The following is a 53,415-nucleotide window of genomic DNA, read 5'->3' on the forward strand; positions in this document are numbered from 1 at the left end:
GAGATTATCCACCACGGCCAAGGGCTATGGCCACGGTCTCTAGCCATATCTCCAACTATTGAAAATATTACCCACACGAGCGCTATTGCGGCAAGGATTCCGAGCAGCGCAACTACGCCTTCCACGCTCATCACTATTGCTCCAGTCTTGCCAAAAGCGCCCGCTCGATTTTTAGATTTTGTTCTAGGACCGCTCGGCGTTCGTCATCCTCGCATCCGGCCAGTTCTTCTTCAATCTTGGCCATGTAGCGCTGATAGGATTCGCGGATCGCTGACTTCATCTCTCACCTCCAGCGTCTAGCGCGCAAATCACACCCATGCTCGCAAATCAACCAGTAGGCTCGTCGCATCTTGCGCGGCCTGTGCGGAACACACAAACCAGTCAACACGAGCGAAAAACGCCACGGTCAAGAAGGCAAGAGGTACTATGACTTCGACAAAAATCGGGAACCCAAAATCGACATACGTTTTTGCTGCTGCATAAATCCTTGACCGATAGATTTGTCTATTATGGGTTCGAGAAAGACGCGCAGTCTTTTTGTCATATTTTGCCTTTGCAGATGCAAGCTTCTTTCTATCGTTTGAGTCAGTTGTTGACAGACCGTCCAAGTAACTGCGCAAATCTCGTTCGACTGTTCTCTTTTTTAACGTCCAATAGCTTTCCAGTTGCGAAAGCTGATTGTCCAAGCCGTCTTGGATTTCGCTGTCTATTGCGACGAAACGAAAGAAAACCCCTGATTGAAACAGCCTCACGACAAATAGAGCAGTGTACGCAAACAGCAGCCACCGAACTAGCGACAGCATCTCGCTTGACGAAATACGCACGTCCAGACCGAGAAGTCTGATCTGCGAGAACTCAACCACACATTGGTTGAGGAAAATATACATCACGGAGACGATAATGACAGCTCGACCAGCCTTCACGTGGTCGTTGTGGTCCAGAATAGACAACCTCGAAAAATCCTTAGTTTCTTGAAATGCATTGCCGTTGATTTGACAGTCTTAGCAATCGCTTGCAGCGCACAAAACAAAAAAGAACACCCCAGCCGAGTCCAGGGCAAGTCGAGGGGAAGTGGTATCTAGTTTAGTTCACCGCCGCACGCTGCATAGCGACCCAGATCTCACTTGCAATAACCGGCCCGCTTGAGCCGTGATTGAGCTTCTGGGGTTTCTAGGTGTCGATACTTGCCACCCGAGTATCGTTCGCAGTCCAAGGCATGCCCTGCAGCGATAACGGCGGCACTTAGGTTTTCGCCATTTACGAAGCATGTCCCGATGTGGCGGTCCCCGTTCATTTCGCCTGTCAATTCACAACGGACGGTCTTGCCCTGAAGGTGGTCTATCATCCACTGCTTGCCTTCCTGGCCGTCCTGCGTTTCAAGTTCGGGCGCATCAACGCCCTGAAAGCGTACAGGTATCCCCTTCCTCCCGTTCATAACAATCGTATCCGCGTCGCGAACATAGATGTCCGAAGATACAATCCCGCCTGAATCGCAGGCTGCTAGTAGGGCTATCAGGCAAAAAAAACGTTTCATCGGTCGGCTTGTCCCCAAAAGTCAGCCAATCACGTATTCGGCTACAGTCTCGTTAGCAACCCGTTCGAGCTGAATGAGTACTCTTCTTTTTTTCCAATGATGACATGGTCATGGACCAAGATCCCCACGGTATCGCACGCGTTCTGAATCCGCTCAGTCATCAAAATATCTGGCCGGCTGGGGGTCGGGTCACCCGAGGGGTGGTTGTGTACTAGGATGAGCGCACTCGCATTGAGTTCAAGGCCACGTTTCACAACTTCCCGCGGATACACCGGCACATGGTTAACGGTGCCCCTTGCCTGCTCTTCGTCAGCAATCAACACGTTCTTACGGTCCAAATACAGCACCCGGAATTGCTCTACCTCTCGGTGAGCCATGGCTGTACGGCAATATGTAACCAGAGCTTCCCATGATGACATCACATCCCGCTTCAAGACCTGCGCCTGGGCCATCCTGTGCCCGAACGCTTCGACCACGCGCAGATGGTAGTAGACCCAATCGTTTGCTCCTTCGACTTGGAGAATACGATGCTTGGACGCAGCAACCACACCGTTCAGATCACCAAACTCAGCCAGAAGGCGCTTTGCCAGTGGTTTCACGTCGATCCGTTGGATCGCATTGAATAACAGTAGCTCCAGGAGCTCGTACTCAGGCATTGGCTCGTGACCGCCCTTGAGGAAGCGAGTTCTCAGTCTCTCTCGGTGCCCCCAATAGTGTGGACGTTTGGCCCCGTCATCCCCTTTGACCAAACCGCCGCCCGCGGCATTTTTTGGCGATAGTCGGTCACGGTTGACATAGGCGGGTGCGTAGGCCGGTTCCAAAACTGCGTCAGGCGGTGGAGTACGGGCTTCCAGATCCTTAAGGCCTTGCAGCGCATCTTCAGATAAACCGCCCTGTCCTTCGTATTTGACCAGCTTGCCGAACCTGTTCTTATCTCCGGCAATGACTTGTTTGAGATGATCGAGCATTTGGCTTTTCATTAATGGTTCCGCTTCAGGTGCCTACGACGAAACCATGCTCTAGTGTTGGTTAACGAACGGTAAATTGCCATTCAGCCAATTGTTGTCAGCGTCGGGGGACATGCTTCAGCCCATCGCTTTGGTCTTCCAGCAGAGCCTACGGAGCTCATGATCGGTCAAGTCTGCTTTCTACTGTAGGCTTAATGATCCAAGCTTCTCGGCCCATCTTTCGGCGTGCTCACGAAACACTTCAGACCGGTCAACATACATGGCCATCAGCGCGCATCCAGCCCACATGGCAGCGCTATACTCTGCATCCGTTTCTTGCATCGCATGCGCATTTGCGACGGCAGAACCAGGTGTTGCTCGCTCGTGTTTCAAATAGGGCTCCCAATAGTCGACCACAGGTCCGAAGACAGGCTAAATCCGATCAGCCGGAACCCCGTTTTAATAATCATTATGGGCATTTTGAAGGCCGGGATACCTTTTTAAACGACAGACCGTCGATGGTTTCGCCAAGATGTTTGAACTGACCGGCTTGAAAAGTCGCCTTCGACATGTCTCCAAGTCAATTAACGCTACTTGTTGCTAACCTTCTGCGGGCGGCAGCGTGCCAAAATTACTGGCACTAAAGTGCGCGCGAGCATCTGCTATCAGAAGGAAGGCCAAAAAGTGACAAAACCAACGGCGTTTTTGCCAAGGGTTCGTGGCGCATAATTTTTTAACGATCTTGGTCACGGCTCGACGAGTGACAAAAACGACCGTTTTGACAAACTACTTTTAGCAAGGGGTTTGTTTCTGTTGTACAGGCGAAGCTTGTCGGATGGCGAACAAGAGCGTTAAACTATTGGCATTTCATACAGTCTTTTTTTGGAGGCTACGTTGAGCTTTCTTTCGAGTATTAGGTCCGTTGACGCCGCTTACATCGCCCTGTCAGATCAGGATCAGCGATCCCGGCAACGTAAGCTTGCCTTTTGGATCGGGATTATGGCTATTGGGCTAGCGCCCGCCGTGCTATGGATAGACAGCCTATTTCCGCCCGGTTGTTATCGCAAAAGTATCAGTGCCTATTTTTACGAACCACGCTCTGGCCCCGTATTTGTATTCATTCTTGCATTTGTTTCCGCGTTTATGTTTCGCTATCGCGGAGAAAATAGATGGGACGGCATACTTGCAACAGCTGCTGCTGCTTTCGCGATCATTGTCGCGATTGTGCCGACTGATCTAGACGTTTTCTGTACCGATAGCGGGCACCAAGTCGACTTGCGCGGCAGTATCACATATGCGCTCGAGACGCCGAGGGCGCTGGCAATGGATGCGACGCTATTTGCGTCCGTTACCGATGGTGCAGAGCGATTGAGCATCGAAGACCCACAAAAGCTGTTTGCAAGCGCGGTTCTATTGCACGTCGTCGCGGCTATATTGTTGTTGTTGGTTCTTCTTTACTTCACTGCAATCGCATTTCGTCGAAAACGAGCGGAGGACTTTGTGGGCGACAAACTCCGATGGCAGAAAAAAACTCGCAATCGCATCTATGATTTTTGCAGTGTGCTGATGATCGCAAGCCTGGCTCTAGCAGGCGCCGGGATTATTGGCTTGGGCGCAGATTGGTCATTACACCCAGTCTTCCTTGGTGAAGCAGGAGCGCTAGCGGGGTTCGGCATTGCGTGGCTGGTGAAAGGTCGATTCTGGTTCGGCTGGCTCGACAGTGTATGAGTTAAGGGAGAATCGGGCGCAGCAATGCTATTCGACAGGGGTGGTGCTGTCCGTAAGCACAGCTTGGGACACGGCCTTGTCAAATGGGGTCGCCCTCCCCCTGTCGGCTAGGGGAGTTTGGTGTGTCAAAATCCCGCTGGCCCAAGAAAAAGGAGCGGCGGGACTAGCGGCCCCGCCTCAATTCATTCCGCTACGCAGGAAATGTCCGCTTTGAACTCATACCGGCATTGGTTGCCGTTCGGATTTTTGCACTTTCAGTAGGTGGCAAACGTCGCATTCCAGACATTCACAGCACGGCGTCTGGTGGCTTATTGGCGGACGAGGCCGTCGTTTTGGACAAAACGGCGGATGACCGAAATTCATCTGGATAAAAACGAGCGCTCCATGTTTTGACGCAAGTATTGCCTTATTTCTGGTACAGTTACGTGCTATCGAACGATTGTGATAGAACCGAATGTCATCCAATCAACGAAGCTACGCGTCGCCAGCATACACATTGTGTGGGTCTGCGTCGGGCTGATTTGGCCTGTACTCTATGTATTCGCAATTCACCCAGCCAATCATATCGGGGGGTTTTTCAAAGTGCTTTTTGCGCTTTGCGCTTTGGCAAGTGGTTTTCTTGCATTGAGCGAGGGTCGACGAACGTGGCTTATTTTCAACACACCGGGAGGCTGGAAAGCCACAATAAGTGCTGGCAGGCTGAAATGGGATGCTGCCATACCTTGTGAGAGTTTACCGATAGACGTCGCTCTGGGGGAAATTGCAAAAGCACTACGGTTGGAAACTCTCCGTACAAGCAAAGACAGTGACGGCGAGTACACCGAAATCAGGGAACGCTTCGAGCTTCATTTGACCGACGACCGGATCCTGACCTTTGATCGCGAGGCCACAGGCATCAACCCCCATCGGGTTTTTTTTGAACTTGCAAAGCAGGGCATTCGCTACGAATTGTGGTCGCAAGATCTCACCAAGGGCAGCGTCAATACGTCGAAGATATTTCAAAGCGTGTATTGAGCTACACCGATGGCACGCTGTCATTTGCAGTAGTCGTGGCACTTGGTGCTTTGCGCTTGAAGTAGCCATTCTCCACAGCAGGTTCAGGCAAAATCATTGAGTTCTTAGCCGCCGTTGCGGTCCGTCTAGGACGCTGTTAGCGAATTTGGCAACTAGCAACCCCGAAGTGGGCTCTCGACTCGCCTCGACTATCCAGCCTAACGGCTCACTACTGAAACTATTTGGCCGCGCTACTTAGTCCCTCGATTGCCAAGGACCGGCACTGGTGCTTCAACGTAAAGCTTACGGAACTCTGTCAGCACCATTTCAACCGCCGCATCAAAAGTCCCCTTGCTGAATGATAGGCTTTTTTCAACCTCATAGATGTAACGCCAATCTATGAAAGCGTTTTGGTGCTGAATTAGGACGCTACGAAGATCGTAGTCCGCGAAAGAAAAGTCCGGATACAAAGGCGCTACAGACAGTTTGAATTCTTGGTTTAGCCTACGTTGCGTCTCTGGCTTTAGCTTATTGAAAAGTTTGACCAAGTTATGCTCTCGAGGGACTTTCGGATTGTTGTGGTCGAAGACGAACCACGCCTTTAAAGCTAATTCCATCGCCAAAGCTAAAAGCATGGGTTCGACACCGATATGATCGAGGCTGTCACTATCCCAATGCTCAGTTTCATGAGGATTCGGGATTTTTCGGGATTTGACAAGGATGCCGTTCGCAGCTTTGGCAATTCGGATCGAGGTGGTTAGACGGTGGTTCATATATCAGCTTTTAGTTACCCATGTTTTGTAAGCGGCATAGCTAAGATCGTAAACCTGAGCCAAGTTGACTGCATTGCGAATAGCTGCCGTTGTTTGTTCTTTTTTTATCAACACAGCGAACGGCGGCTTGGTGGCCCTTGTTGCAGCGGAGCCGGTGGCGCGACCATCTGTCTGGAGGCCCGTTCTCAACGGGCTTGGGCAGTCTTTCTTTGCCTCTACCCTACGCATCATCCTTCACTACATCGAAAAACAGCCACAGAACGATCATCGATCTGAACGGTGACCAGCAAAGCGAGATTATCCACCACGGCCAGGGGCTATAGCCTCGGGATTCGGCCGTATCTCAGACTATTGTGTAGATCACCCGGAGAAGCGCCAATGCCGCCAAAAAAACGATCAGTCCGATCAATCCTTCCATGCTAGATTCTAGCGCTCCTTATCGTGAACTATTGCCCTTTGGAATCCAGGTTCGAGATTCACGCTCCATCACCAGGGCTTTCTCGGTTACTGGGTGTTTTCGTTCAATACTCTCTCGATAGATATAGCCTATGTCTTTCCAAAACTCCGCAATCGCCCAAACAAAACCTTTCAGGTAATCAAGGCTTAGATCCATCCGATCGACGTTGTGGCAGTCTTCTGGCAAATAAACGAGGCCAAATTCTGGCATATCTTCTGGAGGCGGAAGCCAAATTTCTGGCCTACTTTGAAACAGTTTTTTTGCCGCTGGTCCATTTCCATGCCGACATACGTTTCCTAGTTTCTGCAAGTCATCCAACGCGTAGTAGCTAGGAAACTCCTCCATGCTGATACCCCTATAATCTTTGAAGAGATCGCAGAGTTTTTCCCATTTTGCCGTTTGGACGCTCTTTTGGGATATTTCCGATGAAGCTAACTCTTCAGTAAATTTAGCAACGTATGCTCGAAACTGCCGCTCCCAAATCGATTGGATCGATAGCGCGAATGCCTTCAAAGCTTCATCTCTTACATCGCGCATATCCTCAACCCAAAATGGCGCGAAGTCATCTTCACTCTTCTCTAAGTCTGCTAGCCGTTTATCAAGACTCGTAATGGAAACGGAAACCACGTCGTCAAAATAGTTCAGGATCGCAACGTCGTGCCTGGCAGCGTGTACGTCCGCCATACAATTTTTCCATCTAAACACCTAAACCTCACTATCCTCACTACGGTATCCTGCAAAAAAACCACCAATTGCCTGCAAGGCCCCAACAGTTCGCACCTTTCTCAGTGGTTGAACCGTTAACAACACTCACAACGGCATCAATGCCCGCGAAGAAGAACACAAGTGCGCTTATAGCGGTGCAGAAAGCTGTCAACTGAGTTAACACTCGCATCCACCAAAGCGCATTGGCACCCTTTTCTTTCAGTATGAATGGGTATTCCCAAACATATATTGAGCGCGCCTCATATTCGGCCTCTAAATACATGACCAAGTATGAAAGAAGAGAAACAACGACAGATGCTGCGACCCCCCACGCGAACCAAACCAGTGCATCAGCGGCGGCACGGATATCAATCCGCAAAGCACCATCTCCACCCGCAATCGTTGCAACGAATCCAAGCACAGCAATAACAGCACCACCGTTAGTCAAAAGGAGTGCTTTTGCAGCAATAGACGAGAACTCAATCGCTGACTGGTTGCTTGAGCGGAGATCCCCTCGGTGAATCTCGTGCTCTAGCCTTGCCTGTTCCATGCGCAGATCGTACTGCGCTTTAGTCTCCTGTTCCAAGTCTATACCACTCGCCCCTATTCCGGCTTTTGCCCGCCGTAAGCGTCCAGCACCATTTTGAAATAGGTAGCGGTGTCGTTGGTGTGTTCTCCTAAACTCGGCCAAGCGAACGGGAACTCTCCCATCGTGCCTTCCCACTGGATTTCCACCCAAAGCAGCTTTGCAAGCTCCTCAACTTTGTTTGCCTTTTCTATGTCGGGCCAAAGGTCATCGCTTATTGAAATCCAAACCTCGTCGTCGTCATGAATGTCTATGTCAGCAATGATTGCTGCAAATCGCTCGTTCACTGTTGTGGCATCTTCTAAGAGCGCCGAGCGAAACAGTAACTCTACTTTCTTAGTATCCAAACCCATCGTTAAAGCCATGTGAAGCAATCCTTTTTTGAAAATCCCAATCCAAACTGAGGCCGAACGGAGTCGTTTACAACACCCTAAAAACAAAAAAGCCCGCCAGCGCGGAGCTGACGGGCGGAGTTGTTTGCAGAACAGGGACGTCTGCTAGGTTGATAGGACATCCTTTCATGTTTGGAGGTAGCGAGCCTGATACCCGACGCCGGTAGATGGTGTTTGCCATGCCTGTTCTTGTGGGTTGGATTGTGATGATTTGCGACGCACCCCGGCACGTGGGTCAGCCGATTTTCTTGGATGCTCGAACTCGGCCGAGAATAGCCAGCAAACCACCAGCGGCGCCGACAATGGACAGCACGTATCCCTTTGCCTCTTGCGTGTCGGCGGGCGTGATATCGTAGCCCATCATTGGACCCACAACAGGTGCGGCGACCTCAAGGATCTGTCCAGCAGAGGCAACGATAGCGATCAGACCGCCCCAGATGCCTTTTGATGCGAAAAAACCTTTTGTGCCGTTCATTTCGCTGCCTCCATTGCAACCGCACAAGTACGTGCGACGTCATCAGAGGCCTCAGGGAAAGCCACTTGGATCAGCGCGCAGCTACTAGCCAACCAGGCTAACTGGGTTTCATCCAGTTTGACCGGATCAACGCCCTGAGCGTTCAGCATCTGGACTCGAACTAGAGCAGCATCCGCTACCGCTTGTTTGCGCTCAGCGTCCCAGCCACAGGCCGCAAGCGAGAGAGCCGCCAGAATGGCGGGGATAGTGAACTTCATGATTCACCTCTTAGGCTTCGTTTTCTGTGATTTTTACGCCGCTTGGCGTGATCTTTACCGGCGTTCCGGTTACCTCTTGGCCATTAGGCCAGCGAGCGGTCAGCAGCCGAGTCTTGACGATGCGAGAGACTGTGACGGCATTGGATTGGTTGCCGCCGAGCACATGAAAATGCGTTTCGTCCTCGCCGTAGTAAAAACCGACATGGCCTTTCCACCCCTGCGGGGACCCTCGCCAGAACAATAGGCAAGCCCCCAGAACAGGGTGAGTGGGAATCCCAAACTCACGCCAATTACGGGCGCCGAGTGGGTTGTTTGGAATTTGGATGTCCTTGTCCCATTGCCGGTAGCAGGTGGCGACGAACGCACCGCACCAAGGAACCTCCCGAGGGTCGATCCAAGACACTGAGGAGTCGAACCACCGGCGTAGTGCGTTCACGTTTCGCTGCTCGTGAAGTCCCTTCACCCGCATGGCCTCGGACATCCAAGGAATACTTGTCTTATCGGGTGCAGGATCCAGCGCTTCCAAAGTAAGGGGGCCTACGAATGGGCGCGCGCGAAAGCCGACTGACTTTTTGAACGCGACAACGGCAGCGTCGGTTCTTGGACCACGCACACCATCAATCGGCCCCGGATTGAATCCAAGGTCGTGCAGCCGGGATTGAACCCAGCGCCAATCAACTGTCATCGGTTTACCTCAATTTTGACCCGTCAAGCGCTCTAGGCGTCGGTCCATGCGCTCTACGATATCGAGGATGTTTTCGAGCTTCTGGCTTTGCGCCACGTCCTGGCGCTCGGCTCGGTGAATTGCTTCGGTCTGCGTCTGGTCTACCAACCGTTGTCGCTCAACGTCTCGTTCAAGAGTTTCGATCCGGGTTGACAGGTTTGCGGCAAACCACCCCGCTAGCAGCGTTTGCCCCAGAATGGTAACGATCAGCGCGAGGGGGACACGCTTGTCTAGGTGCCAAGGTTCCTTCGAGCCGGTCATTCCACCCCCACCGCACTCCAAAGAGTGTCATCAGTGATGTCTGAGGGGATTGGGTCGATTTCCTCTATCTCATTTGAGCGCGCGCGGATCGCCTCAACCTGTTCCCAGATGGCATCACCTGCCTCAACCTGCGCGACCTCTTCGGGCGTCCATTCCGCCATTGGCTTTCGATTTAGCCGGGCGGCTTGTGCAAGCAGGTTTCGCTGCTTCCATTCCGGGATAATTTCAAGAATGCGCCGGTTCGCCTCTGCCTTTACATCCTCTACCGTGGAAGGTGGGTTCATCGCCGCCCACTCTTCATCGGTATAGGTGGTGAAGACCTTTTCCCCATTTTCGTCATAAGTCAGAGCAGTCGTCATTCCGGGGCCTCCCACTTGCGACGAAGAAGATATATTTTGCCAAGATCAAAGCTGCCCGACGATGGCCGGATACGGAGTCGATCAATCCTCCATGGGGTGGTTGTATATACCCAAGAAGCACACCTTGAATCCCCATTTGAGGTTCCCGCCCCTGAAGCTATGCTGGCAGACACCCCATGAGTGAGCGATAAATTGGTCGCATCGTTGAATTCAATAAAGCCAACCGCAACACTACTGCTAAGTGCTTGACTGGCCATAGTACTAACCGCAGGCATGTAAACACCGTCTATTGAACGGCGCGCTTCAACGTTGATAGTAAAAGAGGCCGATGAACTTACACGATCCACTAGGAACGCGTACTGATAGCCAACCTCAAGATCCGGCGTCTCAACAGATCCGATACTGCCGTCAACTGCCTGTTCCCAAAGTATCCCGTCACCGCTTCCGGCGTTAATCGTGCGGTTGTAGGGGTGCCACATGGCTTGGTTGGTAGGGGCGGTCGGTTGCCCCTCTACCAAAGCAATTGGGTCGTCGCGGAGGGCTGTGAACAAAGGCTGAGTTCCAGGGCTGTCCTGGTCGATGTCGCCGTTTGCAATTCCAGTGTATGCGGGCATCTATGAAATCCTCGCGCAAGGCGAGCCATCGGACAGAAGCCCGGTTGCATCGCCTATGTAAAAATTTCGGAAAGGCGCATCGTCCGCGCCAGGATAATCGGCAGCATCAGCGGCCATGATGTAGTGAATGCGACCGTTCAGGGTGGTGTCTTCAGCCACGTACTCTATGACCTCGCCGCTCACCTTTTCTTCTGCGGATATGATCGTCCAATTCGTGCTTCGGCGCGCGCCAAACTCGTCCACATCAAGGCTGTGCTGCAAGGTGAACGTGTCGCTAACCCAATACTGCCGGTCCTTGGCGTCAACGCGGAAAGTAGCCTGCCGTGGAATGTCAACGTATCGGGTGATGATTTTGGACGCAGTACTCTGCGCAAGAGCGTCAGTGCGCAGCCAGCGCGCATATATCTTCCGAATAGACGGCTCCCCGTATTTCTCGGGCGTTTCGCTATCTAAATCCGCAAGCACAAACTGCGGCTGATAAGCCGCTTGATCGTCCCATTTCTTAGTGAAATCGGTCTGATTGTAGTAGACCCAGACTTGCGAAGTGCGCTGCTTAGGCTTCTCTACAAACCTCAGACCTTTCAGGATGTTGCTGGCATCGGTCAAAACCGGTGGCTCTTCGTCAATACCACGGATGGCCTTAAGCTTGATGAGGCTCGCGCGCTCATCCCACCAGATGTAGCAAGCGCATTGCTCATGGATCTGCGAGACCAATGACACAGCAGGCTCTGGCTCGGTGATCAGCGTGTTTAAGCGGTAGAAGCTGCGATGCTCTGAAGCCTCTGCGGCCCAATTGACAGTATCCAGCCACGCGGCGTCTATACCCGACTCTAAGCAAATGCTTTCAAGAGCCTCATCCATTGATAGTTCGGTGTATCGGCGGCACTCTTGAACCGCGTCATCAACACTATGGTCTTCAGCCTCGCTGTTATCAGTGCCACGTGTGACACCAGAGAAGGTGACCCCATTGGTGCTATCTGCCCTACTGGTGTAGGTCATGATCTCGTCATTGATCCGCAGGGTTCCGGTTGCCGGGTAGTCCGCCTCGACAGCACGCGCGACTTCGAAGCTTGTTACAGATGCATCAATGTCTTCATAAAGCAGGCCAGGGCTGACTGGTGGTATCTGGGCCTTGCGCTCTTCCAGCCGCGCCAGAGGGTCTTTTCCCTTAATGGTGATACGGCCATTGGCAACCTGCGAGACCTCGGTAAGAAAATACCGGCGTGTCCGCATCTCTGCGAGTGTCTGGCCTGCATACCCCTCGTAGATCACGATTTGCGCGCCGGTGCGGTATTTGTTGCGCGCGAGCCAACGTGTCCAGAAGGTGCCGCGTGTCCCGTCCATCGGATCCCAAGACCGCCCGTCAATATAGGGGTCAACGATCTGATCCGTATGCGGCACGTCCTTGAACGTAACCGTGCAGACTGCGCGCTGCCCAATGCCTTGCGAATTCCTGTCCGACGTTGCCAGATTGATTTTGGTTGGTGCAGTCGACACGCCTTGAAGAAATGGCAGAACGTTGCTGAGGCCCTGCACAGTCTTATCCGCCTTGTTGCCCCTTGAAAAATAGAGGCTAAGCGGTGTCCCCAACGCGAAGTTCGGCGCGTCTTTGCAGGAGCTGCGTGTGTTGTAGCAGCGCTGATCGTTCGTGCCTGTCGCCGTGCATGGCGCTACACCGAATGTATTTGCGCAGAACGGCTGTTGCAGCGCAACAATCAGAACCGGCTCACGTCCGACTGTTGTTTCAGTCATGCGAATACCCTTGAAGGCTGAAGCCAACGGTCATCAAATCACGAATGCCCATGTTCGAAGCTGAGGGCGTGCCAGTCACGCGGCCAAACCCGACATCCTCAAAGGTCTCGGGCCTCCAAGCAATGAAAACGGCGTCGTCCTCTGCAGCTCGCTGCATATCCGACCAATTCGACCGAACCCAAGTCGCTGTTACGTTTTGCCACTCAAAGGCTGTTGCCAGCGCTGTGCGCTGCTTCGTCATCCCAAGGAATTCCCCGGTGTTTGAAACGTTGGTCCGGTACTCAGTGCGACGACCAAAGACCAACGGAGCATGCCCGCCATAGATTGGACGCTCCATCTGAAGGGCCTTGCCTACCCGGATCACCGCGATCTGTCCCGGCGTGGCCTCAGATGTCTGGATGCCAACCCGCCAACGCTGCGCTGTGACAGGTTCAAAAATAGCCATGATGTGGCTGTCATCGGTTGGGGTAAACGCGGCAACAAGATCGACCCATGAAAACCCGTTCCAATATTGGATCGAGACCGTTGCGGCCTGCGTTCCCAGGTCGTGGGCCGCGATGGCGACACAATCACATTCCACAGCGCTGCCGTGGTCATACTCCCATGTTTCAAGGCCGGTCGTTGATGGGCGCCATGCTTCATAGGTCAGGCTGTTGTTTGGCGCAGAGGCAAAGAAGTTATCCGCCGTGCTGGACGCCGTGATTGCCCCACCGGTCAACCAATTCCGCCGATGCAATATGCGCGCATGCGTCAATGGCATGTCGTTGGCGGGTAGCGTGTACCCAATCGGAGAAACGATTGTCATCCAGGGATTCCCAATGCAAATGACCCCACCGAAGCAGGGTTTTAGGTTGGTCTTTAAAGTGTTGGGTGAGCCTGCGGTTTCTAAAACCGGCTAAGCTGTGTAAGTCCTACCTTTCGAGCGAGGTCACTTCAGTGATGCTAACTCGAACTTGAGACCCAGTTGTTTCCACTGCGCCCCTCGCTTCTATTTTGCAGGCGTTTGGCATCATGAGTGGCGGGGATCGACCGCATTCTTCTTGAATCTTGACGCGGTCTTCTCGCCCAGAGTCCACAAATGCGATGAACTTAGTGTGCCCATAATTCCGGTCGCGTTCATAGTAAGCAAATTGATTTTCGTCCTCGAGAAAAACTATCCGGCCGCTCAGCTTAACTTCGTATCCATCTATGCCCCTCATAAATTCTAAAGGGGTGGGCGCTTCCTGAGCACTCAAAGAAAAAGGAATGGCAATAAGTAGCGCCGCAAGAGACTTCAATTTCGGACCTCTCAAATTCTTAGTTCAATTCCAGACGCTACGCGCACCTCTCTGAGAATGTCAAACGAAGGCAATGCTTCTAAAGCCTCGGTCCTCAGCTTCTTCCATCAGTTCTTCAAACAGAGTTCTAACGTCGCGACCTCGGTAGAGATCATCCGAGTTGATACCTTGAATGCGCAAGTCAAGGCCATTGCTGGTCTGTGACGATTCAGAAGGAGCCGCAGAAGGTGTAGTAGCACCGCCAACGCCACCGCTATAGCCTGCCGACGTCCCGCGCGAGTTGGCGGACTGAATGCTTTGGATCAACGCACCCGTCTTGAGAACAGATGCAGCCGTGAACGCTGCAGCAACTGGGGGGCCACCAATAGCCATGCCTTTGTTCCAAGCCTCTGACGCAGCTTCATGCCCATTGACAATCGCGTTTGCGAGTGACGCCGCCTTTCCAATCTCAAACAGCTTTTCGTTTTCCGTCTGCATGAGCGACGATAGATCCCGGAAGGCTCCTTTGAACTTCCCGAGCTTGGTTCGCATAGACGCCTGTTCAATATCTGCAAGCCGCTCGGCGTGTTCACGGGTGATCGCAGCTTCAAGCTCGTTGTACTCCTCCTCGGTCGCGATTTTTGCATCACGATATTCCTGGAGTTTTTCCATCTGCTCTTCGCGCCAGATTTCAAGTTGCTCGGCCTCTGTAGCCAAGCGCGCTTGAAATGCCTCGAAGTTGTCCAGGCCTAGACCACCACCGCCACCGCTGCGACGACGCCCGCCGCCAGAACTAGGCGGGATTGAAGTAATACTGACGGCTGGCGCAGTCGATCCCGGAATCGCGGGTGTGTTGTCGGAGTATTCAACTACTTCTCCTCTTTCAGGGTCCCAATAGAACGTCCCTGAGTTGGACGGATCGCCTTTGTCGTTCGGATCTGCGCCAAGACTTTGATTGCGCCGGTTCTGTTCTGCAGCGCTGTATTCTGCAACAGCCCCTCCATCAACGCCAGCCGCCGCACCGACGAGAGACATGAACTTGCGAAGCCCATCAATGGCAGGCTGCAAATCCTCAACAAAGGCAACGAAACCCTTTCCGAAATCAACCAATGCCGGAATACCAACATCTGCAACCCAAGTTGCCAGCGCCTCAATCTCATCGGCGTATTCTAGGATTGCAACCTTAGCCTTGTCCTCGATTGTGCGGGACAGGTCGCGAAGCTTTTCATCTAGCCGCGCGCCTTGGTCAATAAGGTCATTGCTGATGATCCGGCCCGCGTTTTGGGCCCCATCGCCAAGGCGCTTGAGTTCTTGCCCGTTGTTGCGAAGAAGTGGAGCCAGAGCCGTCGCATCGCTCGCCAGCGCCTCAAGGTAGAAGGTCATCTGCTGTTGGCTGACGTTTGCCTTTTCCAGCGAGGAAACATAAAGCTGCAGAGCTTCAGGCCCCGATAGGTTTGCGAACTGGTCCGCTGTTACGCCAACAGCCGGGGCGATGTTCTCAAAGAAGTCTTTCAGAGGCCCTGCACCATTGGCAAGGAAGTCGCCGAATTTGTCGTTCACGTCCTTGAAGATGTCGGCCATCTTCTCCTGGGAAAACCCGACTTCTTCACCCGCTATGGCGAGCTTTTGAAACTCCTCTGCGCCAACGCCAGCAACGCGCGAAAGGTTCTGAATTTCCTTGGCAGAGGCAGCCGCATTTCGGGCTGAGACCAAGAAGCCAACGCCCATTGCAGCGGCAGAAGCAGCAACCGCGACACCGATCTTTGCCATCTTGCGCGACATGCTTTCCGCATTGCGCTCAAAGCCTTTGACCGAATTTCCGGCTTTTTTGAGTTCCCGAACGAGGCCAGAAGCATCGCCGCCAACGGCAATGGCGACATCGCCAACGACTTTTGCCATTACGCAGCGTCCTTTCGCTTAGCAGCCTTTACCATCTCGACAACCTCAACCATTTCGTTGCCGCGCTGTTGGAAATCATCCGGCAACTTGGCCTGTATCAACCACCACACTTGCCCCGGCGACATGCGCCAGAACTCTGCGGCTGAAACCCATTCGCTGCCGACTGTGAGATCATGCAACGTCTTTACGATTCCGCTGCCTTCGAACTTTCCTGAGACTTTTTTTTACTGTTGGGAGCCAACGACAGCGCCACAGGGGGCGCAACAATTGCCAACAGGCCCATAATTGAAGCTTGAACCTTCACAGCAACGGACGAGTCCTGTTTTGCGAAGTCATCCATGATTGAAAGATAGACTTCATCATCAGATACCTCGGCCCCAGCATGGCGCAACGCGGCACCGAAGGCCCGAGACAGTCGCACATATGACGGCCCGTTAGGCTGCATCAGAACGCTGATAGCTTGCCCGCCATTACCGCCCGTTAGAGCGTCTTCAATCGACGCAATCAGCATCAATTGGTCTTCTGCTGGAACAGTGTAGTCCTCACCCTTCCAGCTAAGTTTTACCGGCTCAAAACCTTTCATTAGACGGACGGCGTGAAGGTCCACGCTCCATCGCTGCTGAAGGTCGATGTGAACGTCTGCCCGTCCTCAAACGCGCCGGTCTCCGAATAGGCGGTCATCACGAAATCGCCCGACACCTCATCCCCATTGGGGAATTCAAATGTCAGGTTGCTAAGGAACTTGCCCGAGGCAGCACCCAACGAGATGTCACGCAGAACGTTATCCTCTTCGTATCCATCAATCGTGAGTTCCAGCGACTGGCCCGTTAGAACCCCATCCAAATAGGTCGCAACGCCGTTGTCGGTCTGAGTTTCCACATTGATCGGGGATCCATTGACCGTGATGCCAACTGTGCGGCCTCCGCCAACTGTAGTGCCTCCGATTTTGATGACGCATAGGCGCCCAGCTTCTTTCGCCATGATTTAGTCTCCATCTATGGGCTTTGCGCTTATGCGCTCTCAATAAGGGCGCGATATTCACACACCCCATGAACCCTGCCGTCTTCTTCGGCAAAGCAATCTGTGTCCTCGCGTAACAGCGAGAAATTGTTGAAACCTGTTATCGTCATTTCAGAACGATGAAGGGCCGCATACATCGCGCCCTGGATGCCTTTGCACTCAAGCATTTCGCCTGTGCGGCTCCATGTGTGGATGCGGATCTGCGCGGAAAATCCGTTCGTGGTCTGCGTGTCCAGTTCGGTGATTATCGCGCGCCCGATTGTGACATACGGGAAAACACCGCTATTGCCGCCATCTGATGCCTGGGGCGTAGTCTCAAAGACTGATGCGCCGATAGATGCCGCAACTAGCTGCGAATACAGCGCCCGCTGCAGCTCAACCTCAACCCCCATTGCGCTTTGCGGCACGTTTAAGCGCCGCCTCCCATTTCTTGCCAAACTGCTGAACAAAGATGTCATTCAGCTTTGGGCGGAATTTCTCGACTGTACGCATGAAAAAAGCATGCTCCACGTTGTCTGGGCCCTGACCGTATTCCAGAAATCGCCAATAGAATGCTTTTGGCGCGACACGAACGGTAGAGAGGTACTTTCCGTGCGGTGTTCGTTCCCGCTTCGCCTTGATCGACTTCTTTAGATCGCCTTCATCTTTTGGGGCCAGCTTGCGGCTTTCCTTGCGCATTTCGCCCGCGATGCCGTGGATCGTGGAGCGCATGAGGTTATGTGCCTGTCGAGGCCCCACATCCTCAAAGATACGATTCACGTCATCAATGCCGGTGATCTCCACAGTCGGTTTCAATTCGAAACGCCCCGCTCAGCCTCGATCTGCAAATACATAGAGCGCGGACTTTCACGCATGATCGAACGAATGTTGTAGGTCTCGCCCCGCCACTGAATTCGCATGGCTTCATCAAGGTCCGACCGCTGCCGGATCTTAAAGACATACGTCGCGGATGCATTCATGCGGCCCTCAAGCAGACCTTCGATCCCACGCTTTGGCGCGACATGCGCCCATACCTTCGGCACGCTCGACAAATCAGCCCAGGTCTTTGTGAACCCGCCCGCGCCGTTTGACGTCTCGCTATAAGCCTGAAACGTGATCCGCTCGGATAGCTGGCCGACTTGTGGACGCCGAGCCATCACACCACCTTGTGCCGGTGCGGCTCGATCAGCGCCCGGAATGCCATAGGCGCTTCACTCAAGCGCATCTCTGTGACCGAAGCCCGGTTTTCGTACCAGTGCGTCACCAGTAGCAATATTGCCTGCTTAAGCGCAGCCGGAACAACACCAGAGCCGCCATATCCCGCCGTTAGAGTAACGGTAATGGGTTCTAGGGTGTCGTCGTGTACTGAAGGCTCTGAAAACGCATCCTTGAAGCGCACAACAGAACCAAGAGTGTCCTGAATAATCTCGTATTCCGCCGGGGCAACAGTCTGCTCTGTGTCATCGGTGTCCTGATAGGTGATTGTGACCGAAGCCACATTCGGAAACGGAAGCCGGATGCAGTCAGACCAGTCACGAACACCAAAGCGCCATGTCTGAGACACCACGCAGCGACCCAGAACACCCGACCAGCCATCCAGATAGGACACGGCAGCGTTGATTAGGTCTATAATCAACAAATCCTCTTCCGAGTGATCCACGCGAAGATGCGTTTTCACCCGAGAAAGAGAAACTGGCGCTTCGGTTGGCGCTGAAACAAGGACCGGGGTCATTTGCCCTGCGCGGCCTTCTTATTGGGCGTAGCGCCAAGCTTTTCGGCCACTTTTTCCATGTTTTCAGGGATTTCGTCACCCTTTTCCAGTTTGACGGGGTAAACCTCACCGTCTGGAACAGCGTAAATCGCTTTAGTTGCTTTCATGGGGTCACCTCTCAAACCATCGAAAGGGGCGAACTCGCCGCCCCTTCTGGAAAGCTTGAGCGCTTAGGCTTCAACTTTGTGCAGGCGCAGCGACTCGGGGTCGTTTACGCCGCCACCAACGCGCTTGGTCGTGTAGAACTGCACGTTAGGTTTGTCCGTGTAGGGATCGCGCGTGATGCGGATACCGACACGGTCAACAATCAGATAACCGCGCTGGAAATCGCCGAAGGCAATCGGATATGCGTTGGCCGCTACATCCGGCATTGCCGCCATTTCCGTGACCGGCTGGCCAAGAATTGTCGATGGTTCACCTGGCGCAAGGCCGCGCTGCCAAATCAGATTGCCGTCGCCATCTTTCAACTTACGAACAGCGGCGTGAGTTTTGCGGTTCATGATAAACCGCGCATTCGCGCTACGCTCGGTCGGCAGGTCGTAAACGAGATCAATCAGGCCATCGACGGTGAGTGCCGCCGCTGCACCGGAAGCAACCTCCGGGATCACACCCCAAGGGCGTGTGGCTGCATTTGCGCCGCCGGTGGCGTAGGTCAACAGACCGTTCGGCTTGTTGGTGCCATCGCCCGAGATGAAGGCCACATTCTCCTGATAGGAAAACTCGGTCTCTACCTCCATCGCCAGCCAGGACTCGATGTCGACCAGAGCATCATCCAGAACGCGCTGCGTTGCCTTCGGGTTGGCGTAGACTTCGCCGGTGTTGAAGGTCAACTGGCCAAACTGCGCCTGACCTGTGGTCGGACGCGCTGCGGTTTCACCAACCCAGCCCGACGCAGTCGCACGGTCGTTGTACAACCGGGTAAAGCCGTTGCCGCCAATCGAAATCTGCCCAGCGATCTGACGCATGGGCGAAACGATTTTTAGCTTGTCGACAATAGTGCGGTCCCATTCGGTTGGAGCCAGATAGCCGCCGTCAGCATCAGTGCCGACAGACATGGCCGCACGAATGCCGGTTGCCTGCATAGCCTCAACTTCGGTCTCGCCGCGCCCCTTACGGAACCAGTTGCCGAACGCCTTAACGTATTCGGGGTCGGTTTCTGCATCGACCGAACCACCAGACAACGACAGAGACGCAATTTTTGCGTTTGCCTCATCGATAGCGGTCTGCAGTTCACCAACGGATGCGTTGATGCGGTCAACCTGTTCAGACTGGACAACATCGCCCAGGCCTTTTTTCAGGTCAGTGACCTCTTTTTCATGCGCCGCCTTGAAGGCTTCAAACGCTTTGCCCTGCTCATCAAGCAGTGCCTTGATATCGGTGCCAGCATCAGCGCGCACACCGACAAGCCCGCGAACGGGTTGTGCGAAGGTTTTCATAAGAAAACTCCTATTTCGTCAGTTTTTCGATGTTGCTGCGGAGAGCAGCGGCTAAGTCAGCGCCCGGCATGACGTTAGGGGCCGCTACGGCAGGCCCCTCTTGTAGTTCCGCAAGAAGGCTACGACGCTCCTTGCGAGACATTCCCTGTGCGCCCAAAGACGCTTCAATCCTTGCGATGGCAGAGGCTTGTTTACCGCCATCTTCGTCCATTCCAATTGCGTCAGCGTCGAGAAACGCATCAGCAAGCCCATTTTCAACGGCATCCTTGCCGGTGAAATAGGTTTCAGCGTCCATCCACGATTCTACATCATCCGAAGATTGGCCCGAGCGCTCCGCGTAGAGGTCACGCATAGCCCGGTCGAACGGCTCAAGTGTTGCCGCAGACGCAGCCATATCATGTCGGTTGCCGACCGTGATGCCCCATGCGTTGTGGATCATCAGGAATCCGGTCTTTGCGACCCTGATTTCATCGCCGGCCATTGCAATGACGGATGCGGCGGACGCAGCTAAACCAAGTACATTGACGGTCACTTTGGCCTGATGTTCACGCAGCAGGTTGTAGATCGCCACGCCCTCAAAGAAGTCACCGCCCGGTGAGTTGATATTCACCTGAACCTCACGCGGGCCAATGGAGCGCAGCGCAGAAGCAACACGCTTTGCCGTTACACCGCCACCGGTCCATGGATCTTCGCCAATCTCATCTAAAACAGAAATCGACGTGTCATTCTCGGACGCGGCTCGCACACCGGCATTCCAGCGTTCAACAACATCGATTCTGGGTTGCCATTCGACGCCTGAAAGCGCCTTAACTGCCTCAATCTTCGGTAGTTTGCGCAGGCTCATTATGCCCTCCCGCTGTGTTGGGCGGTTCATAGTATTGACCGCCTTCCCCGTCCTCGCGGGGGTTCATATCCTCTAGTGAACGGACCTCATCAGGGCTAAACACGCCCCATTGAAGCGCCTTCACGTACGCCTCCCAACGCGCTTTGATATCGCCGCGAACCAGTCCATTGACGTTGAATTTGGCCGAGACTGACGGATCTTGAATCAAATCCCGGTTGATTGCCTCTTCCCACTCGGTCAACCAGTCTTGGAGCGTGTAGGTGACAAACCCGATTGACTGCTGTTCGATCCCAGTTCCCCAGGACGTACTTTTCTCCGTGTCACCCAGCATGTGCGGAGGAACGCCAAAGAACATCGCAATTTCAGAGCGCGTGAATTTCCGGTTTTCTACGAATTGCGCATCTGCGCTCGTCATGGTCATGGGCTTCCACTGCATCCCCTCTTCCAGGATCAGCGTCTTGTTCGCGTTTTCAGCGCCTCGAAAAGCCTCCAGGGAGGCCCGTAATGCGTCTTGGCCCTCTTTTCCGATAGCGTTGGGGTGTTCCAACACAGCGCCTGGGTTCGCGCCGTTCTTAAATAGCGTTGCGCCGTGCTTTTCTGTTTGGATGGCCATGCCGATACTTTCGCGGGCATATTGCAGCGCCGAAAGACCGGTCACGCCATCAAGCGAAAGGCCGCGTAGGTGGAAAACCTCGCTTTGCGGCAAAACAACAGACGCGCCACCCGCCTTTTGATAGTGATAGACCAATTCCCCGGTCGGCAATTGTTTTGGCTGCACCCTGTCAGGCATCATCGGAACCAATTCCGTAGTCATACCGCGGCTCTTGACCTTCATCGCGTAGCCATTGCCGCGCAAGAGAACGTGGGCCTGCAGCATGCGCCGAAACTGCGAAGGCGACTGCCAACGGTTCGGCTTTCGCCGTATCAATTGAGAAAGAGTGTCGTTCGCGGGCAGTTCCCGCCGATATTCTCCGTCGCGTCGAACGATATGCAAGGGCAGCGTAGCGACCGCGCCAGATATCAGGGTCACGCAGCGATTTGCTGCTGCCACGTTAAGTGCTGCGTCAGGCGTAACGGTCGCACCGGAGGCCGTTTCCGAGCCTGCGCGCAGAAATCCGTCCAAATCCTGAGACGTGTCAATTGTCGGGCCAACCGCAATTGTTTGTCCCATAGCCTTCGGCTGTTCAGGCGCAACCTCCGACTTGCGCCGGAACAATCCGAAAAAATCCATATACGTCTCACATCATCAAAAGGCCGCGCTGCTCATAAACTGAGGCGGCATCTTCATCCTGTCTCGCCGTTGCCGCACCAACTGCCATTGCGAGCGCAACAGCCATGTCGATCCGCCGAGCGGCCTTGTGTTTCGTGAACCGCCGCAAATCTGCAGGCGAGGTATCGAAAGTCGCGCCCGATACCGCCGAGCGCAGCGCCGGATTCACATGAACCCGTATTCTCTGTTCCAGAATGAGCGTTTCCAGCTCATCCACGGACCCAGGCATCCAAAGGGTGACTTCCTGCCCGTCAGGGGCTTCCCGCTTGCGTTTGGTCCAGCCCTGTGGGTGGTCCAACATCGGAAGCACCGCGCCCATATCTCCGACAATCGCCTCAAAGTCAGCGATCAGGAAGTTGTCATAGGCGATGAAATCCAAATCAAAACTGCTGCTATCTTCGATAAGATCAGCCGCCACATAGTCCAGCCGGGTCTTTTTCCCCGGCGTAGCCGTTAAGAACCCCGCTTCAACCCAAAGATCATACGGGGCGCCATCCCTGTCTGCCCGCGCTCGCAGTGTGTCCTCTGGCGTGTAGCCGTGGACGAAGGCGGTGAATTTTGGGTCGCCGTCATCCGTGAAACCATCCTCGAAAACCAGCGCCTTTGCCGTAAGGTCGGCTTTCGCCGAAAGGTCCAGTCCGGCATATGCCCTCTTTTTTTTGAAGTCCTCAATGTTGAGCGTGTGGTCCTCAATGGCCTCCCACGCTGCCCGACTGATCCAAGCGCTTTCGGCATCCGTCCACTCGCAGAAGTGTAAGCGCCGGATCCCGTTGGCCTTGGCTGGAATATCGCGCGCCTGCTTTGCCTGCAGCGCCAAATACTCCTCGGTGATCGTCACACCAAGCAGCGGGTTCGCCTTAATCCAACAGGATGAATCTTCAAAAGGATCGTCGCCTTCATCCAGAGCGCAGACATAGGCAAACGTTGTGTCGTCTTCGACCTCTTGGGCCGCAACAGCAACGGCATGCTTTCGCTCCTGCCAGCAGATGCTTTGCCGATCCGACCCGCTGTTAGTGATCATTATAAGTAGCGGCTGCTCTCGGAACTTGAAGCCCCGCTCTAGGATTTCAATAACGCCGCCGTCTGGGTGTTCATGCACCTCATCACAGAGCGCGAAGTGGGGCCGAGGTCCCGAACCTGTCTTTTTCGTCTCGCGCGACACTGGGCGGAAGAATGAACCGCTTTTCAGGTGCGCAAGGTTGTATTCCCTACCCGGCCCGCCACTGCGCCGGATCTTACTGTCCAGGCTTGGCGATTGGTCGACCATCTGGACCGCATCCCGAAACAGAATGCCCGCCTGCTCCTTCGTGGCACCAGCGCTGTAGATCTGCGCCCCGGCTTCCCCGTCAGCAACCAGACCATACAGGCCAATCGCGCCGACCATGGGGGATTTGCCGTTCCCTTTTCCCTGCTCAATGTAAGCCCGCCGAAAGCGGCGCTTCCCATCGCGCTTGCGCTTCCACCCAAACAGCGAACCGCAAATGAAATGCTGAGACGGGTGAAGCTCGAACGGCACCCCGTCAAACTGGCCCTCACTTAGCCGCAACACCGACCGACAGAACCGCGCAAACCGCTCGGCCTCTTCGCCATCAAAGTAGTAGCCGCGATCTCCTGCCGTATGCAGGTCATCCAAGTGCCGCCGACACGCATCACGAACATGCGGCCCCGCTACAATCTCGCCTGCCTCTACGGCCTTAGCGTAGGCCGATACCGGATCAGTTAAGGAACTCATCGGCGGGGTCTGTGCTTTCTTCTTCCGGCGCGGCTACCTTCGAGCGGTCTACCGGCGTTCCACCCATTGAACTAAGCAACAAGCGCATTTGAGCGTATACGGCGACCGGTACCTCTGGTTCGGTCAACATTTGGTATTCCAGCATTACAGCCGAACGGACTAGCTTGCGGTCAGAACGACCAAGCCAAGGGAAGTCTTCATTGAACTCGTCCCACAGCTCTTTCTGCTCGTCGTTGAAAGCCTTTGGTGCAGGCCCAAGAGACCGCACTTTTGGGGTCGCCCGATCTTTGAACCGGCCAGCGTTCTTAGCTACCGCTCCGGTGATGCTTGCCACCTCCTGCGGCAACCTTGGCCGTCCTGCCATAACTGAATCCCGATTTTGTGGATGTGAAAAAATGGCTCCCGCCGCCGGTCCCTAGGCTAGAGGTCCTGAAGATTGAGGTACCCCCTTCCCGCCTTGCGGGTTGCGGGACCGTCATTCAGTGCGCATGCTGTGAAGAATTTCATCAGCTTGAGGACTTTGATATGAGACTTCTTTCGGGATTATTGGCTATCTTCTTTGCCGCGCTAGCGACACAAGCAAGTGCCACCGTCCTTTCACCAAGTGACAGCGAACAAGTGGTTGCGCGCGGTGAGATGATCAGGGAGCGCGGGCTGAACGCCGGTTACTTCAAATACAACAACAACGCCTACTTTTGTTCGTTCGATGTGATTGGGTCGGGCCCAACCAGGGAACTTGTCGTTACTTGCATCGGATCCTAACCGACTGGCCATCCATCATCTCCCACCTGTTCCTTGGTTCCATTCTCGCGCTTCGTCTTATCGACGTGGCAGTCATGGCATATGGCTTGCAGGTTCTCGGGGTCATCCGTCCCATCCTGTGCCTTGCCTATGATGTGGTCCACCTCAGTCGCTGGTGTCGGTCTACCCTTGCGCAGACATGGCTGACATAGGTGTCCGTCTCGCTGCAGAATGTGCTGCCTTAGCTTGACCCATTGATAGCCGTACCCGCGCTCATGTCGTGAGGTGCTGTGCCATCCGGGCATTGGCGCTCTGATTCCCTAACAATAGTCCATTCTAAATATCTATTTTTTTTCTATTTGCATGAATATTTGGCATGTCAGGTCTATGACAGGTTCACCTGACATCATCAAATCAGTGCTTGGGATACGCAAGCCTTTCGCAACGGTTACTAACTTCGAAACAGAAAGGAAGATTGACATGAATATGCTCACTAAACTGACAACTTCCGTCGCGTTTTCGCTGGCGATGACGACCGCATCTTTTGCGAACGATGTTGCTGATGAGATCGGTCAGATAATGTACGGGAATGGGGCTATTGAAGGATTGGGCAGTCATCGCCAAGGCTCCCGGTCTACGCACAATGAAGGTTTCCTTGAAGGATACGGCGCTGGTACGGGAATGACACCAGGACCGGTTGAGGTTCGCGATCCAGGTGGATTCGGCGGTGGTCTGGGGTCCTTCGGTGGCGGTGCGTTTGGTACTGGTAGAACTTTCCGGATCGAGGACGTGGAAGGAGGTAGCCATTTCAATAATTAATGGCCTAGCACACGACGAAGAGTTTCGGCCCACACAATCGGGCCGAGACTTTCTGTGCTTTCGATTTCATGGAGTGTTTCCCGGGGGCGTAACGCGACGGACCGCAGTGAACAGCCCCCTTCTTGGTTGAAAGCTCATCTCGCATCACCCTATCCCCCGCTATTCGGTGCCCGTTGTTTCCGCAGTCGGGCGGCTGCGTACCCGCGAAGTACATGTTTTGATGCACTAAGGGGGTACCTCTCTCAGCGCACAGAGGTGCCTTTGATGTCACAAACAGTGATTTTAAAGAAAACCCGCCACCGGGGTGACGGGCTCAATGTTGTTGCGCTTTACGCTATGACTTAGGCCGTCTTGCGGCCTCTCCGGCTACGAGCTACGCCAAGGGCACCTAATCCACCGATTAGGAGTAGGGCGCTCGCGGGAATTGGAACCGGCGAAACTTCTCCTGCAATCGCCCAAACGTAGTCAGCCTCTCGGCCAGTGTCGTTGCTTCGTCGCACCTCATCGAGACTCTCGATCCATATCCAACTAGTCAAGAAGCCTCTGGGTTCAGCCCAGAGAAAACGAACATTTGGTCCCTCCCGAAGTTCGGGCGGTGCAGTTATTGTTGCCGTCTGCGCAAATATATTGGAAAGCTCTGAGTCACCATACCAAACTTGGTTTCGCAAGAGGTCAACATTGTCCTCGTAACTTCCATAGATCGTAGATATTTCCCAGTCTATTCCATCCACATTCACGGTAACTGCGCTAGCGCTGATAGGCGTGGAAAGCAATAAAATTGGTAGAACCAAACGTTTAAAAAACATAACAACCCCCAAAAAACTAGTAATAGCCTAGCAATTGAGTGTTTCTCGGCAATTGTAAGGATCCGCTCAGGTTCTGCCTGTGCTGGCTACCGTGTGTTGTTTGAGCGCGGGATTATTCCTCAATTACAGGAACTATCTTCCATTGAACGGGCTGACCGTCCGGCACCGAATAGATATCCCTAATCTCAGTCCAGCCGAGCATGTTTTCGCTAATCGCTTCGTAGCTTGCCTTGATGTCGATGCCGTAGTCCTGCACAGAGCTTTGGACCTTCGCTAGATCCTTGCGGATAACATCAATCTGAACGCCCTGCTCGGCACTTGCCTGCGTCAATCCAACAATCCGGTCGTTTATGGTCGCTAGCTGAGTGTTGTTGACTATGACGCTTTCGTTCAGCCTGTCGATAGAGGACTGAAGCGCGCTCATTGCTTCATTTGCACTCGATGTGTTGGCCCTAACCACATAGTCGGCGATAGCAAAGGAAACGTACCAAGCCACTGCTGCCGTTCCTGCCAAACTCAGTACAAACCTAACGCCCCAAATTGTCCAATTGCTCATGTAAACTATCCTTTCAGCCTCACCTAATAGGCAAAATAGAAAATAGTGATTAATGGGCAGAACGGTAGGAGCGCTAGACGATCAAGTCAAATCACCAAAACGCGGAATAGGAACAGAGGGTCGCCGCCATCTACCACAACTTAGGCGACCCCTCTGCTCTAACCGAAACCATCGAGTAGAAGGCTCGGAATAAGATGACTTATTTGCCTCTGTACGCAAACAATCTCAATGGAATTATACTAGCACGTTCCGCAGATTAGTCAACTACTTCTGATAGAGCTTCTACAGCCTTTACAAACTCTTTGCCCTTCTCTGTCAGCGTTCCGTCTATCATTGGATCGGCCCATCCCCGAGAAACCGATTGAATGATAGAACGCTGCCCAAGGTTCAACTGGTTAAACCATCCGTGCCATTTGTCCCATGCGTTTACCGCATCCCGGTGGCGTTCATCCTCATCGCGCAGGTCTGGTTGCTCATCCGGGTCTACCTCGAACACCTCTGGTAGAAACTCGACCTTTGCAACCTTGGCTGACATTGACTTACCCAGACAGACGCTGTGATAGCGCCGCTCAGCGTTTGTAAGCCCCGCGTAGACGCTCCATAGCCCTACGGCGTCCTCTACCGTGTGTGCTGCAAAAAGAGCGCGCCCTGCTGGCTCTCCGAGTGCCTGGAACTGCATCATCTGCCACTTGTCCGGGTCATGCCCCATCTGTCTTGCCCTGACCTCCAGTGCTGTTCGGTGTGGGTTCCTGCCTGTCGTCTTGATCTGCTCCATGCGCTTTCTGCCCCGCGCCTTCTTCCGAGGTGCTGGGGCCAAATCTAGCCCGATGCTTTGCTTTCGGTTCCGTCTATCGCCCTTGCCCATCATTGGCCCTCCCGGCGGCCATCCCACGCAAGAAACGCGATGATGAATATGGCGGGCGGACCAAAAAGCAGGGCAACCCCTGCCAGATCACCATACTCCAACGCCATTTTCGCAATAAAAGCAGCCCATTGAACAACGAGCCATGCGCACATGATCAAAAGCGCAAAAAATCCGAATCCAACTACTATTCCCTTGCCCATGTCACTGCCCCTCCAACTTGGCGTTACGTGCGTTTAGCTCGTCCCGCTGTATCCTCAGACGCTGTATCGTGGCGCGCTGTTTCTCTTCCCGCCTATGAGATGCCCGTAGGGCCTGCTCTAGCTCTGCCTCGTAGCGGGTGTAGGTCTCGCGGGGTTTCATGCAGCAGCCCTCTCTTTCATCCACTTGTCGAAGTTGTTCAGCGCTTGAAGAGATATCCGACCATCGGTGTAGGCATCGCGGACAAACTGAGGATCAAGCCCCGCCATTGAACATACATCTCTGAAGTCCTGACCTGCCCGCCGGATCCACGCATCTGACTCGCGCCGATCAAGCCGCTCTCTCGGAGATTCAATCTCCCCACTGCTCAAGCCATCAATGATTGCCTTGATGACGACGCCTTGCCATAGCTGCTGCTCTGCGATCATCGCGCTGCCTCCGGACCTAAAAGGGGATAGGATCGCCGCCCGCTTTCCAATCGACGGGTTGGCGCTGTTTGATGCCGATGACTTCAGCACGCGGAAAGTGCTTCTTTGCCTCTGCCACCATCGGACCTGCAATCTGAGCCCTAAGCGCTATTGCAACTTCTCGCAGCGTGAATGCCTGAATTCCATCTTTGGGCAACGTTGATGAATCCGAGGCATCGGCTATGAGCCTGAATGAGAAGCCATCCAGTTCATAGTGCGCCACGCATTCAGGAGAGCGGTGCCCTGCAGCTATTGCCTCCGCCTCCATTGCCCGGATGCCCTTGATGCAGTTCGATGCGGCAGCAGCAGCCTTTGTCGGGTCGTTCTCGCGGATTGCCTCATTCAGATAGGCAATGGCGCCGCCGTACTTGGCGGCCAGATCCGGCGATACCAACTCAGGCAGCCGATCATATCCCCATTTGCGCTCGGTCTCTGATGCCACGCGATCAAAGCCAGCAACGGCGTGGTCGACCATGACCTCTGCTTTTCGAGCATCGATGTTGAGCAGCCGGTCGCCTTTGCGTTGGCGACGGGGGCGTTTTGCTTTTGTCATCCGATAAGCTCCTTGTTGAAGATCCGTCTGAAAACTGTCCAGCGTGTCCCAGTCAGGGGGTTATAAGAAACCCCCCTTGGACACTGGTTCTGGACACCTGCGATTTTCATTTCCATCTGGACAGTTTCGGACACCTGCTCTTTTTCGTTATATTTCTTATGTTTGACGCAAAACTGTCCAAGTTGCTGTCCAGCTTTTGTCCAGCTTTTGTCCAGCCAAAAACCGGCCCAAAACGCATCAAACTGTCCAAGACGTTTTTCCGTTCTTGGACACCTGATTTCGGGCGCTAGAAACTGATCAAACATCAAGGTATTCCTCCCCGCCGTCAGTGAGTTTCCAGCCCTTGGCGTGGCGGCGAATAAGCTTCTCTTCCTTCGCCTCATTGATCAGATTAGAGACCGTAGACTTCGGTATTCCGGTTCTGCTTGATAGCTCGCGCAGTGATAGCCGGGGTTGCCCGGACAGCTCCATGAGAACGTTCCGCAGGCTGCTGTTGCGCCTGTCAGCGCGTGTAGCCTGCTCGATCTGCATAGCTTGCCTGCTGACCTTGAGGCGCAGTGGCGTGCCGTTTGTATCGGTAAGGTGAGAAAACTCGTGAGTGGCCATCACAAAGTCAATTGGCTCAAAGCCTGCCCCCCTAAACTTCGGGCTGTGATGCAGGGTTTGCATGTCCTCACCGTGACCCCAAACGGTCAGGTTGCCATCGATTTCTGCGAGGAACGCACCGCCGCCGCGCGGCACAAGATTATCGCGCTTTGGCTCCTTCCCGGCGGGGTGAGCGATGACCAAAACGGCGGGCCTACTGCCTATGTCACCAACCTCTCGAAACCGCCGTGCGGCCTCAACCATCTTGATGTTGGCGTTGTCGTCATCTCCCTCAAAAAAGGCCTGTAAACTGTCGATGATAATGAGCTTCAGGTTTGGCAGTTCAGCCATTTTAGCCTTAAGCGTTTCAATCATTGCGGAGATTGAAAAGTGGCCTTCGACAAAGTGCAGGCGATCCGCCGTTGTTATGTCTCGCGCCGCTAATGCGGCAGCGTATTGCCATTTGAGGTTGTATGGGTTTTCACCAGCCAGAAAGAGTACGTCGCCGCCCTCAACACGCCTCTCAACGAAATCACCGCCCAAGGCGACAGAAAGCCCGACCTGGATGGCTAGAGTGGTTTTGCCGTGGCCTGGGTAGCCTGTGAGGCTGTAGACAACTCCAGTCGGCAAGATCCCGTCGATCAGATACTCCAGCGGCTCCAGATCGGCGAGAAACTCATCTGACGTCTTGATCTTGAAATCCTGGATGATCTTTGAAGTGTCAGACTGTGATTTCAATTCCGGGCTTACAGCGTACTGACCGCCGTTTTTTGCCTCCTGCTCACGGGTCCACTTGATAAAGCCAAGCACGTCTTGGCGCGTTTGATCTGGCGTCCATCCAGGCAATGTGAACGCAGAACAACGATCTGATATCTCGCTGTCTGTCCATCCGCGGGCGACATAGCTTGCAACCAGCTTCTTGAGGTTTTCCCGCCAATCTGAACCAGCCAGAATATTGGCCGCCGCCAGGGCCCTATCCAAAGGCTGTGGCCCGGTGTCGATCGGCGGCATCGATGAGATCGATGTGGACGCTTTAGCCCCAAACACACGGATCATCTGTTCCATACTCACGGGCGCTCGGCCGTCATCGTACTCGGTGCGGATCGTCGTGACTTCTTTGATGTAGCCACGTTCCAGCTTGTGCTTGGCCGGATAGCTGACGGTGCCACCAACGCGCATGATCCGGGATGGATTCACGACGCTGCTGTCAGATCTGAAATGAGCAGCGATGGTTTCCTGCATGCGCCGCCACTCGGCCATATCCAGGCAAGGCTCTCTTAGTTCCCAATAGGTATGCACACGCACTGAAGGCGTGCGGCCTGTGGTGACGGCAGATGTCCATTTAGGCCCATCGAAGCGATAAACATTGCCAGCGCTGGCTTCGTCGTCACAATCAGCCCACAGAAAGAAACTGGCGATGATATCCGCGTCTGTTGCGCTGCCTGTGACGTCCTGACGGATTGGATTTCGAACGACGTATATGTTGTAGCCCATCTCGTTCAGATCAACGATCCAATCGACGGCTTCATCAATCCAATCAGGTGAATACTTCGAAATCTGAGGTGAGGCGCCCTCCTTAAATGCTCTCACTTCAAAGACAGCGGCTTCAGGAAGTTCGCCCCAACGCGCGACCATGTACTCAAGGTCACGGCGGATTTCTTGTTCTTCCGGCGTTGTAATTGTCACTGCCACCACTTTCCGCGCCCCTGCAATTCATGCTTTGTTGGCCCCGGCCCTTTTGGGCCGAGACGCGTTGTTTTGAGGGATTAGAACGACACGTCAGCCGGTACTGCGGCCTGTGCGGCAGGCTGCGGTGCCGGTTCCGGCTGTTGAGCAGGCTGTGGCGCGGCTTCAGACGCAATGCCAGCTGCCGCGCCCTCTTTCAGGCAATCTGGACGATCGACCCACTGCGCGACGGTTAGAATGGGCTCTACAGTGCTGCCACGCTTGAACTGCACGGGCTTTGCCCCGGTTAGCTGTACCAACGGCAGTTTGCCTTCTGGACCCTGCTGTAATTGCGGAGCGAGTGCGGTCAGTGCGCCCCACACAGCAGCACCCGCCTGCTGCCATGTGGCCGTGGCGCCATCGCCAACAGCGCACCGGATTTCAAAGCCCTTTTTGTAGTCATCGCCGGGCTGAGGCATCATCTGCGAAACGCTTGCATTCCACTTCCAGTCGGGGGCAACGCCCTGAATGCCGTCCGATTTCTGCCAACCTGTTTTCATGTTGTGGATGTCCATCACAACACCGGTCGAGAAGTCGAAAGTGGACTTATTGCTGTCATCACGAATGTAGAATGACTGCGCTGGGATGGTGCCGTCTTGCGTGCCGCGCGCGGACCACGAAAGCCAGGGCCCTTCCCCGCCGGTGCTGCCAGTATCAAGATCAAAAGCCATAAGTTTTTCCTTTGTCGATTTGCCCATATCGGGGCATTGGAATGCGGCATACCGTGCCGCGCGGATGTGGCGACCTAGGTGCCGAACATTTCGGAACGCGCGACCTCATCGCCGCGCCAGTAGAAAGAACTTGGATTGTGTGGAACGCATGCCAGCGCATCATCGGCGCTATGCAGGGCTAAAAAGCGCTCAAGCCGAGTGATCTGCGCCTTTGCTGAACGCAGAACAGTATCCGGATCACCATCTTCTAGAAGCGCAGTCTTCTTTGCGCTGGCGTAGAGAAACTTCACCGCCGAGTTGCCAACGGCCTTGGCGTAAATGGCGCGCTGCAGCTGATGGTCTGATGACATCTTCGACGGGATTCGCGTTGTTGTTTTTAGATCGATCACCAAGCCATGCATGGGAAAAGTGAAGTCCAGAAAGCCTATGACTGGAATTTCCCAGCCATCGCCCTTGGCGGTGATACTGATCTTGTGCTGGGCATCTCCGCCACTCTCGGGCGCGCCATACTGAGCCAATTCAGCGAACGCCAATTCAGCCATTGGTGCGATCAACGAGCGCTCTCTAGAAGTCGCTTCATCACCGAGGATGAACGTCTGATCGAACTTATTTTCAGCGATTTGGATTGCATCTGGCAGAGGTGTGCCCGTCAGGGCCATGTGAACAGCGGTTTCAACACATTGGCCGCGGCGCGGTGCCGGTCCAAATGCTTGCTTGTGGCCATGCAAATACTTGGCGACCCACACATCAGGCGCGTTGACCCAAAGATTCAAGCTGGACGCCGACAAGTGATTGATGTTGTGCTTTTTGAATCCGTTCATCCCATCGCCTCCACCGTCACGACAGTGCGGGCGTGTGGGCCCCAAAACTTAACAACCGTTTGTTCCGCGACCTGGCTGTCATCGGCAAAGGCAATGCGGTTCAGGCCGTCCAAAATGGCTTTGACGACGTTGTCAGCGTCCGGTTTTTGCGTGTGCGGCCGGTTTAGATGCTCGGCTGTTTTCTTCTTTGACCAGGACTTGGCGGGTTCGAATGTGGCCGCCACAATGACCCGCACTGGCCCTTCGATGGGCTGCGGAAAATGCGGCAAAGCAATCTGCCCAACTTGACGCTCGAAGCTGACAGTCTGGCTGGGCGTATGGCTGCGACCTGACTTGCGAGAAAACCGCGGGCGTTGCTTGGCGAACGGTTTGCCGGGGATGGTGAAAGTGGTCATACCAACGCCTCCCCATGCGCAGCCGCATCTTCAGCCCGGATCTTGTTCAGGAGCCGGGATACGGAGCCAGAGCCAACACCGTGCATCTTTGCGATTTTGCCGAAGCTGTGGCCCTCGTCGTGCAGCTGCAGCCAGTGCAGGACTTCTTCGTCACGTTCACGAGGTACAAAGACGACCTTGATTGGAGTTTGGTCGGTCATGCGCAGCCCTCCGCTTTGACGACCAGTGCCGCGCGGTACTTGAGCGCCGCCTGTACCATCTCGTCGACTTCTTTGATCGTCTCCTGCGCTTCCTTCGGCGTGTAGTCCGCCGGGTTTTCAGACCGATCGGAGTGCGCTTTGGCGTGGTGATCAAGTACGTCCGAGAACTCACGCATGAGCGTATTTACGTCCGACAACAGAACACCGTCGTTCGGAAGCGGCTGGTAGACGCCACCCGCGAGACGTGCGAAGTGAATAGCGACAGGCTCGGCCGAAGCCGGTGTGATCCGTCCAAGCGCATCCAGGTATTTGATGCCAAGGCCACCAGGGCGATCGTCTTCGCAGCTGGACGCACGCGATAGATTTGACGGCGAAAGGCTGAGATCAACGCTAGCCGCCTCAAGACCGCCATGAGCGCTGATAGCTTTTCGTGTGGTTTCCTGAATTGAACCGGGTCGAACGTTCCTCACGGCAAAAGAACCTTTTTGATTTGCCGTGCAATCTGTTCGGGCTCAGCCCAAATTGCTTGGCATGTTGTTGATTGACTTGAGAACGAAAGCATTTGAGCGGAGGTCACTGCCCTGCCTCCGTTTCTTTTCTCTCAGGCTGAATGAACCCAAACAGTGCGTCAGGACACGATATGCCTTTGTCGGCACACAATGCGGACACAACACGATACCACCGGGGAGAAAACTTCCCGGCGGATATGGCGTTGGTTATCGCCGACTTGGTAACGTTGAGGGCGTTCGCAAGCTTCTTGCGCCCAACCTCATCACAGATTTTTTCAACCGTCATCATGACGACGAACATAGTACATTATTTATGTACTCTCAAGATGCATAAATCGAATACGTTCACATTTTATGTACTTTAGACAAGAATGAGTTATGACTTTTGAAGAAAAAGAACGGCTTGCCCGTACACGAGACTCATCTGTGCAAGCAGCTGGACTGCGCTTGTGTGCTGCGCGGGAATCTATCGGTCTCAGCCAGCAAAAATTTGGCGAGGCTGTTGGTAAAGGGAAAGCAGCCGTCAACAACGCTGAAAACGCGAGATCCTTTCCAAGCCGGGACATGATGCTGTTTCTGCACCGCGAGCACCGGATTGATTTCAATTTTCTGATTGTTGGTGAGTTTGTTCAGCTTCCGCTGGACGTCCAGGATCGCTTGTTCGCCGAACTGTCTGCTTTAGACAGTAAAGCGGATCAAACACCCAATTGAGGTTCACCCCAAACCTCACAAGCAAAGATCCGATTTTGAAGATGACAGCACCAACCAGTCTCTCAAAACGAGTCATATAATCCCCTTATTGTTCTAATTATTGGCAGCAAAACCCGTCAAAACGGGAAGGGGATCGTGAAAGGCGCTCAAGGAAGAATCCGAGTCGGTCAACTCTCACATTGCAACTAACCCATACAAGAACATTTAAAGAACATCTAGTCGCGAGATGTTGTGACACTCGGGTTCAGGCACGACAATAGCGCCACCTGGGACACCAGATGTTGTGATTCTCTACGATTTTGGGCTTTGTTTCCTAGATGTAGATTTAGTGTTTTCTAGTGCTCGCCAGTCAGGTGAAGCAATGCCGGCAGTACGCAAGTGTTGCTAATTTAGAACAGAACATTAAGCCTTTGCCATATTTTCGCCACGATTCATTGAACCCTCCCTCGCCCCTTACAACGTCAATAAGACAACCGCCGCTATCGGCACTCAAAAGGGAGAATGAAGATGTTGAAGAACTTTTTTTCGACCGTCGCTGTCATTGGCGCTCTCACTTTGCCACAACTAGCAGAGGCGTCGTCGCGCGTTTGGTGGCGCGCAGACACAATCGGAGATCACCAAGTGATCACAGTCACAGTAGTCCAGCACCCCGCTGGAAACGTCGACCTAAAGGCTGAGTTTAGCAATGGCCGAAAAGTTGACGGTGATAACTTCGTTGCAGATATCTATCTGTATTCAAATGATAAACTTCTGAATAAAACTCAGCTTGCTGGAGCAGTAGATGCTACTTTCTTCGGTGGAACTCGAGTTGTATTCGACTACGCTGAGCTTGACCTGGAGCCAAACTCGATAACTCACGTATTGGTATCCCCGTATCAATGGGACCGCCTACGTGAGCCTGTTCCGAGCTTCAAATGCAACGGCCCCATGTCAAACAACCCGAAAAAAGACAATGGGTCGACATGCAACTTCGGGCTCGGCCTGAAAGAAAGAACCCCTACGATCCCACCAGTGCCTGTGAATGTACCAAGACAGGCAGATATGGACCCATGTGTGGGTTATCCGAAGAAAATGGGTTCTTTGGAATCTATCCTGGAAATGAGTTGCGACCCCGCGACAGGTAAAGAGTTTGTATCTAAGATGTGGGATCGACCACTGCCAGAGGGCTATATGAGACCCTGACCATCAAACGTGACTGTCAAAGATGATCGTTCCTTGGCGCTCACACTTTTTCGAGACTTGAATGAAGCGGCGGAGTTCCTCGCCGCTTCGATTTTCTTACTCTAGCCCATCCTCGGACCGTCGTTCCGAGGGGAGGCTATTCGTCTAGGTCTGGCTCTTGGAGGACTGGGGTTTAGTTATGTCTCTCAAGGATCGTATAAGCTCTTCCGGCACTCCCATCTCTCTAGCGGCATCTTCGACCTGTCTGGTAAGGTTGTTAAGATTGACCATAGCCTCGTTCGCTCTTTGGTATATGCCTATAGCTTCATCGTACTGCTTCGATGCATCTTCAAACGTTTTAATTGAACGTTGGTTCCTGTCATTGGCGTCCTGAAGCTCGTCGAGGGCAGCTTCCAAGCTTAGTGATACTTCAATGCTGTTCTCCAAGCGCTCAACAATTTCAGCATTTACGGACTTTTCGCCAGCAGCTTCCTTCAGCCGCTCGTAGAGCGGAGTTGGGATCCGAATAGTGTATCGAGTATATCCATCATGACCAGCCATGGGCCTATGTCACGATGTTCGTGAAAAAAGTCAAGCAGGCAGCTTGTCACGAACTTCGTGACATGTTATCTCACGTGTCACGATAATCGTGAAAGGTGAGATATGGAGCCAAATGATAGCAGAATGACAGTCCAAATTCCGGCCAGCTTGAAGACACTGCTCAAGGTACAGGCCGCGCAGAATGATCGTCCACTTAGTAAGCAGGTGCTTTACTGCCTGAAAAAGGCGTCTGGGTGGGAGGAAGCGAATGGACAAATCACACAAAAGTAAAGCCACCGGAGTTAGCGGCTCCGATGGCTTTGGAATGTAAGTCACCCTGAAGAGGAAACTTGAGATGAATGTAGTACCATTCAACTTTAAAAACAATACGGTTCGCGTGATCGAGATCGAGGGCGAACCTTGGTTCGTCGGCAAGGACGTCGCGATAGCACTCGGTTACAGCAACCCGCAGAAGGCCGTGCGCGATCACTGTCGGCGAACAAACCGCATAGGGGGTGCACAAATCGTTCACCCCTCAAATCTGGACCCACAAACCACGATCATTCCTGAGGGCGACGTCTACCGCCTCATTATTCGATCCAACCGGCCAGAGGCACAGGAGTTCGAAAATCTGGTTATGGACGTAATCCTGCCTTCAATCCGCAAGACCGGGAAATATGAGGCGAAAGCGCCGACACATAAGTCGGTGCCGCAGCATCGCATTCAGCAACAACGAGAATCCCGGCTTCAGATGCGTCAGTACCTTGCTATTGGTAAGGAAATTGGCCTGTCCGGCAATCAGTTGATCCTGTCAGCCAGCCAGGCTGTCGCCAAGGTCACTGGCTTTAGCCCTCTGGATGCCATGGGTATCACCCATGTCGACGCACCGACGAACGAGGCGTTGATGACGCCGACCGACATTGGGAAGCAGATGGAGGGCATCTCCGCTCAGCGTGTGAACATGATATTGAAGAATGAAGGATTTCAGATTTCGTTCCGCAACGCCAAGGGTAATCTGGTCTACGAACCGACCGATAAAGGCCGCGAGATCGGAGCGGTCATGCAGGACACTGGTAAGCGTCACGGCGATGGCGTGCCAATCCGGCAACTCAAGTGGCCATCCAGTGTAGTCGACGTTCTTCGGGAAGGTGGTGCGGCGTGAAGCGCCGCCAACTCCTGAAAGCAAGCCTCCGTGCCCTTGCAACCGCTGTCGCCGCCAGCGTAGCGGTTGGTGAAGTCACAGATCCGCACGCAGAGTGGGTCGAGGAACACCGGCAACTGGTCAAGGCATTCAATGGCTCCGACCTGGATGCGGAAGTTTTCGATCGGCGCCGGACCAGGCTGGAAGAGCTTATCAGTTCAACTCCAGCAAGGACGCTTGAAGGCGCGGCGGCTCAGTTAGAATTCGCGATCAGCGAAGAAGCCGACTTTCGGATGATAGGAAATATTCGGGGTAACCTCGATGGGGCATTGCTGAACAACGTTATTCAGTCCCTCAAAGCCATGGCTTAGCAGTACGCATGAATGACGCAATTAGCCCCGCTCTGGCGGGGCTTTTTGGTTTGGTAGGACGCCAGGTGCAAGTTTGTACATTTTTTTTGTACTTTTTTTCTTGTCGGTACACATTTTATGTACTATTTTCTCCTTAGGGACTGAGAAGAACGACATGAAACACGAGCGCATTAAAGTAGACGACATCACCAGCCGGTGCCCGGTTTCAGAGAGACCTTGGTACTTGGTTTTTGAGCGCATCATTCCGATCCCAGGCATGATGGACCAGGCGCCTTTCTGGTCGACGACAGCCCTGACAAATGACGCTGACGAGGTGCTTGACTGGGCGAATTCTGAGAATGAGCGTGACGTGTTCGTCTGTGCCATGTCCTATTCAGAAGCCAGTGGCATTCGCTATCGCCACATGACCTTCACCGATGCAGAAGTTGCGATCTACCGCAGCCCCTACCCTATGGCGGCGGAGTGATCGCCATGTGGATCCCCATCATCCTCGCCTTCTTGAGCGGCTGCTGCAGCACGATCTGCCTGCTGATCCTCCTGGGGAAGGCTGAACACAAGCGTAGGCAGCAATGACTCTCGCTCCGAAATTCGCGCAGCCCGACCGGCAAAAGGCCACTCAAACTCACGGAACCCACTTTCGGTCGGGTCAAGAGAGCGTCCCTCTTCCTCCCTTCGAGGGGCGCTCTCAAGACTTCAGTACGCCATTTGACGGGATCAACGACGAGATCACGGGGTGGGATGAGCGATCGCTGTATCAACGCATACTGCTAGTCCTGTCCCGCCTACTCCTGGCCTTCTTATGCGCCATGATTGGTGTGCTGATCTTCACCAACTGGCCCACATGAGTACTCCCCTGCGAAGGCCTGCCTCAAAACCTGATCCTTCGCACAACTGGCGGGCGGCTGTCCCAGACCCATCCCAGAGTGTCGCCCGCCTCTTTTGAACACCCCCGGCCCACCTACAGCCCCCGGAGCGAAAAGGGCCGCGCATCTACACCGGGGACAACAGAGGGAACAGAATGACGATACCAAACATTGCATCGTTGGACGAAGCGACCAAAGAGCTACGCTGTTTTTCCAAGCAAGCAATCCGAAACGCAGCCGCTGAACACGGCTTCTTAATAAAGATCGGTCGCGGATACGGGATCGATAGGAACGATTACCGGAGGCTCATCAAAAAATGCCAAGGCCCAGCAAAGGAGCCAGACTCCACAAGTACGAACACCGCCCGCAGTGGTACATCCTCGACACCGGACAGCGACCCCGTTCGACGGGCTGCACAAGCCGCGCAGATGCTGAAAAAGCCCTCGCAGCGTACATCGCAACCAAAGGACGGTCAGGTGCTGCAAATGAGCCGGAAAACGTAACCTGTGGTGAAGTTCTCGGGATCTACGCATCCGAACACGCGCCGACTGTCGCCAACCCCGAGCGGATAGGATACGCGATTGAAGCCCTCCTGCCCTTTTGGGGGTCGCTAAAGCTGAGTCACATCAGGGGTGAAACATGCCGCCGATATGTGAAGTGGAGAGACCGCGCGAACGGAACAGTGCGACGGGAACTCGGAGCGCTTCAGGCCGCAGTCAACTACGCGCACAAAGAGGGATACATAACCTCAGCGCCGGTTGTGACCCTGCCGACAAAGCCAGAGCCGAAGGACCGCTGGTTGACCCGCGAGGAGGCCGCAAGGCTGCTCAGGGCCGCTTGGACGGGTGACAGGACCCAGCACCTAGCCCGCTTCATCCTGATTGCCCTATATACCGGCACACGCCGCGACGCGATCCTGCGCATGGGCTTCGAAAGAAATACCCTCGGCGGATGGTTCGACCTGGAACACGGCCTCATGTACCGAAAGGGCGACGGAGAGCGAGCGACCAAGAAACGCCGTAAGCCTGCCAAGATCCCCCGCCAGCTTGCCGCCCACCTGAGACGCTGGAAAGCCAATGGCCAGCAATGGGCCGTAGAGTACGAAGGCGCGCGCGTGGGCAGTATTAAGCGTTCGTTCCGCAATGCAGTCAAAGCGGCCGATCTTGAAGACGTCACGCCCCATACCTTGAAGCATACGGCAATTACATGGGCGCTAATGAACGGCGCAAGCACATGGGATGCTGCCGGGTTCTTTTCGACCTCAGCAGAGACGATTGAGAAGGTCTATGGACACCATAGCCCGTTGCACCAAGCGTCCGCCGTTAGAGCTGTGGAAAGAAAGGGCAGATAGTTTTTGTTACGCGTAACGAAAACCCCCTATCCGAAGGACCCTGAACCGTGATCAAACGAGGGGAATATAGGGGTTATAGCGTGAACATAGGGGCCGGGGCTGTCTTCGGGAGGCAGGGGTCGGAGGTTCGAATCCTCTCACTCCGACCAATGAAACAAGGCGCCCAAGGGCGCCTTTGTTGTTTTCAGAGGAATGGCCACAACGATATCCGCAACGTTTCGTTCGATAGATGTGCTCAGTTCGTTCACTACCGACATCCACCAACTACTGAATTGGCACTCAATATCCTCTAATTTATAATTCCCGCTGCGTTCGTAAGCGCATCTGGACTGTAGGACCTATAGGCGTTTTCCAGGGTTTCGCGCGAGGTTGCAAAATAGGCCGTGGCGTCCTCCAGTGTCATGCCGCGCATGCTCGTCTCCATTTTTTCAAACCCGAATTATCCCTTCGACTCACGCTTTGGCCAACCACAACAGAACCAATAACTATGGCTGCTCCTATCGACTGAGTGAGGCTAAGCGTTTGTCCCAAGTATACCCAGCCGAGCACGACAGCTGTAACAGGACTCATAATGCCAAGCATCGAGACTGCACTGGGCTCCAGGCGGGCTATGCCGCGAAACCAAAGAGCATAGGTTGCTGCAGCACCGATCAACCCGAGCCAAATAAGGCCGGCGACATTTGTCGCGCTGAGCGCAGGTAGAGGCGGCTCAAGGAACAGTGCGACTGGCAGCAGTATCAAACCACCGGCTGTCAATTGCCACGCTGTGAAACTCAGCGCCGAGACCGGAGGTTGCCATTTACGACTGAGAACTGTGCCAGCAGCCATTGACGCGGCTCCTCCCAAACCCGCCGCTATACCAATCCAATCAAGATGTGCTGCTGGTCCGATCAGCAGCAGAGACACACCCATTGCGCCAGTCGCGGCGGCGCCAAGTGCACCAAGTCGGATTGGGGTTCCCAGCCATCCCCACGCCATCAAAATCACGATCATCGCTTGCAACGATCCTAGGGTGGCGGCCACACCGCCAGGTAACCTATACGCAGCAACGAAGAGGAGCACCCAGAACAGAGCGAAATTGAGGCTGCCTAAGACGAAAGTTCGGCCGAGCCATTCGCGTGGTGGAACGCAGCGCGTCACTGCAAGCAACAACAAGCCAGCCGGCAGAGCTCGTAACGCAGCCAGGGTAATCGGATAGCCAGCCGGGAGCGCTTCGGTAGTTACCAGATAAGTGCTTCCCCATACCGCTGGGGCGAGTGAGGTGAGAAGAATATCGGTTAAGCGCGACATGGTATGTCTCCCGGCTAAGGCGTTTGAGAATTTGAGTGAAACGTCAGAGCAGCGCAGGTTACGCTGCTTCCGCTTGCAGGTTTGATCCAGCGAGGCACGCTGTAATCCTTGCAACATGAGCGCCCTGGAACCGCGCTCCGGCCAAGTCAGTTTCAGTCGGCGTGCGGGAACCATCAGCACCGGCGATCGTTCCGGCACCATATGGTGCGCCGCCAATGATTTCTTCTGATGTAGTCTGGCCAGCAAATGTGTAGGGCATTCCGGCAATCAGCATCCCAAAGTGTTGAAGCGGGACTTGCGTTGTCAGAAGGGTGGCCTCATGCCCACCGTGTTGCGAACCTGTTGAAGCAAAGACCGCCCCGACTTTACCAACCAGTGCGTTCCTGGCCCAAAGCCCGCCAGCCTGGTCAAGGAAGGACTTCATTTGGCCAGCCATCATGCCAAATCGGGTCGGCGTTCCCAGAATTATTGCATCATAGCTTTCCAGGTCTGTCGGCGAGGAAATAGGTGTATCATCGACGACATAGCCGGCCTTTTGGCGGACTTCTTCAGGGACAGTTTCGGGCACACGCCGAACGTCAACTTCGATGCCGGGAACACTTCTGGCGCCTTCAGCCTCGGCACCGGCCAATGCGCGGACGTGGCCATAGCTTGAGTAGTAGAGAACGAGAATACGTGACATAAGAGACCTCTCAGGGCTGTGACTTTCCCTGAGAGAATGGAATTTGTTACGTCGCCAATTAAGGCGCGCTCTTTGACTTCACTATTTACCTGTATTGAACAATGTCACGACCTGAGAGCCAGGCGCAGATGATCAAGAAAGGCTTTGACCTTTGCGTCCATTCCCAAGCGAGATGCTGTAACGGCGAACACTTCCGGCGCAGGCAGTTCATGGTCAGGAAGAACTCTCACCAAGGCCCCGCTAGCTTCAGGAGCATCAGAGACGAACTCGGGCAGAGTTCCGATACCTTGCCCCGCTATCAGCAGATCCCGCAAAACGAGGCTGTTGCCAACCCTCACACGTGGATCAAGCTCCAATGTTGTGACACCATTGGCGGCCGAGAGCTTCCAGCTCGTCAAATGATCAGCAAGCAAAAAGCCGATCATCGCGTGATTATTCAGATCCGCCGGCTGGGTCGGCGTCCCGCATCGCTCCAAATAGTCAGGAGACGCAAAAATCCGTTGTCGCATCACGCCGATCCGTCGCGCAACAAGGGCCGAATCCGGCATGGCAGCGCGGATGCGTATCGATAGATCGAACCCGCCCTCGACCATATCGATCACCTTGTCGTCCATCGAAAGCGTAAATCGCAAATCGGGGTAGGCTTCCAAAAACTCGGGCAGCATCGGTGCAATAACGGTTTGACCGAAAGAGCTTGATGCATTCACCCGAAGGTGCCCTCGCACTGCTTTTGAACCATCCCTGATGGTTTGTTCCGTTTTTTCAACCGCATCGAGGATTCCAATTGCATCCTGGTAATAAAGGCTGCCGGTGTCAGTCAGTGACATGGATCGGGTCGTTCTGGTCAGAAGGACGGTTCCCAGACTTTCCTCCAGAAGCTTGATTTCTCTGCTGAGAAGCGCAGGAGAAACACCAAGGTCTTCCGCCGCACGAGCAAAGCTGCCGCGTTCAACGATACGGCGAAAAGCTTGCATGACTGATAGTTTGTCCAACTCCGGGGCCCCCCGAGCAGTTTTTGAGCCGCCCAGTTGGGCGTAACGAACTGCAAGTTATACGACTACGTCACTGGTGCGAAGGGGCGGCACGCCTGAATTGCTGGCGTTGATTGCCGGGCGATTGCAGAAGATGCAGAAAAGTGCCTCAAGGGTTCAATGAAGCTTCTCTCTTGAAGTCGCCATACGAACTTCCAAAGGAACAACAGAACATACAATCAAAGTACAGCTTTCAATACGCTTCACCGCTAACTACCGGCTATCCAAAGAGCACTTAGAGTAACGGAGCATACAAAAGTTTAAGTAGGCATTCGGAGACAATCCATTCTAACGCGGCCCATCTATCCGGGCGGAAAAACAGCGGTCTTCTTTACCGTTCCATAGACAAAGCTGGTATCGATCGAGGCGATCCCACCGATAGGATGAATTCGGTGACGAATAAACTCCTCGTAGGCCTCGAGATCCGATACCAAAACCCGCAATTGGTAGTCCATTGCCCCGGTCAGCACGTGGCATTCAAGAACTTCATCGATCATCCGAACGCGCTTTTCGAAATTCTGAACGTCCGTTTCGTTGTGCCGCTCCAACCTGATACGCACGAAGACGGTAATGGCCATCCCATACGCGGCAGCGTCAACGTCAGCGCTGTATCCCTTTATTACTCCGTTTGCTTCTAAGTTTTTGACCCGGCGCAAACACGGTGAGGGAGACAAGTTCACCTCGTCGGCAAGATCCTGGTTCGTCATGCGCCCGTCCCGCTGCAGCGCTCGAATGATCTGCCTGTCCTTTGCGTCCATTTCACCCTCTTGCTTAGCAGAATATGCCAATGTTGCTACATATGTTGGTATATTTCGCAACCATTAGCCCAAAGTAAAGGCGCAAACTAGCTTCAGCATGATTCAGGAGCTTCTAATGACTCGTCCAACCGGATTTGCCACCCGTGCCATTCACCACGCTTATAACCCTCTGGAAAATGACGGTGCGCTGACACCACCGCTGCATTTGACGTCCACGTTTACCTTTGAAACCGCAGAGGCTGGTGGAGAGATGTTCGCCGGCGAGCGTGAAGGTCATATCTACAGCCGTATTTCAAACCCTACATGCGACCTTCTTGAGCAACGCATTGCCGTGCTTGAAGGGGCCGAGGCCGGGCTAGCTCTCTCAAGCGGCATGGGGGCGATCACGGCAGTGCTTTGGACCCTGCTGTCGCCAGGTGACGAAGTCATCGTAGACAAAACGCTCTATGGCTGCACCTTCGCCTTTATGCGTCATGGTTTGGCGAAATGGGGGGTCACGATAACACATGTCGACATGACGGACCCTGAGAACCTGAAAGCGGCCGTTTCTGAAGAGACTCGCGTGGTTTATTTCGAAACCCCGGCCAATCCGAACATGCGCTTGGTGGACATCGCCGCAAGCGCCGCAATTGCGCATTCGGTCGGAGCAACGGTCGTCGTCGATAACACTTATGCCAGCCCGTATCTGACCCGCCCGATCGAGCACGGCGCAGATATCGTTCTACACTCCGCCACCAAGTATCTCGGCGGGCATGGAGACGTGGTCGCTGGCTTGGTTGCAGGAACCGCTGAACAGATTGCTGAAATCCGCCTTGTTGGGATGAAGGACATGACCGGCGCGGTAATGGCGCCTTTCAACGCAATGCTAATCCTGCGTGGTCTGAAAACACTAAACCTGCGTCTGGATCGTCATTGTGTTTCTGCCAAGGTCGTCGCGAAATTCCTCGAAGCGCACCCTGCCGTTGGTGAGGTTTATTTCCCCGGTCTTGAGAGCTTCGCACAGCACGATGTGGCGCAGCGACAGATGTCCCAACCGGGCGCTATGATAGCGTTCGAGATCAAATCCGGTCTTTCCGGAGGAATTGAATTCATGAACCGCTTGAATATGATCCAGCGTGCGGTGTCGTTGGGCGATGCGGAAACACTGATCCAGCACCCAGCATCGATGACCCATTCGACATATACGCCCGAAGAACGGGCCGAGCATGGGATCAGTGATGGCCTAATCCGCCTGTCCGTCGGGCTGGAGGATGTTGAAGATATCCTTGCAGACCTGGAGCAAGCTTTGCCCTACCCTGCCCGCAGCGCCGCCTGAACCCGGAGACCACCATGCACATTGATCCCACCCAACTGAAGATCGTTGAACAGCGCCTGCTGTGGTTGTCTCATTGGATGATCCACCATGCCAACCATGTCCGACCAAAGGTGGATGGGATCAAGATCGGTGGCCATCAGGCTTCGTCCGCTTCGATGGTGTCGATCATGACCGCGCTTTATTTCTCGGCCTTGCGGCCTGAGGACCGGGTTGCAGTCAAACCCCATGCGTCGCCGGTGTTTCATGCAATGCAGTATCTCATGGGCAATCAGACCCGCGAGAAGATGGTGAATTTCCGCGGATTTGGAGGTGTGCAAAGTTATCCAAGCCGGACCAAGGACATTGACGATGTTGATTTCTCGACCGGGTCTGTGGGTTTAGGTGTCGCGATCACCTCGTTTGCCTCGATCATTCAGGACTACATCAAGGCCAAAAGCTGGGGTTCATACGCCCCGATAGGGCGTATGGTGGCACTTGTTGGCGATGCCGAACTGGACGAAGGCAACGTCTATGAGGCGTTGCAGGAAGGCTGGAAAAACGACCTACGAAACACGTGGTGGATCATCGACTACAACCGACAGTCTCTGGACGGTATCGTCCGAGAAGGACTGTTCGAACGGATCGAGAAAACCTTCGATGCATTCAGTTGGGATGTCGTGCGCATAAAATACGGAGTTCTTCAACGCGCGGCCTTTGAAGAGCCCGGCGGCAACCGCCTACGCGACTGGATTGATGCTTGCCCCAACCAAGACTACTCCGCTTTGACTTTCATGGGTGGTGCGAATTGGCGACAGCGTCTCATGGACGATCTGGGGGATCAGGGGGATGTGACTGCCTTGATTGAAAGGCGGACGGATGCAGAGCTTGCAGCCCTTATGGAGAACCTCGGCGGCAACTGCGTCGAGACCATGGCCCAGACATTTGCCGCCATCGATCATGATCGCCCGACATGCTTCCTGGCCTACACCGTCAAAGGATGGGGCACCCCTATTGCAGGCCACAAGGACAATCACGGCGGGCTGATGAACAACAGCCAGTTCGTCGCATGGCAGTCGCATATGGGTGTGCCGAAGGGCGAAGAATGGGAGCCGCTCGCGACGGTGCAAGATCCAGACGCATTCAAAGATTTCCTGGCCAGCACCCCGTTCTTTGCCAAAGGTCCGCGCCGCTATTTTGATGACAAATTGGACGTGCCGCCAATCGAAATCGACACCAGTCGCGAAATCTCGACCCAAATGGCGTTTGGCAAGATCCTAGACGATCTATCAAAAGGCGACAGCCCATTGGCTGCACGTATAGTGACAACCTCTCCGGATGTGACAGGCACGACAAGCCTTGGTCCTTGGGTGAACCGGCGCAAACTGTTCGCCCGATCCGAGCAAGCCGACGCCTTCATAGAACACCGGATCCCTTCGACGGCGAAATGGGAATTCACGCCGGAGGGGCAGCATATCGAGCTTGGTATCGCCGAAATGAACCTCATGTTGCTTCTGGGAGCGGCGGGTCTGTCGCATTCCCTGTTCGGTAAGAGGCTGATCCCAATTGGCACCGTCTATGATCCATTTGTCAGCCGCGGCCTCGATGCGCTGAATTACGCTTGCTATCAGGACGCGCGCTTCATGCTGGTTGGCACACCATCGGGTGTCACGCTCGCGCCAGAAGGTGGAGCACACCAATCCGTTGGAACACCGCTCATCGGGATGAGCCAAGACGGCTTGGCCGCTTTTGAACCCGCCTTTGCCGACGAGCTGGCGGTGATTATGGAATGGGCCTTCGACTACCTGCAGCGTGATGGCGAAGGACAGCCCGACGAGCGCACATGGCTGCGCGATGAAACTGGAGGGTCTGTCTACCTGCGCCTGACCACCAACCCGATTGAACAGCCCGGCAAACGTGTCGACGACGAGTTTCGCCAAGGTGCCATAGATGGGGCCTATTGGTTACGAAAACCCGGGCCCAATTGCGAAGTTGTAGTCGCCTATCAAGGAGCAGTCGCGCCGGAGGCAATCAAGGCCGCCGGTATGATTGGTGAAGGCCGTCGCGACATAGGTGTATTGGCCGTGACATCTGCAGATCGCCTAAATGCCGGATGGACCGCTGCTCAACGAGCGCGTTCTCGCGGTAACCAAGCGGCACGCTCCCACATCGAAGCCCTGATGTCCGACCTTCCGCCACACTGCAAGCTTGTCACCGTTATAGATGGTCATCCTGCGACTCTATCCTGGCTGGGGGCAGTGCTTGGACATCAGACTATTCCAATGGGTGTCGAGCACTTTGGTCAGACCGGAACAATCGGCGATCTGTATCGCCACCACTGCATTGACGCAGACGCTATCCTAGAGAAAGTGAATGGACTGACCCACGGCAGAACTCTTCACCGTGCATAAGTGGGCTTGATCTGGGCAATAATGTAGAGAACAAACTAGCACTGAACATAGACCACGATAACTAGCGGACCATGTAGACAGTGCTCTGAGGTTCAATGAACCTGCCGAACCTGAACTTGGCTGGTTTGATTGGCGACAACGCCTGGAAAACAGGGCTCCTTTGACTAAAATGCAATAACTTGGCCCTCTGCACCGGTCTTCGGGAGGCAGGGGTCGGAGGTTCGAATCCTCTCACACCGACCAATAAAACAGGTTGTCAAATACAGAGATATTTTGCCTTTTGACCAATTAACTTACCTTTTCGCCAACAAAAATTACCTCCACTCGCCCGGAGCGTTGCTAGTTCAAATCGTAATTTTGAACTAACGGCCCAGAGCCGACTTTGAGCACTGCAACCGAATACTGCGTCGCAGCCAGCTTAGCGGCCATTCGCTGCGTTGCTAGAATTTGTGTCTCTCCTAACTCACAGCCTGCAGAAACAGCAGCCATTCCATCCAGGCGGAAGCAATGCGGTTCGCTATTTGACAGCTATTCTGATTTTGCGGCGAACCATCAAAAGCGATTTCGTGGACGCTTGGTAGCTGTCAAAGCTTGGGCATTTGTACCAACTAAACGCCGAGATGCCGCTGGCTGATTTCACTATCCAGATCGCCAATTGCGCCTGACCAGACCGATCTGCCTCGCTCAAGGATTGTCGCGCGATCACAGACCGCTCGCAACTCGCTAAGCGATTTGTCGATTACCAGAATTGAAAGACCAGATTCACGTTTCAGATGCTCCACTGTCACCCAGATTTCTCGCCTAATATTTGGTGCGAGCCCTTCCGTGGCCTCATCCAGTATGAGCAAGCGTGGATTGGTAACCAACGCCCGCCCAATGACCAGCATTTGCTGCTCCCCGCCTGACAATGAGCCCGCAAGCTGATCGGCGCGTTCGCTGAGACGCGGGAAAAGCGCAACGACCTTGTCTATATCCCAATGGCCAGGTCGGGACACAGCTACGAGGTTCTCACGCACCGTTAGATCGCGAAATGCGCGGCGGCCTTCTGGGACAAGGCCGATGCCCAACCTTGCCACTTGGTGGCTCGACAGTCTAAGAATGTCGGTGCCGGCAAACACCATCGAGCCTTTGCTTCCGATCATTCTGCAAATAGCGCGAACGGTGGTCGTCTTGCCCATACCATTGCGCCCCATAAGGGCGACGACTTGGCCCGCTTCGATCGTCAGATCAACGCCAAAGAGGGCTTGGCTTTTGCCATAGCTTGCGACAAGGCCGGAGATGGAAAGAAGGCTCATAGGTTCTCTCCAAGATAGGCGCGCTGAACTATTGGATTTTTGCGAATATCTTCGACTGATCCGGAGGCAATCACACGCCCGTAATCGAGAACCGTTATTCGGTCAGCCAATTTGAAGACGACATCCATGTCGTGTTCCACAAGCAGGATCGGGGCCTGATTTCGCAAGTCGCTCAGCAGGTTCGTGAGCAGCTGCGTGCCTTCCGCGCTTAAACCGGCCATTGGCTCGTCCAGTATGAACACCTTTGGTTCTAGGGTCAGCGCAACTGCGACTTCCAGTTGGCGGCGCTGACCATGGCTGAGTTCGCCTGTTCTCTTGTCTGCAAAGTCCATCAAGCCCACGCGACGCAGTGCATTCTCTGCATGATCGCGCAGGTTTTTGTCGCCAAGAACGGGTAGGAAGAATTGCCAGGGTCGGCCTTTGACCCCAAGTGCGCCCAGCATCGCATTTTGCAAGACGGTGTCCTCTAACGCTAGAGCGGAAATCTGGAAGGTGCGTCCGAGCCCGAGCCTTGCACGGTTTTTCGTGGTCTCGTGGGTGATATCCTGGCCCAGAAGGCGAACCGAGCCTGCGTCAGACTTCAGGCCGCCGCAGATCTGAGCGATAAGTGTTGATTTACCTGCCCCGTTCGGGCCGATCACGGCGTGAACTTCGCGGGGCCTCAGGTCCAATGTCACGTCGTCATTTGCAATCAGGGCGCCAAAGTGTCGAGTAAGACCTTCAACTTGCAAAACGGGCCGCATCATCGGTCAGACCTTCCCGTGAGGACGCCGTAAAGGCCGCCGCGGGCGAAAAGGACGACCGCCAACAAAAGTAATCCAAGAAAGAATAGGAAATATTCGCTAATGCCTCCAAGCGCGTGCTCGAGTACGACGAACAGAGTCGCGCCTGCGACTGGCCCGAACGTCCGGCCCAGCCCGCCGAGGATTATGAAAACGATCAGTTCACCTGACATCTGCCAGCTAAACATCGTCGGACTGACGAAGCGATTAAGGTCAGCAAAAAGCGCCCCCGCCAGCCCACAGATCATGCCGGAAATCACCAACGCAATCAGTCTCAGCCGAAACGGATCAAGCCCGACCGCCTCCACCCGCTCGGGACTCTGCCGCGCTGCGTTTAAAGCAAGCCCAAAGGGTGATTTTACGAGCCGCACATTTAGCCAAAGGACTAGGCTCAGAATTGCAAAACAGATCCCGAAGAACTGTATGGGATCAAGCGTGTTCATTCCCGGGAACGAATTTCGAATGTAGATGGAAAGGCCGTCTTCTCCGCCGTAAGCGGGCCAGCTGATTGCAAAGAAAAAAAACATCTGCCCGAAAGCCAGCGTGATCATGATGAAATACACGCCGGAAGTTCGAAGCGACAGAAGCCCGATTATAAAGGCGGCAACACCTGAAAACAGTATTGCCACCAACCAGATCACAGGCATGAGCTTGGTTCCAGAAATCGTGAACGGCCATTCCATCAATAGCGAATACGTCTGAGCGTGAAACGCCAGAATACCCATCGCATAGCCGCCAATCCCAAAGAAGACCGCGTGCCCGAGGCTCACGAGCCCTCCTAGCCCTAGCGCGATATTGAGGCCAACCGCGGCCAGAGCGAAGATGACCGCGCGGGTCGCCAACGTAATTGTGAAGGGTTCGTCCGAGACCCAAGCCCAAAGCGGCACACAAAGAAGCAGGCTCATGAGAATGGCGTTTAGTGCTTTTTCCGGGATCATGCGCGCGCCCCGAACAGCCCGGTGGGTCTCCAGATCAGCACGCCAGCCATAAGAACGTAAATTGACATCGAAGCCAATGCCGACCCTGTCGACGTCGCAACATCTGGTGCCACGAACAGTTTAAACAGTTCCGGCAGAAAGATGCCGCCCAGGGTATCGGTCAATCCAACCAGCAAACTGCCGATAAGCGCCCCCCGAATGGACCCGATGCCCCCGATCACTATGACGACGAAAGCGAGGATTAGGATCGGCTCACCCATTCCGATCTGGACAGATTGGATGGCACCCACAAGTGCTCCCGCTAATCCGGCGAGCGCCGCTCCGAGCGCGAAGACAAACGTGTACAAGCTGCCGATATCAACGCCGAGTGCTGCAATCATTTCCCGGTCATTTTCTCCGGCACGAATCTGAATGCCCACGCGGGTCCGTGAGATGAGCAACCACAGCCCAACCGCCACCAAAAGCCCTACAAGGATGAGTACAAGGCGATATAGCGGATACTGAATGCCGCCTGGCAATGAAACGGGACCGGACAAATAGCTCGGGATTTCGAGAAACAGCGGGAATGAACCGAAGATCCATCGCGTACCCTCAGAGAAAATCAGTATCAGCGCAAAAGTCGCAAGAACTTGCTCGAGGTGATCGCGGGCATAGAGCCGACGAATGACTGCCAATTCAACGATGACACCGGCCATAGCCGCCGCAACAATGGCGGCCGCAACAGCCGCCAAGAAGGACCCCGTCGCCGCAGCGGCCGCCGCAGCTGCAAAAGCGCCGACCATGTAGAGTGATCCGTGCGCAAGATTAATTAGGCCCATCACGCCGAAGATAAGCGTCAGGCCTGCTGCCATGAGAAAGAGCATGAAGCCGAACTGTATTCCGTTCAGAATCTGCTCGGCGATAAGGATTAAAGTCACGGTTCGAGCAAAAACGGGCCGCCGCTCCGGAGTCGGGGGCGGCCCTCCGATTACATTTTACAATCTGCCGCGTAGGCGTCCGAGTGGTTTTCCAACGCCACACCAATGATCCGGTTGGTGAATACATCCCCTTCCTGAATCACTTCGCGCGCATAGATAGTCTGAATTGGATGGTGGTTTGGACCAAACGCAAAGTCGCCACGCGTGCTGTCGAAGTCGGCCGCACGCAATGCATCTCTGAACGCGTCTTGATCCGAGACGTCAGCCGATCCGAGCGCCGAAATGATCAACTGTGCCGTGTCGAAGCCCTGGCTTGCATAAAGAGACGGAAGCCGCCCGTACTCGGCCACAAAGCTTTCTACGAATGCGGCATTTGTTGGATTGTCGATATCCTTGTTCCATTGGCTGGTATTCACAATCCCAAGTGCTGCGGGCCCGACGGCTTGAAGGATGCCCTGATCGAACGAAAACGCCGGACCCACGACGGGCAGATCAACCCCGCTATCTGCGTATTGCTTGAGAAACGAAATCCCCATTCCGCCGGGAAGGAAGAAAAAGACACTGTCTGCGCCGGACGCACGGATTTGAGCAATCTCGGCAGCATAATCCGTTTGGCCAAGCTCGGTATAAATCTCACCGGCAAGATCGCCTTGGAAGAACCGCTTGTACCCAGTCAAAGCGTCCTTGCCCGCCGGATAGTTCGGCGCGAGAATGAAGCTATTGCTATGCCCTGCTGTGTTGGCATAGGCGCCAGCTGCTTCGTGCAGGTTGTCGTTCTGCCAAGCAACGTTGAAGTAATTTTCGTGACAGCCCTGACCGGCCAGCGCCGACGGCCCCGCGTTCGGCGACAAATAGAACTTACCTTGGGCCGTTGCCGCCGGAACAACCGCCATTGCGAGGTTCGACCAGATAATGCCCGTCAGGATATCCACCTTCTCGGATTGGATCATCTTGTCAGCAAGCTGTACGGCAACGTCGGGTTTTCGTTGATCATCTTCGACGACGACCTCGATATCATCTCGCCCAGATTGCTTGATACCCAGCATGAAACCGTCGCGCACATCGATTCCCAAGCCGGCTCCACCACCGGACAGAGTAGTTATCATACCGACCTTCGTCTCAGCGAATGCACCTGTGGCCAGCAACCCGATGGATGCGGCAATGGCAATCGATTTATACTTCATAAGTTCCCCCCATGTTATTTTTAACTATCGCCGGTTGCGTTTGCCCGGCCTTATTTGAAGTTGCTACATCAAGGACCGCTTTCTCAAACAGTCATTATTGAAATGCTTTCCTGTTCACAAAGGCAATGTCCAGTGCAAGCTTTCAATCTCTAAGGCTTTAATTAGTTGTCAGCACCTAAATCCGCAGATTTTGGGGTGTCTTGTCAGAAGAACTTTGTTTGAGCAGGACAGGGCGGTCGCGTAGCTTTTGCACATGACCAGACCTTCAAATACTTTAAAACCAGTCCCGAGATCATCCGCCTTCACTTTCAAGGTCTGCCATCCAAGCGACGGCTCGACCTGGAGCCGGAATTGCTGTGAGGCTGATACCTGTGGCCGCCATTTCAGCGTTGTCCCAATGTGTGTCGAGCATTTTGGTCAGACGGGAACAATCGGCGACCTCTATCGCCATCACTGCATTGACGCAGACGCTATTCTGGAGAAAGTGAATGGCCTGACCGATGGCAGAGCTCTTCACCGTGCATAAGTGGGCTGGATCTGGGCAATATAACAGAGAACAAACTAGCACTGAGCATAAGGTGCTGGATGACTTACTGAAAAACAAGAGCTTACCAACATACGACAGAGGCCGGGTTTGCTCGCAATGAAACCGCAACGTTATCGCAACGCTATCTGCCACCGAAGTGCAATGGCTGGCATTCAAAGCCCTTATTTTGTTTACTTCATCCCGAGAACTCGCCTTCAGGAGGCAGGGGTCGGAGGTTCGTATCCTCTCACTCCGGCCAAAAAAGTTTCTTGTCAAATATTGAGATACTTTGCCTTTTGGCCAATGAACTCACCTTTCCGCCAACCAAAGTTACATCCTCCAGCCTGAAGCGTTGCTAGTTCAAGTCGTAACTTTAAACTGGCGGCCGGTTCCAGCCGTTCATCGATTCCGGCATTCCCTGCGGCGTGGCTGACCACACCGGAAAATCGCTGCGATCGCTAAATCGACCCGGCGACGAACTTCCGGATCACGGACAA

The 53,415-nt window shown here is 54.2% G+C and carries 67 protein-coding genes; 12 read left to right on the top strand and 55 right to left on the bottom strand.

What is annotated here, in order from left to right; translation table 11 throughout:
• Nucleotides 1–133: 133 nt before the first annotated feature.
• The 4 genes from ACR0KL_RS06170 to radC all read right to left on the bottom strand — a co-directional run bounded on the left by ACR0KL_RS06170 (nucleotide 134) and on the right by radC (nucleotide 2,502).
• Nucleotides 134–280, bottom strand: coding sequence for a hypothetical protein (locus tag ACR0KL_RS06170; RefSeq protein WP_480776738.1), 147 nt, complete (start codon nucleotides 278–280; stop codon nucleotides 134–136).
• Nucleotides 281–308: 28 nt separating this feature from the next.
• A complete protein-coding gene (locus ACR0KL_RS06175) occupies nucleotides 309–950 on the bottom strand; it encodes a hypothetical protein (RefSeq protein ID WP_480776739.1) in 642 nt (213 codons plus the stop codon).
• A gap of 170 nt (nucleotides 951–1,120) precedes the next feature.
• Entirely contained in the window at nucleotides 1,121–1,534 is a 414-nt protein-coding gene (locus tag ACR0KL_RS06180; protein WP_480776740.1) for a thermonuclease family protein, read from the bottom strand.
• A gap of 41 nt (nucleotides 1,535–1,575) precedes the next feature.
• Nucleotides 1,576–2,502: a RadC family protein gene (gene radC / locus ACR0KL_RS06185; protein WP_480776741.1), complete on the bottom strand. Its 927-nt coding sequence runs from the start codon at nucleotides 2,500–2,502 to the stop codon at nucleotides 1,576–1,578.
• Nucleotides 2,503–3,375: 873 nt separating this feature from the next.
• Here radC and ACR0KL_RS06190 point away from each other — a divergent pair.
• Both ACR0KL_RS06190 and ACR0KL_RS06195 read left to right on the top strand, forming a co-directional pair.
• Nucleotides 3,376–4,209 (top strand): hypothetical protein, encoded by an 834-nt coding sequence (locus ACR0KL_RS06190; RefSeq protein ID WP_480776742.1) that lies wholly within the window; start codon nucleotides 3,376–3,378, stop codon nucleotides 4,207–4,209.
• 582 nt (nucleotides 4,210–4,791) lie between these two features.
• Nucleotides 4,792–5,223 (top strand): hypothetical protein, encoded by a 432-nt coding sequence (locus tag ACR0KL_RS06195; protein ID WP_480776743.1) that lies wholly within the window; start codon nucleotides 4,792–4,794, stop codon nucleotides 5,221–5,223.
• A 230-nt stretch (nucleotides 5,224–5,453) separates the two neighbouring features.
• On the opposite strand, the gene ACR0KL_RS06200 is transcribed toward ACR0KL_RS06195, so the two are convergent.
• The 26 genes from ACR0KL_RS06200 to ACR0KL_RS06325 form a co-directional block, all read right to left on the bottom strand.
• On the bottom strand, nucleotides 5,454–5,975 hold the full coding sequence (locus tag ACR0KL_RS06200; RefSeq protein WP_480776744.1) for a hypothetical protein: 522 nt from the start codon (nucleotides 5,973–5,975) through the stop codon (nucleotides 5,454–5,456).
• A 436-nt stretch (nucleotides 5,976–6,411) separates the two neighbouring features.
• On the bottom strand, nucleotides 6,412–7,116 hold the full coding sequence (locus ACR0KL_RS06205; protein ID WP_480776745.1) for a hypothetical protein: 705 nt from the start codon (nucleotides 7,114–7,116) through the stop codon (nucleotides 6,412–6,414).
• Nucleotides 7,117–7,156: 40 nt separating this feature from the next.
• A complete protein-coding gene (locus ACR0KL_RS06210; RefSeq protein WP_480776746.1) occupies nucleotides 7,157–7,723 on the bottom strand; it encodes a hypothetical protein in 567 nt (188 codons plus the stop codon).
• Between the two features lie 17 nt (nucleotides 7,724–7,740).
• Complete coding sequence (locus tag ACR0KL_RS06215) at nucleotides 7,741–8,088, bottom strand: hypothetical protein (RefSeq protein ID WP_480776747.1); 348 nt, start codon at nucleotides 8,086–8,088, stop codon at nucleotides 7,741–7,743.
• Nucleotides 8,089–8,350: 262 nt separating this feature from the next.
• Nucleotides 8,351–8,590 (bottom strand): hypothetical protein, encoded by a 240-nt coding sequence (locus tag ACR0KL_RS06220; RefSeq protein WP_480776748.1) that lies wholly within the window; start codon nucleotides 8,588–8,590, stop codon nucleotides 8,351–8,353.
• Complete coding sequence (locus ACR0KL_RS06225; protein ID WP_480776749.1) at nucleotides 8,587–8,847, bottom strand: hypothetical protein; 261 nt, start codon at nucleotides 8,845–8,847, stop codon at nucleotides 8,587–8,589. The genes ACR0KL_RS06220 and ACR0KL_RS06225 overlap by 4 nt, the downstream gene beginning before the upstream one ends.
• A 10-nt stretch (nucleotides 8,848–8,857) precedes the next feature.
• Nucleotides 8,858–9,532 carry an NlpC/P60 family protein gene (locus tag ACR0KL_RS06230; RefSeq protein WP_480776750.1) on the bottom strand — a complete coding sequence of 225 codons (675 nt, stop codon included), beginning with the start codon at nucleotides 9,530–9,532 and terminating at the stop codon, nucleotides 8,858–8,860.
• 9 nt (nucleotides 9,533–9,541) lie between these two features.
• Nucleotides 9,542–9,832, bottom strand: coding sequence for a hypothetical protein (locus ACR0KL_RS06235; RefSeq protein WP_480776751.1), 291 nt, complete (start codon nucleotides 9,830–9,832; stop codon nucleotides 9,542–9,544).
• Nucleotides 9,829–10,191 carry a hypothetical protein gene (locus ACR0KL_RS06240; RefSeq protein WP_480776752.1) on the bottom strand — a complete coding sequence of 121 codons (363 nt, stop codon included), beginning with the start codon at nucleotides 10,189–10,191 and terminating at the stop codon, nucleotides 9,829–9,831. Before ACR0KL_RS06240 ends, ACR0KL_RS06235 begins: the two co-directional genes overlap by 4 nt.
• Nucleotides 10,188–10,805 carry a hypothetical protein gene (locus ACR0KL_RS06245; RefSeq protein WP_480776753.1) on the bottom strand — a complete coding sequence of 206 codons (618 nt, stop codon included), beginning with the start codon at nucleotides 10,803–10,805 and terminating at the stop codon, nucleotides 10,188–10,190. Before ACR0KL_RS06245 ends, ACR0KL_RS06240 begins: the two co-directional genes overlap by 4 nt.
• Nucleotides 10,806–12,557, bottom strand: a complete 1,752-nt coding sequence (locus ACR0KL_RS06250) for a hypothetical protein (protein WP_480776754.1) — start codon at nucleotides 12,555–12,557, stop codon at nucleotides 10,806–10,808.
• Nucleotides 12,550–13,362: a hypothetical protein gene (locus ACR0KL_RS06255; protein ID WP_480776755.1), complete on the bottom strand. Its 813-nt coding sequence runs from the start codon at nucleotides 13,360–13,362 to the stop codon at nucleotides 12,550–12,552. Before ACR0KL_RS06255 ends, ACR0KL_RS06250 begins: the two co-directional genes overlap by 8 nt.
• 532 nt (nucleotides 13,363–13,894) lie before the next feature.
• The gene (locus ACR0KL_RS06260; protein ID WP_480776756.1) at nucleotides 13,895–15,712 is read right to left on the bottom strand and encodes a hypothetical protein; all 1,818 of its coding nucleotides are present in this window, start codon (nucleotides 15,710–15,712) and stop codon (nucleotides 13,895–13,897) included.
• On the bottom strand, nucleotides 15,712–15,891 hold the full coding sequence (locus tag ACR0KL_RS06265; RefSeq protein ID WP_480776757.1) for a hypothetical protein: 180 nt from the start codon (nucleotides 15,889–15,891) through the stop codon (nucleotides 15,712–15,714). Before ACR0KL_RS06265 ends, ACR0KL_RS06260 begins: the two co-directional genes overlap by 1 nt.
• 5 nt (nucleotides 15,892–15,896) lie before the next feature.
• On the bottom strand, nucleotides 15,897–16,295 hold the full coding sequence (locus ACR0KL_RS06270) for a hypothetical protein (protein WP_480776758.1): 399 nt from the start codon (nucleotides 16,293–16,295) through the stop codon (nucleotides 15,897–15,899).
• Nucleotides 16,295–16,693 carry a phage tail protein gene (locus tag ACR0KL_RS06275; RefSeq protein WP_480776759.1) on the bottom strand — a complete coding sequence of 133 codons (399 nt, stop codon included), beginning with the start codon at nucleotides 16,691–16,693 and terminating at the stop codon, nucleotides 16,295–16,297. The genes ACR0KL_RS06270 and ACR0KL_RS06275 overlap by 1 nt, the downstream gene beginning before the upstream one ends.
• Before the next feature lie 29 nt (nucleotides 16,694–16,722).
• Nucleotides 16,723–17,124: a DUF3168 domain-containing protein gene (locus ACR0KL_RS06280; protein WP_480776760.1), complete on the bottom strand. Its 402-nt coding sequence runs from the start codon at nucleotides 17,122–17,124 to the stop codon at nucleotides 16,723–16,725.
• Nucleotides 17,114–17,527, bottom strand: a complete 414-nt coding sequence (locus tag ACR0KL_RS06285; RefSeq protein WP_480776761.1) for an HK97-gp10 family putative phage morphogenesis protein — start codon at nucleotides 17,525–17,527, stop codon at nucleotides 17,114–17,116. Before ACR0KL_RS06285 ends, ACR0KL_RS06280 begins: the two co-directional genes overlap by 11 nt.
• Complete coding sequence (locus ACR0KL_RS06290) at nucleotides 17,524–17,868, bottom strand: phage head closure protein (protein WP_480776762.1); 345 nt, start codon at nucleotides 17,866–17,868, stop codon at nucleotides 17,524–17,526. The genes ACR0KL_RS06285 and ACR0KL_RS06290 overlap by 4 nt, the downstream gene beginning before the upstream one ends.
• Nucleotides 17,868–18,443: a head-tail connector protein gene (locus tag ACR0KL_RS06295; RefSeq protein WP_480776763.1), complete on the bottom strand. Its 576-nt coding sequence runs from the start codon at nucleotides 18,441–18,443 to the stop codon at nucleotides 17,868–17,870. Before ACR0KL_RS06295 ends, ACR0KL_RS06290 begins: the two co-directional genes overlap by 1 nt.
• Nucleotides 18,440–18,589 (bottom strand): hypothetical protein, encoded by a 150-nt coding sequence (locus tag ACR0KL_RS06300; protein WP_480776764.1) that lies wholly within the window; start codon nucleotides 18,587–18,589, stop codon nucleotides 18,440–18,442. The genes ACR0KL_RS06295 and ACR0KL_RS06300 overlap by 4 nt, the downstream gene beginning before the upstream one ends.
• A gap of 63 nt (nucleotides 18,590–18,652) precedes the next feature.
• Entirely contained in the window at nucleotides 18,653–19,918 is a 1,266-nt protein-coding gene (locus ACR0KL_RS06305; protein ID WP_480776765.1) for a phage major capsid protein, read from the bottom strand.
• 10 nt (nucleotides 19,919–19,928) lie between these two features.
• Nucleotides 19,929–20,762, bottom strand: coding sequence for a head maturation protease, ClpP-related (locus ACR0KL_RS06310; RefSeq protein ID WP_480776766.1), 834 nt, complete (start codon nucleotides 20,760–20,762; stop codon nucleotides 19,929–19,931).
• Nucleotides 20,734–21,993, bottom strand: coding sequence for a phage portal protein (locus tag ACR0KL_RS06315; protein WP_480776767.1), 1,260 nt, complete (start codon nucleotides 21,991–21,993; stop codon nucleotides 20,734–20,736). The genes ACR0KL_RS06310 and ACR0KL_RS06315 overlap by 29 nt, the downstream gene beginning before the upstream one ends.
• A 7-nt stretch (nucleotides 21,994–22,000) precedes the next feature.
• Complete coding sequence (locus tag ACR0KL_RS06320) at nucleotides 22,001–23,764, bottom strand: terminase large subunit (protein ID WP_480776768.1); 1,764 nt, start codon at nucleotides 23,762–23,764, stop codon at nucleotides 22,001–22,003.
• Nucleotides 23,748–24,128 carry a hypothetical protein gene (locus ACR0KL_RS06325; RefSeq protein ID WP_480776769.1) on the bottom strand — a complete coding sequence of 127 codons (381 nt, stop codon included), beginning with the start codon at nucleotides 24,126–24,128 and terminating at the stop codon, nucleotides 23,748–23,750. Before ACR0KL_RS06325 ends, ACR0KL_RS06320 begins: the two co-directional genes overlap by 17 nt.
• Before the next feature lie 161 nt (nucleotides 24,129–24,289).
• On the opposite strand from ACR0KL_RS06325, the gene ACR0KL_RS06330 reads away from it, so the two are divergent.
• Entirely contained in the window at nucleotides 24,290–24,526 is a 237-nt protein-coding gene (locus ACR0KL_RS06330) for a hypothetical protein (RefSeq protein WP_480776770.1), read from the top strand.
• Here ACR0KL_RS06330 and ACR0KL_RS06335 read toward each other — a convergent pair.
• A complete protein-coding gene (locus ACR0KL_RS06335; RefSeq protein WP_480776771.1) occupies nucleotides 24,523–24,810 on the bottom strand; it encodes an HNH endonuclease in 288 nt (95 codons plus the stop codon). The genes ACR0KL_RS06330 and ACR0KL_RS06335 overlap by 4 nt on opposite strands.
• Nucleotides 24,811–24,892: 82 nt before the next feature.
• Here ACR0KL_RS06335 and ACR0KL_RS06340 point away from each other — a divergent pair, with 82 nt between their 5' ends.
• A complete protein-coding gene (locus ACR0KL_RS06340; RefSeq protein ID WP_480776772.1) occupies nucleotides 24,893–25,324 on the top strand; it encodes a hypothetical protein in 432 nt (143 codons plus the stop codon).
• A gap of 341 nt (nucleotides 25,325–25,665) precedes the next feature.
• Here the strand turns inward: ACR0KL_RS06340 and ACR0KL_RS06345 are convergent, their stop codons facing one another.
• The 14 genes from ACR0KL_RS06345 to ACR0KL_RS06410 form a co-directional block, all read right to left on the bottom strand.
• A complete protein-coding gene (locus ACR0KL_RS06345) occupies nucleotides 25,666–26,130 on the bottom strand; it encodes a VPLPA-CTERM sorting domain-containing protein (RefSeq protein WP_480776773.1) in 465 nt (154 codons plus the stop codon).
• Nucleotides 26,131–26,242: 112 nt separating this feature from the next.
• Nucleotides 26,243–26,686, bottom strand: a complete 444-nt coding sequence (locus tag ACR0KL_RS06350; RefSeq protein ID WP_480776774.1) for a hypothetical protein — start codon at nucleotides 26,684–26,686, stop codon at nucleotides 26,243–26,245.
• A 256-nt stretch (nucleotides 26,687–26,942) separates the two neighbouring features.
• Complete coding sequence (locus tag ACR0KL_RS06355) at nucleotides 26,943–27,461, bottom strand: hypothetical protein (RefSeq protein ID WP_480776775.1); 519 nt, start codon at nucleotides 27,459–27,461, stop codon at nucleotides 26,943–26,945.
• A gap of 89 nt (nucleotides 27,462–27,550) precedes the next feature.
• Entirely contained in the window at nucleotides 27,551–27,751 is a 201-nt protein-coding gene (locus tag ACR0KL_RS06360; RefSeq protein WP_480776776.1) for a hypothetical protein, read from the bottom strand.
• 1 nt (nucleotide 27,752) lies between these two features.
• Entirely contained in the window at nucleotides 27,753–27,911 is a 159-nt protein-coding gene (locus ACR0KL_RS06365) for a hypothetical protein (protein WP_480776777.1), read from the bottom strand.
• Nucleotides 27,908–28,177 (bottom strand): hypothetical protein, encoded by a 270-nt coding sequence (locus ACR0KL_RS06370; RefSeq protein ID WP_480776778.1) that lies wholly within the window; start codon nucleotides 28,175–28,177, stop codon nucleotides 27,908–27,910. Before ACR0KL_RS06370 ends, ACR0KL_RS06365 begins: the two co-directional genes overlap by 4 nt.
• Nucleotides 28,178–28,193: 16 nt before the next feature.
• Nucleotides 28,194–28,769, bottom strand: a complete 576-nt coding sequence (locus tag ACR0KL_RS06375) for a hypothetical protein (protein ID WP_480776779.1) — start codon at nucleotides 28,767–28,769, stop codon at nucleotides 28,194–28,196.
• Nucleotides 28,766–29,074, bottom strand: a complete 309-nt coding sequence (locus ACR0KL_RS06380) for a hypothetical protein (RefSeq protein ID WP_480776780.1) — start codon at nucleotides 29,072–29,074, stop codon at nucleotides 28,766–28,768. Before ACR0KL_RS06380 ends, ACR0KL_RS06375 begins: the two co-directional genes overlap by 4 nt.
• Nucleotides 29,067–31,049, bottom strand: a complete 1,983-nt coding sequence (locus ACR0KL_RS06385; protein ID WP_480776781.1) for an AAA family ATPase — start codon at nucleotides 31,047–31,049, stop codon at nucleotides 29,067–29,069. Before ACR0KL_RS06385 ends, ACR0KL_RS06380 begins: the two co-directional genes overlap by 8 nt.
• A gap of 71 nt (nucleotides 31,050–31,120) precedes the next feature.
• The gene (locus tag ACR0KL_RS06390) at nucleotides 31,121–31,750 is read right to left on the bottom strand and encodes a hypothetical protein (protein WP_480776782.1); all 630 of its coding nucleotides are present in this window, start codon (nucleotides 31,748–31,750) and stop codon (nucleotides 31,121–31,123) included.
• A gap of 74 nt (nucleotides 31,751–31,824) precedes the next feature.
• Complete coding sequence (locus ACR0KL_RS06395; RefSeq protein WP_480776783.1) at nucleotides 31,825–32,571, bottom strand: hypothetical protein; 747 nt, start codon at nucleotides 32,569–32,571, stop codon at nucleotides 31,825–31,827.
• Nucleotides 32,568–32,966: a RusA family crossover junction endodeoxyribonuclease gene (locus tag ACR0KL_RS06400; RefSeq protein WP_480776784.1), complete on the bottom strand. Its 399-nt coding sequence runs from the start codon at nucleotides 32,964–32,966 to the stop codon at nucleotides 32,568–32,570. The genes ACR0KL_RS06395 and ACR0KL_RS06400 overlap by 4 nt, the downstream gene beginning before the upstream one ends.
• Nucleotides 32,963–33,166, bottom strand: a complete 204-nt coding sequence (locus ACR0KL_RS06405; RefSeq protein WP_480776785.1) for a helix-turn-helix domain-containing protein — start codon at nucleotides 33,164–33,166, stop codon at nucleotides 32,963–32,965. The genes ACR0KL_RS06400 and ACR0KL_RS06405 overlap by 4 nt, the downstream gene beginning before the upstream one ends.
• Nucleotides 33,163–33,636, bottom strand: coding sequence for a hypothetical protein (locus ACR0KL_RS06410; RefSeq protein WP_480776786.1), 474 nt, complete (start codon nucleotides 33,634–33,636; stop codon nucleotides 33,163–33,165). The genes ACR0KL_RS06405 and ACR0KL_RS06410 overlap by 4 nt, the downstream gene beginning before the upstream one ends.
• Before the next feature lie 417 nt (nucleotides 33,637–34,053).
• Between ACR0KL_RS06410 and ACR0KL_RS06415 the strand changes: the two genes are divergently transcribed.
• Together ACR0KL_RS06415 and ACR0KL_RS06420 are read left to right on the top strand one after the other, a co-directional pair.
• Entirely contained in the window at nucleotides 34,054–34,386 is a 333-nt protein-coding gene (locus ACR0KL_RS06415) for a helix-turn-helix domain-containing protein (protein ID WP_480776787.1), read from the top strand.
• A 507-nt stretch (nucleotides 34,387–34,893) separates the two neighbouring features.
• A complete protein-coding gene (locus tag ACR0KL_RS06420) occupies nucleotides 34,894–35,568 on the top strand; it encodes a hypothetical protein (protein WP_480776788.1) in 675 nt (224 codons plus the stop codon).
• A 144-nt stretch (nucleotides 35,569–35,712) separates the two neighbouring features.
• Here the strand turns inward: ACR0KL_RS06420 and ACR0KL_RS06425 are convergent, their stop codons facing one another.
• Nucleotides 35,713–36,108 (bottom strand): hypothetical protein, encoded by a 396-nt coding sequence (locus ACR0KL_RS06425; protein WP_480776789.1) that lies wholly within the window; start codon nucleotides 36,106–36,108, stop codon nucleotides 35,713–35,715.
• Nucleotides 36,109–36,442: 334 nt separating this feature from the next.
• Here ACR0KL_RS06425 and ACR0KL_RS06430 point away from each other — a divergent pair, with 334 nt between their 5' ends.
• From ACR0KL_RS06430 to ACR0KL_RS06445, 4 genes are all read left to right on the top strand, one after another.
• Nucleotides 36,443–37,249 (top strand): BRO-N domain-containing protein, encoded by an 807-nt coding sequence (locus tag ACR0KL_RS06430; RefSeq protein ID WP_480776790.1) that lies wholly within the window; start codon nucleotides 36,443–36,445, stop codon nucleotides 37,247–37,249.
• A complete protein-coding gene (locus ACR0KL_RS06435; RefSeq protein WP_480776791.1) occupies nucleotides 37,246–37,599 on the top strand; it encodes a hypothetical protein in 354 nt (117 codons plus the stop codon). Before ACR0KL_RS06430 ends, ACR0KL_RS06435 begins: the two co-directional genes overlap by 4 nt.
• Before the next feature lie 154 nt (nucleotides 37,600–37,753).
• Entirely contained in the window at nucleotides 37,754–38,065 is a 312-nt protein-coding gene (locus ACR0KL_RS06440) for a hypothetical protein (RefSeq protein WP_480776792.1), read from the top strand.
• A gap of 713 nt (nucleotides 38,066–38,778) precedes the next feature.
• Nucleotides 38,779–39,813: a tyrosine-type recombinase/integrase gene (locus ACR0KL_RS06445; RefSeq protein ID WP_480776793.1), complete on the top strand. Its 1,035-nt coding sequence runs from the start codon at nucleotides 38,779–38,781 to the stop codon at nucleotides 39,811–39,813.
• Nucleotides 39,814–40,212: 399 nt separating this feature from the next.
• Here the strand turns inward: ACR0KL_RS06445 and ACR0KL_RS06450 are convergent, their stop codons facing one another.
• The 4 genes from ACR0KL_RS06450 to ACR0KL_RS06465 form a co-directional block, all read right to left on the bottom strand.
• A complete protein-coding gene (locus ACR0KL_RS06450) occupies nucleotides 40,213–41,103 on the bottom strand; it encodes a DMT family transporter (RefSeq protein WP_170679828.1) in 891 nt (296 codons plus the stop codon).
• A 58-nt stretch (nucleotides 41,104–41,161) separates the two neighbouring features.
• Nucleotides 41,162–41,785, bottom strand: coding sequence for an NAD(P)H:quinone oxidoreductase (gene wrbA, locus ACR0KL_RS06455; RefSeq protein WP_170377257.1), 624 nt, complete (start codon nucleotides 41,783–41,785; stop codon nucleotides 41,162–41,164).
• Between the two features lie 104 nt (nucleotides 41,786–41,889).
• Entirely contained in the window at nucleotides 41,890–42,777 is an 888-nt protein-coding gene (locus ACR0KL_RS06460) for a LysR family transcriptional regulator (protein ID WP_170554946.1), read from the bottom strand.
• A gap of 341 nt (nucleotides 42,778–43,118) precedes the next feature.
• Nucleotides 43,119–43,574, bottom strand: a complete 456-nt coding sequence (locus ACR0KL_RS06465) for an Lrp/AsnC family transcriptional regulator (RefSeq protein WP_170554944.1) — start codon at nucleotides 43,572–43,574, stop codon at nucleotides 43,119–43,121.
• A 115-nt stretch (nucleotides 43,575–43,689) separates the two neighbouring features.
• Between ACR0KL_RS06465 and ACR0KL_RS06470 the strand changes: the two genes are divergently transcribed.
• Both ACR0KL_RS06470 and ACR0KL_RS06475 read left to right on the top strand, forming a co-directional pair.
• Nucleotides 43,690–44,889, top strand: coding sequence for a methionine gamma-lyase (locus ACR0KL_RS06470; protein WP_170679827.1), 1,200 nt, complete (start codon nucleotides 43,690–43,692; stop codon nucleotides 44,887–44,889).
• 14 nt (nucleotides 44,890–44,903) lie between these two features.
• On the top strand, nucleotides 44,904–47,276 hold the full coding sequence (locus ACR0KL_RS06475) for a transketolase (RefSeq protein ID WP_170679825.1): 2,373 nt from the start codon (nucleotides 44,904–44,906) through the stop codon (nucleotides 47,274–47,276).
• A 608-nt stretch (nucleotides 47,277–47,884) separates the two neighbouring features.
• On the opposite strand, the gene ACR0KL_RS06480 is transcribed toward ACR0KL_RS06475, so the two are convergent.
• From ACR0KL_RS06480 to ACR0KL_RS06500, 5 genes are read right to left on the bottom strand one after another with little or no spacing between them, the layout of a single operon-like run.
• Nucleotides 47,885–48,571 (bottom strand): branched-chain amino acid ABC transporter ATP-binding protein, encoded by a 687-nt coding sequence (locus ACR0KL_RS06480; RefSeq protein WP_170679824.1) that lies wholly within the window; start codon nucleotides 48,569–48,571, stop codon nucleotides 47,885–47,887.
• Nucleotides 48,568–49,317, bottom strand: coding sequence for an ABC transporter ATP-binding protein (locus tag ACR0KL_RS06485; protein ID WP_170679822.1), 750 nt, complete (start codon nucleotides 49,315–49,317; stop codon nucleotides 48,568–48,570). The genes ACR0KL_RS06480 and ACR0KL_RS06485 overlap by 4 nt, the downstream gene beginning before the upstream one ends.
• A complete protein-coding gene (locus ACR0KL_RS06490) occupies nucleotides 49,314–50,291 on the bottom strand; it encodes a branched-chain amino acid ABC transporter permease (protein ID WP_170679820.1) in 978 nt (325 codons plus the stop codon). The genes ACR0KL_RS06485 and ACR0KL_RS06490 overlap by 4 nt, the downstream gene beginning before the upstream one ends.
• Nucleotides 50,288–51,208 carry a branched-chain amino acid ABC transporter permease gene (locus ACR0KL_RS06495; RefSeq protein ID WP_170679818.1) on the bottom strand — a complete coding sequence of 307 codons (921 nt, stop codon included), beginning with the start codon at nucleotides 51,206–51,208 and terminating at the stop codon, nucleotides 50,288–50,290. The genes ACR0KL_RS06490 and ACR0KL_RS06495 overlap by 4 nt, the downstream gene beginning before the upstream one ends.
• Nucleotides 51,209–51,258: 50 nt before the next feature.
• A complete protein-coding gene (locus tag ACR0KL_RS06500) occupies nucleotides 51,259–52,392 on the bottom strand; it encodes an ABC transporter substrate-binding protein (protein ID WP_170679816.1) in 1,134 nt (377 codons plus the stop codon).
• Between the last annotated feature and the right edge of the window lie 1,023 nt (nucleotides 52,393–53,415).

Source organism: Ruegeria sp. C8, from assembly GCF_056537565.1.

What these genes read in the sequence shown, in the direction of transcription:
- ACR0KL_RS06170 (WP_480776738.1), bottom strand. Translation starts at nt 280, where the DNA reads ATGAAGTCAGCGATCCGCGAATCCTATCAGCGCTACATGGCCAAGATT.
- ACR0KL_RS06180 (WP_480776740.1), bottom strand. Translation starts at nt 1,534, where the DNA reads ATGAAACGTTTTTTTTGCCTGATAGCCCTACTAGCAGCCTGCGATTCA.
- radC (WP_480776741.1), bottom strand. Translation starts at nt 2,502, where the DNA reads ATGCTCGATCATCTCAAACAAGTCATTGCCGGAGATAAGAACAGGTTC.
- ACR0KL_RS06200 (WP_480776744.1), bottom strand. Translation starts at nt 5,975, where the DNA reads ATGAACCACCGTCTAACCACCTCGATCCGAATTGCCAAAGCTGCGAAC.
- ACR0KL_RS06205 (WP_480776745.1), bottom strand. Translation starts at nt 7,116, where the DNA reads ATGGCGGACGTACACGCTGCCAGGCACGACGTTGCGATCCTGAACTAT.
- ACR0KL_RS06215 (WP_480776747.1), bottom strand. Translation starts at nt 8,088, where the DNA reads ATGGCTTTAACGATGGGTTTGGATACTAAGAAAGTAGAGTTACTGTTT.
- ACR0KL_RS06220 (WP_480776748.1), bottom strand. Translation starts at nt 8,590, where the DNA reads ATGAACGGCACAAAAGGTTTTTTCGCATCAAAAGGCATCTGGGGCGGT.
- ACR0KL_RS06225 (WP_480776749.1), bottom strand. Translation starts at nt 8,847, where the DNA reads ATGAAGTTCACTATCCCCGCCATTCTGGCGGCTCTCTCGCTTGCGGCC.
- ACR0KL_RS06230 (WP_480776750.1), bottom strand. Translation starts at nt 9,532, where the DNA reads ATGACAGTTGATTGGCGCTGGGTTCAATCCCGGCTGCACGACCTTGGA.
- ACR0KL_RS06235 (WP_480776751.1), bottom strand. Translation starts at nt 9,832, where the DNA reads ATGACCGGCTCGAAGGAACCTTGGCACCTAGACAAGCGTGTCCCCCTC.
- ACR0KL_RS06240 (WP_480776752.1), bottom strand. Translation starts at nt 10,191, where the DNA reads ATGACGACTGCTCTGACTTATGACGAAAATGGGGAAAAGGTCTTCACC.
- ACR0KL_RS06245 (WP_480776753.1), bottom strand. Translation starts at nt 10,805, where the DNA reads ATGCCCGCATACACTGGAATTGCAAACGGCGACATCGACCAGGACAGC.
- ACR0KL_RS06250 (WP_480776754.1), bottom strand. Translation starts at nt 12,557, where the DNA reads ATGACTGAAACAACAGTCGGACGTGAGCCGGTTCTGATTGTTGCGCTG.
- ACR0KL_RS06255 (WP_480776755.1), bottom strand. Translation starts at nt 13,362, where the DNA reads ATGACAATCGTTTCTCCGATTGGGTACACGCTACCCGCCAACGACATG.
- ACR0KL_RS06260 (WP_480776756.1), bottom strand. Translation starts at nt 15,712, where the DNA reads ATGGCAAAAGTCGTTGGCGATGTCGCCATTGCCGTTGGCGGCGATGCT.
- ACR0KL_RS06270 (WP_480776758.1), bottom strand. Translation starts at nt 16,295, where the DNA reads ATGAAAGGTTTTGAGCCGGTAAAACTTAGCTGGAAGGGTGAGGACTAC.
- ACR0KL_RS06275 (WP_480776759.1), bottom strand. Translation starts at nt 16,693, where the DNA reads ATGGCGAAAGAAGCTGGGCGCCTATGCGTCATCAAAATCGGAGGCACT.
- ACR0KL_RS06280 (WP_480776760.1), bottom strand. Translation starts at nt 17,124, where the DNA reads ATGGGGGTTGAGGTTGAGCTGCAGCGGGCGCTGTATTCGCAGCTAGTT.
- ACR0KL_RS06290 (WP_480776762.1), bottom strand. Translation starts at nt 17,868, where the DNA reads ATGGCTCGGCGTCCACAAGTCGGCCAGCTATCCGAGCGGATCACGTTT.
- ACR0KL_RS06295 (WP_480776763.1), bottom strand. Translation starts at nt 18,443, where the DNA reads ATGACCCCGGTCCTTGTTTCAGCGCCAACCGAAGCGCCAGTTTCTCTT.
- ACR0KL_RS06300 (WP_480776764.1), bottom strand. Translation starts at nt 18,589, where the DNA reads ATGAAAGCAACTAAAGCGATTTACGCTGTTCCAGACGGTGAGGTTTAC.
- ACR0KL_RS06305 (WP_480776765.1), bottom strand. Translation starts at nt 19,918, where the DNA reads ATGAAAACCTTCGCACAACCCGTTCGCGGGCTTGTCGGTGTGCGCGCT.
- ACR0KL_RS06310 (WP_480776766.1), bottom strand. Translation starts at nt 20,762, where the DNA reads ATGAGCCTGCGCAAACTACCGAAGATTGAGGCAGTTAAGGCGCTTTCA.
- ACR0KL_RS06315 (WP_480776767.1), bottom strand. Translation starts at nt 21,993, where the DNA reads ATGGATTTTTTCGGATTGTTCCGGCGCAAGTCGGAGGTTGCGCCTGAA.
- ACR0KL_RS06320 (WP_480776768.1), bottom strand. Translation starts at nt 23,764, where the DNA reads ATGAGTTCCTTAACTGATCCGGTATCGGCCTACGCTAAGGCCGTAGAG.
- ACR0KL_RS06325 (WP_480776769.1), bottom strand. Translation starts at nt 24,128, where the DNA reads ATGGCAGGACGGCCAAGGTTGCCGCAGGAGGTGGCAAGCATCACCGGA.
- ACR0KL_RS06330 (WP_480776770.1), top strand. Translation starts at nt 24,290, where the DNA reads ATGAGACTTCTTTCGGGATTATTGGCTATCTTCTTTGCCGCGCTAGCG.
- ACR0KL_RS06335 (WP_480776771.1), bottom strand. Translation starts at nt 24,810, where the DNA reads ATGCCCGGATGGCACAGCACCTCACGACATGAGCGCGGGTACGGCTAT.
- ACR0KL_RS06340 (WP_480776772.1), top strand. Translation starts at nt 24,893, where the DNA reads ATGACAGGTTCACCTGACATCATCAAATCAGTGCTTGGGATACGCAAG.
- ACR0KL_RS06345 (WP_480776773.1), bottom strand. Translation starts at nt 26,130, where the DNA reads ATGTTTTTTAAACGTTTGGTTCTACCAATTTTATTGCTTTCCACGCCT.
- ACR0KL_RS06350 (WP_480776774.1), bottom strand. Translation starts at nt 26,686, where the DNA reads ATGAGCAATTGGACAATTTGGGGCGTTAGGTTTGTACTGAGTTTGGCA.
- ACR0KL_RS06355 (WP_480776775.1), bottom strand. Translation starts at nt 27,461, where the DNA reads ATGGAGCAGATCAAGACGACAGGCAGGAACCCACACCGAACAGCACTG.
- ACR0KL_RS06360 (WP_480776776.1), bottom strand. Translation starts at nt 27,751, where the DNA reads ATGGGCAAGGGAATAGTAGTTGGATTCGGATTTTTTGCGCTTTTGATC.
- ACR0KL_RS06365 (WP_480776777.1), bottom strand. Translation starts at nt 27,911, where the DNA reads ATGAAACCCCGCGAGACCTACACCCGCTACGAGGCAGAGCTAGAGCAG.
- ACR0KL_RS06370 (WP_480776778.1), bottom strand. Translation starts at nt 28,177, where the DNA reads ATGATCGCAGAGCAGCAGCTATGGCAAGGCGTCGTCATCAAGGCAATC.
- ACR0KL_RS06375 (WP_480776779.1), bottom strand. Translation starts at nt 28,769, where the DNA reads ATGACAAAAGCAAAACGCCCCCGTCGCCAACGCAAAGGCGACCGGCTG.
- ACR0KL_RS06380 (WP_480776780.1), bottom strand. Translation starts at nt 29,074, where the DNA reads ATGTTTGATCAGTTTCTAGCGCCCGAAATCAGGTGTCCAAGAACGGAA.
- ACR0KL_RS06390 (WP_480776782.1), bottom strand. Translation starts at nt 31,750, where the DNA reads ATGGCTTTTGATCTTGATACTGGCAGCACCGGCGGGGAAGGGCCCTGG.
- ACR0KL_RS06395 (WP_480776783.1), bottom strand. Translation starts at nt 32,571, where the DNA reads ATGAACGGATTCAAAAAGCACAACATCAATCACTTGTCGGCGTCCAGC.
- ACR0KL_RS06400 (WP_480776784.1), bottom strand. Translation starts at nt 32,966, where the DNA reads ATGACCACTTTCACCATCCCCGGCAAACCGTTCGCCAAGCAACGCCCG.
- ACR0KL_RS06405 (WP_480776785.1), bottom strand. Translation starts at nt 33,166, where the DNA reads ATGACCGACCAAACTCCAATCAAGGTCGTCTTTGTACCTCGTGAACGT.
- ACR0KL_RS06415 (WP_480776787.1), top strand. Translation starts at nt 34,054, where the DNA reads ATGACTTTTGAAGAAAAAGAACGGCTTGCCCGTACACGAGACTCATCT.
- ACR0KL_RS06420 (WP_480776788.1), top strand. Translation starts at nt 34,894, where the DNA reads ATGTTGAAGAACTTTTTTTCGACCGTCGCTGTCATTGGCGCTCTCACT.
- ACR0KL_RS06425 (WP_480776789.1), bottom strand. Translation starts at nt 36,108, where the DNA reads ATGGCTGGTCATGATGGATATACTCGATACACTATTCGGATCCCAACT.
- ACR0KL_RS06430 (WP_480776790.1), top strand. Translation starts at nt 36,443, where the DNA reads ATGAATGTAGTACCATTCAACTTTAAAAACAATACGGTTCGCGTGATC.
- ACR0KL_RS06440 (WP_480776792.1), top strand. Translation starts at nt 37,754, where the DNA reads ATGAAACACGAGCGCATTAAAGTAGACGACATCACCAGCCGGTGCCCG.
- ACR0KL_RS06445 (WP_480776793.1), top strand. Translation starts at nt 38,779, where the DNA reads ATGCCAAGGCCCAGCAAAGGAGCCAGACTCCACAAGTACGAACACCGC.
- ACR0KL_RS06450 (WP_170679828.1), bottom strand. Translation starts at nt 41,103, where the DNA reads ATGTCGCGCTTAACCGATATTCTTCTCACCTCACTCGCCCCAGCGGTA.
- wrbA (WP_170377257.1), bottom strand. Translation starts at nt 41,785, where the DNA reads ATGTCACGTATTCTCGTTCTCTACTACTCAAGCTATGGCCACGTCCGC.
- ACR0KL_RS06465 (WP_170554944.1), bottom strand. Translation starts at nt 43,574, where the DNA reads ATGGACGCAAAGGACAGGCAGATCATTCGAGCGCTGCAGCGGGACGGG.
- ACR0KL_RS06470 (WP_170679827.1), top strand. Translation starts at nt 43,690, where the DNA reads ATGACTCGTCCAACCGGATTTGCCACCCGTGCCATTCACCACGCTTAT.
- ACR0KL_RS06475 (WP_170679825.1), top strand. Translation starts at nt 44,904, where the DNA reads ATGCACATTGATCCCACCCAACTGAAGATCGTTGAACAGCGCCTGCTG.
- ACR0KL_RS06480 (WP_170679824.1), bottom strand. Translation starts at nt 48,571, where the DNA reads ATGAGCCTTCTTTCCATCTCCGGCCTTGTCGCAAGCTATGGCAAAAGC.
- ACR0KL_RS06485 (WP_170679822.1), bottom strand. Translation starts at nt 49,317, where the DNA reads ATGATGCGGCCCGTTTTGCAAGTTGAAGGTCTTACTCGACACTTTGGC.
- ACR0KL_RS06490 (WP_170679820.1), bottom strand. Translation starts at nt 50,291, where the DNA reads ATGATCCCGGAAAAAGCACTAAACGCCATTCTCATGAGCCTGCTTCTT.
- ACR0KL_RS06500 (WP_170679816.1), bottom strand. Translation starts at nt 52,392, where the DNA reads ATGAAGTATAAATCGATTGCCATTGCCGCATCCATCGGGTTGCTGGCC.